A 57,671-nucleotide genomic window follows, 5' to 3' on the forward strand; every position below is an offset into this window, starting at 1 on the left:
GCTGGTGGCCGCAGGCCGGGACGGGGATGCGGGACCCGACGAATGGGCGGCGGCACCCGACCCGATCGACGAATTGTCCAGCGCTGAAGCGACTCTGGCGACTCTGCAGCACGTGATGCGCGGCCTGGACGCCGCCGACCTGTGCAAACCGACTCCATGCACGGAGTACGACGTTGCGCAGTTGACCGACCATCTCATGGGCTCGCTAGCGACAATCGGCGGATGCGCGAGTGCGCAGATGCCGGCACGCGATCAGGACGCGCCGCTGGAATGTCAGGTCGCGGATGCGGCTCAGGCGGTCCTGGAGGCCTTGCGCCGACGGGGCCTCGAGGGTACGGTCAAGCTGGGTTCGCGCGAGGTACCCGCAGTCCTTCCAGTCAGCGTCTTGACACTCGAATTCTTGGTTCACGCTTGGGATTTCGCCACCGCCACCGGCCGAGATATAGCGGTGTCGGAGCCGCTGGTCGACTATGCGCTGGGCCTGGCAGGCAACGTCATCACTCCGGAGGCTCGCGGTTTCGCGGGCTTCGCGGCACCGATCGATGTAGCACCTGATGCCAGTGCCCTGGATCGGCTCATTGCGTTCACCGGCCGGCAACCGGCCGTTGTTCAAACATCTGCCAACTAACGAAAGGTTTGTTATGCCAAAGAAAACCGAGTACGCGCAGGGCACACCGGGCTGGGTCGACCTGCAGACTACCGATCAGGACGCGGGCAAGAAGTTCTACTCATCGCTGCTGGGCTGGAGCTATGACGACCGGCCGATGCCGCAGGGGGGCGTGTATTCGATGGCGTTGGTGAACGGGGAAACCGTTGCGGCGATCGCGCCGATGCCGCCGGGCGCACCGGAAGGCATGCCCCCGATGTGGAACACGTACATCGCGGTGGACGACGTCGACGCGACGCTCGAGAAGGTCGGCCCCGCGGGCGGGCAGGTGCTGATGCCGGCGATGGACGTCGGGGATTCCGGCAGGATGGCGTTCGTGGCCGACGCGACCGGTGCGGTCGTGGGGCTGTGGCAGGCCAATCAGCACATCGGCGCGACGCTGGTCAACGAGCCGGGGACGCTGACGTGGAATGAATTGATCACGGACAAACCGGATTCGGCGCTGGCGTTCTATGAGGCCGTGCTCGGCGTGACCAGCGCGACCGTCGAGATGGGTCCGGGTCAGATGTACCACCTGCTGAAGGTGGACGGGACGGATGTCGGTGGCTGCATGGAACCGCCGATGCCCGGCGTGCCGAACCATTGGCATGTGTACTTCGCGGTGCAGGACGCCGACGCCACAGCTGCGAAGGCGGGCGCTGAGGGCGGTCAGGTCGCCGTGGAGCCGTTCGACATCCCGTCGGTGGGGCGCTCGGCCGTCTTGGCGGACCCGCAGGGGGCGATGTTCAGTGTGCTGACGCCGACGCCGCAGCAGTAACGGCGGTCGCTACGGTCAACTGGTGCGCTCTGCCGGTGTCCGCATAGTCGTATTCATGGCGGTCGTCGCGCTCGCTGTGAGCGGGTGTGGAAACGACAGCGCGTCGCGACCGTTCCCCGCCGGGGCCGGACGCGGACCTTGCGCGGTCACCGAACAGGCCGACGTGCCTGCCACTATGCGCGACGGCACCGTGTTGCGGGCCGACATCTACCGCCCGCGTACGGCAGACCCGGTGCCGGTGATCCTAATGCGCACGCAGTACGGAAAGTCCGAAGCTCAGGCCGGGTCGCGGTACCAGCCGCCGGACTGGTTCGCGTCGCACTGCTACTTGGTGGTCATCCAGGACGTCCGCGGCCAGGGCGCATCGGGCGGCACTTTCAGCGAGTTCACCCACGACATGGACGACGGCTATGACTCCGTCGAGTGGGCCGCTGCCCTGCCCGGATCCAACGGCAAGGTGGGGATGTACGGGTCTTCCTATGTCGGAGCCACGCAGTGGCTCGCCGCGGTGACGGCACCGCCGCACCTCGTGACGATCGTGCCCGCGAACACGGCTTCGGATTACTACGACGGTTGGACGTACGAGGGCGGCGAGTTCCGGCTGGCGTTCGTACAGCCATGGGCGATCGGCTCGCTCGCGTTGACTGCTGCCCGTAACCGCGGCGATCAGGCCACGGTCGCCGAACTCACCGCCGCGGCCGCGGATCGGACTCGGTGGATGGACTTCCGCCCGTTCAAGGATCTGCCGCCGCTGCAGCCGCAGAACCCCGCGGTCGCGCCGTGGTACTTCGACTGGATTCGGCATTCCACCCGTGATGACTTCTGGAAGAAGGTCAGCATCAGGGATCGCTACGCCTCGGTGAAGGTGCCCGTGCTCGACGTCGAGGGTTGGTATGACGCCTTCCTCGCCGGCGGTGTCGAGAACTTCGCCGGCATGGTGGCCAACGGAGGCACCGACGCGGCGCGCGTCAACCAACGCCTGGTGATCGGGCCCTGGGATCACGTCAACTGGGGACGCCCCGACTCCGAGCCGGCACCGCTGCTGCACGACATCGGTGCGGTCGGCGACAGTCCCATCAACGACCTGATGCTGGCCTGGTTCGACCACTTCCTCAAAGGACGGGACAACCACGTCGATACGGGGCCCCGCGTCGACTACTTCGTCATGGGTGCCAACACGTGGAAGTCGACATCGAATTGGCCACTGCCGCAGACAAACTGGACGACCATGTATTTGTCGGGCCCCGGTGGGATCGCCGACCGCAAGGGCCAGCTCGTACGCAGCGCGCCCGTCACCGAGCCGCCCGACACGTACACCTACGATCCCGCGTTCCCGGCGCCGAGTCTGGGTGGGCACTCCTGCTGTGGTGCGAGTTCAGGCCCCCAGGGCCCATTCGACCAGATTCCCGTCGAGCAGCGCTCCGACGTATTGGTTTACGACAGTGCGCCGCTGGAGCGCGACACCCAGATCACAGGCCCGATCTCCGTGCGGCTGTGGGCCGAATCCTCCGCCACCGACACGGATTTCACCGCCAAATTGACGGTGGCCAAGCCCGACGGTCAGGTCATCAACCTGAACAACGGCATCCTGCGCACCGCATTCCGCGACTCGCTGTCCAACCCGACACCCATCGTTTCCGGCCGCCCATACGACTATCAAATCCAAATCTGGCCAACGAGTTATGAATTCCGGGCGGGCGACCGCATCCGTGTAGAAATATCCAGCAGCGACTATCCCCAGTTCGCACCGAACCCCAACACCGGGGCACCTTTCGGGGAGAATTCGGCGGTCCAAACCGCGACCCAGACCATCTTGCACGACGGCCAACATCCGTCCGCGATCACGTTACCGGTGATTCCGGGTTGAGCAGTCGCGGGCGCCTGGCCAGCGACGTGTCTTCTGCGAGGGCGGGTCAGGCCACCGTCATCGCTTCGCGTTCCATCACCTCGGCCGCGGCTCGCTCACCGGAGCGGACAGCCCCGTCGATGAATCCGTACATGATGGCCGAGCTTTCGGTTCCGGCCCAGTGGATGCGGCCACACGGTTCGCGCAGAGAGGGGCCGAACTCGGTGAGCACGCCCGGTGGGGTGTGGGAGATCATCCCGCCGCCGGAGTAGCGTTCTGCGGCCCAGTTCTGTTCGACGTATTCGACCGGTGTCCGTGCTTTGTCGCCGAACCTCTCGGCGACCGCGTCGAGCACCGCCTTCTTGCGCTGCTCGTCGGTGAGCTTGGCGATCTGGCGCGCGACGGGGCCTTCGGTGATGACGGTGAGAACCCCCGGAGTTCCTGTGTCCGTGCAGGAGTCGATGGTGAGGTTCGCCGGCGACCCCGGTGCGAACGATTGGCCCGACAGGCCGTCGGCTCGCCAGAACGGCTCGTCGTACACCAGGGCAATCTTGAAGACCGCGCCCAGCGGCATCCGCTGGTGCAGGAACGATCGATCCATGGGCAGCATCGGTTCGTAGTTGATCTGGCTGGCGATGGCGATCGGCACGGCAACGATGACGCGGCGGGCGCGTATCACCATGTCGTCGGAGCGGACGGTGACCCCGTCGGCGTCCTGGGCGATGCTGCGCACGGGCTGCGACAGATGGATCGCGTCGCCGAGCTCGGCCGCGACCGCACGATGGATGGCGCCCATGCCGCCGACGGGCCGGGCATCCTCGGCCGCGTCCTTGACCCCGAGCACGAAGCTGGGCCCGCCGGCCGCGGCCATTTGGTAGAGCACGAAAAGCAGCGAGATTTCCGAGGCGGCCGACGTGTACAGGCCGGAGACGGAGGATTCCAGAAGTTCGTGGGCGGCCGTGGACAGTGTGTTCTTGTCCAGCCACGCGGCCCAGCTGAGCTTGTCCCACTTCTGCGCCTTGGGCGCTGTCCATGGGGCTTCGATCGGGATCGATTTGCACATCTGGGTCAGCTCGAGGAAGACCGTGCCGATGTTGGCGACCGCCCACGGGCTCATCGACAGCGGAATCGTGCCGGTATAGCGGTACTTCTTGCCGTCGACGAACATCATCGCGTCGCCGTCGGTGTACTGCTTGTAGCTCGGCACGCCGAACTCGTTCATCAAGGCGTAGATGGCGTCTTGGCCGGGGCCGATCCAGGCGCCGCCGCGATCGATCCACAGCCCGTCGTCTCGCGTCACGGTGAAGGTGCGGCCGCCGACGCGGTCACGCGCTTCCAGCAACGCCACCGAATGGCCCGCCTGTTTGAGGCGCAGAGCGGCGGTCAACCCGGCGAATCCCGCACCCACCACGCAATAGTCCACGTCGGCCATGAGTCGCTCCCTTGATCAATTGCGCAGGGCCGCCAAACCGCCGGGCGGCGATGTGCGAAATGTCGTTGCCAGCTAACAAGCGTCCGCGCAATTATCACGGCTGTCAATAACGGCGGTCTTAAAACTTGGTGTGGGTGTCACGGCGAAACGCCGCCGCCACGGATCGGCGGTAGTCGATTTCTCGGTAGATCTGAGGCAAGTTGGGCCGATGGAGCTGTTCTCCGCGCAACGGGAGTTCTCCGCATACGGCACATCACATTGGGTCGTGCTCGTTGTCTTCGCGGTCGGGGCCGCGCTCCTGGTCTGGATCGGGCGTCGGCAGAGCGAATCGCAGGCCCGGCTCCTCGGCCGCATTCTGGCGGCTCTGATCGTCGCGGCGTTCATCGTGGCGCTGGTCTACAAAGTGATCCGGCCGAACCTTCAGACGTCCGTGCCGATCCAGCTGTGCGATATCGCGGAACTCATGGCGGCGTATGCCTTGTGGTCGCAACGACATTGGGCCTTCGTGCTCACGTATTACTGGGGTCTGGTCCTCAGCTCGCAGGCGTTGATCACACCGGACGTCGGCACACCGGACGAGGGCGCGCCCGATTTTCCGCACCATCTTTTCCTCACGTTCTTCACGCTGCACGTGCTCGTGGTGTGGTCGGCCATCTATCTGACGTGGGGGCGCCGGATGCGGCCGTCGTGGCGCGACTACCGGTTCGCGGTCATCGCGACCCTGGGGTGGGCGGCGCTCACGTTCACCTTCAACGTGATCGCGGGAACCGACTACGGCTATCTCAACAGGAAACCGCCGACCGCTTCACTGCTGGACGTCTTGGGTCCGTGGCCGGTGTATCTGCTCGCCGAGATCGCGATCGTCCTGGTCGTGTGGGCCCTGATGACCTGGCCGTGGGAGCGGACACGGCGCGGTTCCGGCGCCGAGGTGACGCGCCAAACGTCCCGCTGAATCGCTACGCGTCGTAGGCGATGGGCAGGCTCGTCGGACCGCTGAGGGCGACGAGTGGCTTCCACGGCGCGGGCCCGGTGCGGCGGGGGTTGGAGAAGCATCGGGTGACGGCCTTGAGCGCTTCGGCGATCTCGAGGCGGGCGAGGTTGGCGCCGAGGCAATAGTGCACACCGGCGCCGAACGTCAGGATCGGCGGCAGTCCCTGGCGGGTGATGTCGAAGCGGTTGGCGTCGTCGTAGATCGCGGGATCACGGTTCGCGGCAGCGGTATTCGTGAGGACCACGGTGCCGACGGGGATGACGACGCCGGCGACCTCGACGTCCTCGGCCGTTACACGCATGGTGGCGCCTGCGATCGGGGAGTGGCGCATGGTCTCGTCGACGGCGGGCAGGGCGAGATCGGGGTTGTCGCGCAACAGGTTCCACTGGTCGGGGTGGTCGATGAGGACGTCGATGGAGGCGGCGACCTGGTTGCGGGTGGTGTCTGTGCCGGCGAGCAGCAGGCCGGACGCCATCATGCGCAGCTCTTCGCCGGTGAGCCGGTGGCCGTCGTCCTCTGCGCGGATGAGATCGGAGAGCAGGTCGTCGGTGAGGGTGTGGCGGCGTCGGGCGACCATGTCGTCGACATAGTCGTCGAGTTCGCCCCAGGCGCGCATGACGACAGGCTCGAGGTCGGCGGTGAAGGCGAAGCTGAAGGCCTTGAAGATGTCGTCGGCCCACAGGCCGAATTGTTCCCAGTCTTCGCGGGGGGCGCCGAGCAGCGCAGATGATGGGGACGGGATAGGGGCGGGCGATGTCGGTGACAACATCGCAGTGGCCTTGGCGGCGCAGCGGTTCGACGAGTTCGTCGATGACGTCGACGATCGTGGCGTGCAGGCGCTCGACGGCACGGGGCGTGAACGCCTTGGACACGACGCCACGGACGCGCTGGTGCGTAGGGCCTTCCATGCCGAGTATCGAGTTGACGATCTTGTCGTAGAGCGGTCCGGAGGTGATGCCCGCGGCGGCGACGTTGAGGCCGGGTGGGATCTGGAAGCGGCTGTCACGAAGGACGGTGCGCACCAGTTCGTACGAAATGACCTCGGGCCCAAAGGGTCCCAGCGCGATGGGTGCTTGATGTTGGGCCGCGAGAACGCTTGGATACAGCTCGGCTGGCGTGGTTTCGAGGTCGTAATCGAGGGTGGGCAGACCGGCGTCAAACACGCTCGGACTGGCAGTACCGACGGTCATTAGCTCTCCTATCCAAGGGGGACCTTACGCCCGCTACGCGACAGCGGGGCCAAAGCAGACGACACTGCGCGCCCCGTGGCCCGCGGCCATGTCGGTGAAGGCCGCCTCGACGTCGTCGATGCCGATGCGCCGTGTCACCAACGCCTCCAGGTCGAGTCGGCCGTGCAGGGCCAGTTCGGCGAGCACAGGGATGTCGCGCGCAGGGTCGCTGGCGCCGTAGACACTGCCCCGAGTCGTCTTGCCGTCGGCCATCAGTGACAGCGCGGGGAAGGTCACCGTCTCGTCGATCCCCGCGGCGCCCACGATTGTGACCGTGCCGCCGCGGCGGGTGGCGTCGTACGCCGCACGGATGGTGGCGGGCTTGCCGACCACCTCAATTCCGTGATCCACACCCTGGCCGCCGGTCAGCTCGCGCACCGCTGCTACGAGGTCTGTGTCGCTCGCGTCGATGGTGTCGGTGGCGCCGTTGGCGGTTGCGCTCGGCAGCTGCGCAGCCATCGTGTCGGCGGCGATGATGCGCGCCGCCCCGGCCAGCCGCGCGCCCTGTATCGCCGCCAGACCCACGCCGCCGCAACCGATTACGAGCACATGTTCGCCTGGGCGTACGGCCGCTGTGCGCATCACCGCGCCGACCCCGGTCGTCACAGCACATCCCAACAGCGCGGCGAGATCGAGCGGAAGCGTGGAATCGACGGGCACGACCGCCGCGGCGGGCACGAGCGTCTGCTCGGCCAATGTCCCCGCACCCACCGACGGCCACACGCCTCCGTCGGCGCTGGAGGCGTACGGCTCGCCGAACGCGTGCTGAAGCCCGCTCGGGCACAAGTGCGAATCGCCGCGCAGACAATCACGACAGGTTCGGCACGGCACGTTCCAGGTGAGCACGACATGATCGCCGGGGCGAACGGTCGTCACGTCGCCGCCGACCTCGGTGACGATCCCCGCACCCTCATGACCGAGCGTGCACGGCAGCAGGGCAGGCATTCCGCCGTCGCGCACCGACAGATCGGTATGGCACACGCCGCTGGCCGCGATCTGCACCATGACCTCGTGTGGGGCGACCGGCCGCAGGGTCAGCTCTTCAACTGCGGAGGGCTGGCCGACCGTTCGCAGCACGACCGCCTTCATAGCGACTTACGATGGCCGCACTAGGGGAACCCGGTCAAGGGAGACCTGCGATGACGGCATCAACCCTGGCGACACTCACGGTCGGCGGCGAGCCGCAGCCCGGCGCCGCGGGCAGATATCCCGTGCACAACCCGGCTAGGCCTGCCGAGATCGTCGGCGAGGCGCCTGCTGCCGATCGTGCCCAGCTCGACGCGGCGGTGACCGCGGCGCGAAACGCGGCGGCGGCCTGGCGGGCTTTGGATGTCGCCGAGCGGGTTGCCAAGGTCGCGGCGGCCGCGGCGACGGCCGGCGAGCAGTTGAAGGAGCACGACGGCGCGCGGCTGTACACCAGCGAGCACGGCAAGGTGCTGTCCGAGGCGGCCTTCGAGATCGACACGGCACCGATGCTGGCAGCGGTGCTCGGCTCGATGGCGGAGGCGGCGCTGGCGCCCGAACAGATCGACCCGCAGGCGCCCTATCCGCGGCTGCACCATGAGCCGTATGGTGTTGCGGCCCTGGTCATTCCGTTCAACTGGCCGCTCGCGGTGATGATGACGAAGCTGACGTCGGCGCTGAGCGCGGGGAACACGGCAGTGGTCAAGTTGCCGCCGACCGTTCCGCTTGCGGCGCTGCAGTTCGGTGCCGCGTTCGCGGCAGCGCTGCCGCCGGGTGTGGTGAACGTCTTGTCGGCGCCGGGGACCGAGCTGGCGCAGGCGCTGGTGACGCATCCGGGTATCGATGTCATCTCCTTGACGGGTGGTCCTGCGACGGGCCGGGCTGTGATGGCCGCCGCCGCGGCCCGATTGACGCCGGTGTTGTTGGAGCTCGGCGGCAACGATGCGGCGATCATTGCGCCGGACATCGCGATCAGCGACGGGCTGGTCGAGCAGCTGGTGACGGCGACGTACACCACCGGCGGGCAGGTGTGCATGGCGATCAAGCGGCTGTATGCGCCACGCGATCGGGTCGATGAGTTGGCGCAGGCGGTGCTGGGGCGGTGCGAGCGAGAGGTTGTCGGCGACGGTCTGGCCGATGAGGTGACGCTGGGCCCACTGCACACCGCCGCCGGACGCGACAGAGTCGAGGCGTTGGTGAAAGATGCTGCGGCGCAGGGGGCGACGGTCCGCACGGCAGGACGCATTCGCGACGCCGACGCTGACGCGGGCGGGTACTTCGTGCTGCCGACCGTGGTCACTGATGTGGCACCGGACTCGGCGTTGGCCAGCGAGGAGCAGTTCGGCCCGGTGCTGCCGATCTTCGGCTACGACGTGATCGACGATGCGGTCACTGCGGCGAACGCCACCGAGTTCGGCCTTACGGCATCGGTGTGGACTGGTGACGAGGCGCTGGCGGACAAGGTGGCGGGACAGCTCGTCGCGGGGACAGTCAGCGTCAACTGCCACGGCATGGCGGCGCAGGACCCGCGGGTGCCGTTCGGCGGGGTCGGGCAGTCGGGCCTCGGGCGCGAGCTCGGTGCCGACGGGATCCGGGCGTTCACCCAGGCCCGGGGTTACGTCCGCCAGCCCGCGCCGCAGTAGCTGAGTTGTCGGCACAGCGGCCCGGGCGACAGGCGCAGCGCCCGGGCGACAGGCGAATCTTGCTGTTTTTGCACAAATAGCATTGACAGTCGCCGAGAAGCGACGATAGTCGTCAGGTATGGCGCTGCTGCCAGACCCGACTCCGCGGGAGCGACAGCACATCCTGATCTCGGTCGACGACCACGTCATCGAGCCACCCGACATGTTCGACGGCCGCCTCCCCGAGGCGCTGGCCGACCGCGCGCCCAAGATCGTCGAATCCGACGATGGCAGTCAGGTGTGGCACTACGAGGGCCGCACGTACCCGAACATCGGGCTCAACGCGGTCATCGGGCGGCCCAAAGACGAATGGAGTATGGAACCGGCCCGGTTCGACGAAATGCGCCGTGGCTGTTGGGATATCGATGCGCGGATCGCTGATATGGACCTCGCCGGCATCTGGGCGTCGCTGAACTTCCCGTCGCTGATCGCCGGTTTCTCGGGGACGGTGTTCTGGAAGAGCGACGACCCCGAGCTGGGCCTCGCGGTGCTGCGAGCGTGGAACGACTGGCACCTCGAGGCGTGGGCCGGCGCTTACCCGGACCGCATCATCCCGCTGCAGCTGCCCTGGCTGGCCGACCCGCAGCTGGCGACTGAGGAGCTGCGCCGCAACGCCGAGCGCGGCTTCAAGGCCGTGAGCTTCCCCGAGCTGCCCGCTCAGTGCGGCCTGCCGAGCCTGCACACCGGCGTGTGGGATCCGTTCCTGGCCGCGTGCGAGGAGACCGAGACCGTCATCTGCCTGCACACCGGCTCGGCACAGTGGGCGCCGATCCCCGCGCCGGACACCCCGTTCGAGACCATCACGACGCTGTTTCCCGTCAATGCCCTTGTCGCATGCGCGGATTGGCTGTGGTCGGGGATCCCGGTCCGCTTCCCGAAGCTGAACATCACGCTCGACGAGGGCGGCCTCGGCTGGGTGGCGATGCTCGCCGACCGGGCCGACTTCGTCTTGGCCCACTCCGCGTCGGGCGCCGAGGGCGGGTCGTGGAAGGGCGATCTGCTGCCGAGCGAGGTGCTGCGGCGCAACTTCTGGTTCTGCTCGATCGACGACCCATCGGCGTTCGGGGCGCTCGAGGCGATCGGCGCCGGTCGCATCCTCATCGAGAGCGACTACCCGCACGCCGATTCGACGTGGCCCGACACCCAGCATGTCGTCGCGCGCAACGTCGCGAAGCTGTCGGCCGAGGACGCGGCCCGTATCACCCATCTCAATGCCGCGGAGTTGTTCCGGCACCCGCTACCGGACAAAGGATGGCTGGCATGCTCGACCTCCTGATCAAGGACGCGTCGATCGTCGACGGCACAGGCGCACCGGCGCGACATGGGGATGTGGGCGTGCGGGACGGTCGGATCATCGCGGTCGGCAGTAAAGGGCATGTCGCCGAGCAAGCGTCGAAAACTGTTGACGCGGAAGGGCAGACGCTCGCGCCGGGCTTCGTCGACCTGCACACGCATTACGACGCGCAGCTGTTCTGGGATCCGACCGCGAGCCCGTCGGTCCAGCACGGCGTCACGACGGTCTTCGGCGGGAACTGCGGCTTCACGCTGGCGCCCGCGGGCCCCGACCAACAGGATTACCTGACGCGGATGCTCGCGCGGGTTGAGGGCATGCCGCTTGAAGCTCTGCGCGCCGGGCTCGACTGGCAGTGGTCGTCGTTCGGCGACTGGCTGGCCCGGCTCGAGGGCCGCACGGCCGTCAATGCCGGCTTTCTGGTTGGACATTCGGCGATCCGGCTAGCGGCGATGGGCGATGACGCGGTGGGCGGGGACGCGTCCCCTGAGCAGATCGAGAAGATGGCCGCGCTGCTCGGCGCGGCACTGTCGCAAGGCGCGCTCGGGTTGTCGACGTCGCAATCGAACACCCACAACGACGGCTCGGGGCAGCCCGTCCCGTCGCGGAGTGCGTCGCGCGAGGAGCTGGTGGCGCTCGCGGCAGCCGTACGCGAGCATCCGGGCACTCAGCTGGAGGCGATCATCCCCGGCTGCCTGTCCGGCTTCACCGACGACGACATCGCGCTGCTCACCGACATGTCAAAGGCGGCTGACCGTCCGCTGAACTGGAATGTGCTCGGTGTCTCCGCGGGGAATCCCGAAGGACACGAAAAGCAATTGCGCGCAAGCGAAGTCGCGGCCAATCGTGGCGGCCGCATCGTCGCCCTCACGCTGCCGCACTCCACGAAGATCCGGCTCTCGTTTTTGTCGGGCTTCGTGCTCGACGGGCTGCCGGGCTGGCGGGAGACAATGCACCTGCCGGTGCCCGAGCGGCTGCGAGCGCTCGCCGATCCCGAGATTCGCCGGCGCCTGGACGAGGGGGCTCATTCGGAGGAGGCGGGAATCCTTCGCGGCCTCGCGAATTGGGAGCGGTTGATGGTCGTGGAGACGTTCGCCCCAGAGAACGACGACGCAGCAGGCCGCACCGTCGGGGACGTTGCGAAAGCTCGCGGGAAAGAGCCGTTCGACACGCTGCTCGACATCGTGATCGCCGACGAGCTGCGAACCGGGCTGTCGCCGCAGCCGTTCGGCGACGAGGAAGCAGACTGGAAGGCACGTGCGCAGGTGTGGCGCAACCGGGATGCGGTGATCGGCGGGTCGGATGCGGGGGCGCATCTCGACATGATGTGCGGCGCAATCTATACGACATCGCTGCTCGGCCACGGCGTGCGCGAGCACCAGGTGGTGACGCTCGAGGAGGCGGTCCGGCTGATCACCGACGTGCCGGCGCGGCTGTACGGGCTGAAGGAACGCGGCCGCATCGCTGAGGGCTGGCACGCCGATCTGGTGCTGTTCGACCCGGCCACGGTCGATCACGGGCCGGAGCGCACGTGCTACGACTTGCCCGCTGGCGCACCGCGTTTGGTCGCGGACGCGAAAGGGATCACGTCGGTCTGGGTGGGCGGTGTCGAGGTGTGCCGCGGCGGCGTGGCGACGGGCGCGATGCCGGGCACGGTGCTGCGGTCGGGCCGTGACACGGAGACGGTGACGGCGTCGTGACGAACCGGACGCCGCTTGAGGAGTTCGATCCCGACAAGCTGCAGGACGGTCTACTGATGGCCGTCGAGAACGTGCACGAGAAACTGCGCGTGGCACGGGAAAAGCATCACGTGATGATCGGCAACCCGATCATCGAGACGCCGGCGCAGAATCTCGACGTGGCGGGGGTGACGGTGCTCGGTTACGACGAATGCCAAGCGGTGCTCACTCATCCCGAGAACTTCTCGTCGTCGATTTACGAGAACATCATGGGCCCGGTGATGGGGAAGACGCTGCTGGAGCAGGAAGGCGACGAGCATCGAGCGAGCCGCGCGCTGGTGTCGCCGTTGTTCCGGGCGAAGCTGTTAGAGCACTGGCGCACCGAGCTGGTCGAGGTGGTGGTGCATGAGCTGATCGACCGGTTCGCGTCGCGCGGTAAAGCAGATCTGGTGCGGGAGTTCACATTTGCGTTCCCGGTGCAGGTGATCGCGCGGCTGATGGGGTTGCCGCGCGAGGATTACGTGCGATTCCAGCAGTTGTCGATCGAGCTGCTCAGCGTGGTCTACAACTGGGACATCGGGATGGCGGCGTCGGCGACGTTGAAGGAGTATTTCGGCGAGATTCTCGCGGAACGGCGGCGGCATCCGCGAGACGACTTGATCAGCACGTTGGCGGAATCGGAGATCGACGGGGAGCGGTTGACCGACGAGGAGATCTTCGCGTTCCTGTTGTTGATCCTGCCCGCGGGGGTGGAGACGACGTACCGGGCGTCGGGGAATCTGTTGGTGGCGATGCTCATCGAGCCGTCACTGATGGAGACGGTGCGCGACGACCGCACCATGTTGCGCGGGGCCATCGAGGAGGCACTGCGCTGGGAGCCGCCGATCAGCACGGTGGTTCGGGTGGCGAAGCGCGACTGTGAGCTTGGCGGGATCAAGATTCCAAAGGGCACCAACGTCAGCGTCAGCGTGGCAGCGGCGAACCGGGACCCGGCGCATTACCCGGATCCGGACCGGTTCGACCCGAGGCGCAATCACATCGCGCATCTCACGTTCGGCGCCGGCCCGCATGTGTGCCTGGGCATGCCGTTGGCGCGGATGGAGACGACGGTCGCGATCAACGCTCTGCTCGACCGGCTGCCGGACCTGCATCTGGACCCGACCGCACCGGCGCCGGTGATCAACGGCGTGGCGTTCCGCTCACCCGCGACGTTGCCGGTCGAGTTCACACCCGCATAGGCGCCACGACGCAGGTGAGTTAAGGCGTCTTATCGGGCGGAGCGGGATTCCGTTCCGTCGTATCAGACGTCGGCTCGCGGCGCAGGATCCGCAGCGTCGGTGGAGCCTCGAGCACCGTCGTCGAATCCTCTTTGAGCCGAACAATTCTCGGCATTTCGGAGGGTTGCGGCTGCCGCACGATCGTCGGCGCCGTCGAGGTCGCGGGCTCGGGTGAGGGTGGTTTCGGGGGCTGGGAAGTGGTCGCGGCCCGGGCGTCGCGGCGGCGTACCAGATAGCCGGCGAGCGGGCCGGTGAACAGCATCGCAACCAGGACGGCGAGGGTCAGCGCGCAGATCACCACGTCGAACGTGCTGGTGATCTGCTGGGCCAGGTTGTTGCCGTAGATCGCATCGGGCGACGGTTCGTCATAGCGCGGCGCGAGCGCGACGCCAATCGCCAGGTTCGCGACCGTGAAGACGAACAGCACCCCACTGAACGCCGCGATGACGGTCGGGGTCGCCGCGCCCTTGCCGAGTTGGCGCTGCAGCCACCGCGCGATCACGCCGGTGATCAGGTTGAACGCTGTCATCGCCACGGTGTCGTATAGGGCGCGAGGCAGATCCAGCGACGCGGCGATCAGGTAGTCGACGACGCGCAGGACGGCCGCGGCGAACGCCCAGAACGCGATGAGTGTCATGCACTTCTGCGCAGCCGAGCGGTATGCGCCCAACGTCGGCGGTTTGATCAGGAAGACGGCGTAGAGCGTCGTCGGGGCGACGATCGCGGCCGCGGCCGCCCAGAACAGATACCCCTCATAACCCACGGCGGCCGTCGAGGTGTTCTGGGCGATGCCGTGGAAGGCGTCGATGTCGCGGCCGATGGGGAAGATCCACACGAGCGTGGAGGCCAATGCCGCCGAGGCGCCCAGTGCGGCGGTGGCCAGTCGCGCGGCGGCGGACTTCTCGATCAGCCAGCGCGACGCGATGACCAACGCGATCATCGCCTCCGCGCCGTAAAGCAGCGTGGTGATGATGACAGCGACATCATGACCGCCGAAGTCGCCGTTGGTGACGAACAGATACCGCAGGCGCCAGTAGAGGTTGAAGGCGACCGCGAGAGTCGCGAGCGCAATCGACACGGCGCCCAGCAGTCGGGCGACGGCATACCAGCGCCGAAAGCCGTTGTCCTCGATGGTGATACTGGTGATCGGCGGTTGCGCGGCGAGCATGGCGCCGCCGATACCCACGATCAGGCCGGGTCCGGCACCCGGGGGCACCAGCCCGGTTCCGCCGTCTCGAACCGTATTCACCAGGTGGTGCACGACGAAGCCGAGCGCGACGATCACGTAAGCCACGCTGAGCAGCAGCCGGATCCGGCTGGTGCGGCGGACGTCGGGCTGCGCGGCGGTGAGCCGGAACGGGCCGACGTGTGGCGCGAGCGCGGCGGAGAGAGCGAGCAGCGTCACGACGGCGACGACGCCGAAGAGAAGGCCGTTGCTGCCGGGGACGCCGAGACCGAACTCGAGGTTCCACGGCAGGAGCAGCGCGAGGACGAGCAGGGCGACAGCGACGCCGTCGCGCACCACGTTGGTGCGGGCGGGTACGTAGCCGACGCGGGGCGAGCGGGCGATTGCGGGCGCGGCGGTGGTGGGCACCGCGACGGTGGCCGACGCGTCGTAACGCTGGTCGCTCACGTGACGATTTCCTCTCTGAGTGGCGCCGCGAGGTGTTGCCACCCCAGGGTGCTCACTTTTGCTCGTGTACACAAGCAGCGCGGGTGAGCGCCGAGGTAGCTTTGGACCGTTGTAAAGGCAAGGAGTGGACCGGGTGGACGTAATCGTCGGGGTGGCCGTCACCGGACGGGTGGCGCGCCTGGCGATGATCGGTGCGCCCGCCTCTGGCGGCCAGGTCCTCGACCAGTACGCGCTGGATCTGCCTGACGACGCGATGACCGACCTGGCCGACACCATCGTCGGCACCTACCGTGCAGTGGCCGACTCGGGCAATCGGGTGGCCGCGACGCGGCTGTGTCTGCCCGACGAATCCGAGGCCGAAACGCTCCGCCAGACGGTGTTGAACGCGGGAGTGCAGAACGTCGAAGTGGTGACCGAGGCCGAGGCGGCCGCGGCGCTGGCCCGCAGCGTCGGCGCGGACGCGGCATTGCTGCTGGCCGACGACGACACCGTGTCGCTGACGGTGGTTGGCGAGGACGAGGAGTCGACGTCAGTGCTGGCGTCGGTGCCGATCGGTGCGGCCGGTGCGGCTGTCGCGTGTGCCGCGGTACTGCAGCAGGTGCCCGGCCCGGACGTGACTCGGATCATGCTGGTCGGGCAACGCCTGGATCTGAATTCGGTTGCAGCCGAGCTGCATTCGACGGCGCCGGTCGAGGTGCCGCCCGATGCGGGCTATGCGATCGCGCGGGGTGCGGCGCAGACGGTCGACGAGTCCGGTTTCCCGGCGGGCGCGGCGACGATGATGGCTCCTGCGGCTGCTGAAGCGACGATGATGGCGCCCGCGGCGGCCGATGCGACGCAGATGGCACCGGCCTCGGATGCGACGCAGATGGCGCCGGCGACTGCGGATTCTGCGGCGGTCGGGCCGCAGTTGGCGTACTCGCAGGAGGAGCCTGACTTCTACGAGATGCCCGCGGATTCGATCGAGGAGTTCGTTCCCGAGCAGGAGGACGAGGCGCCTTACACCGCGGTGATCGCGCCGCCGCCGCCACGGAAACTGCTGATGGGCAGCGCGCTGGGGTTCGTGATGGCGAGTTTCGCGACCCTGGCGGTCACTGTCGCGATCAACGTCCGGCCAGCCGCCGACGTCGAAGCGCAGCCCGCGCCGGCGACTCAGTCGGACACGGTGCCGGGGCGGTACCTGCCGCAGGTGCCGCACGAGCCGGATCCGGTTGCGCTGCCGATCGCGGTGGTGTCGCCGGCACCCGCGGCTCCGGTAGCGCCGAGGGTCCCCACGAACAATGGCCCGGTGAACAACAATGTGCCGTCGGCTCCGCCGGTGGAGCAGTTGCCGCCGGTCGGGCCGGCTCCTGCGCCAGACGTGCCGGTGGTGCCGATAGTGCCCATCATCCCGTTCCCGCCGATCAACCCCTTCCCGACGTTGCCGACGTTCACGACAACGATTACGACGACGCCGACGACTACCACCACGACGCCGACAACGACCACCACGACGCCGACGACAACGACGACAACGCCGACGACGACGACGACCACCACGACCACCACGTCGACGGAGCCTCCGACCATTCTGTACTCGCCGCCGTCGACTGTGGTTACGCCGGAAACCCAATTGCCGGCGTCGCAGGCGCCCGCCTACGCGCCGGCGTACACCCCGCCGCCCGCCTATACGCCGCCGCCGGAGCCCGCTTACACGCCACCGCCTGCCTACACGCCGCCCGCGGCTGCGCCGGAGCCTGCACCAGCACCCGTGATCCAGGCGCCGTCGGGTGGCAGTGGATCGTCAAGCGGCAGTGGGGGTTCCGTTCAGGCGCCCGTAACGACAGTGCCGCTGTCGCCCTAGCCGTTGCAATGCAAAGGTTTTCAACCTATGTCCGGCTGCGGGGTTGGCTTGATCGACGGCAGTGCGATGAGCACAATCAGCGGCACGACACTGAAGAGCAGGCCCAGCGTTCCCCACAGGCGGTCATTACGGCCTTTGCCCATCGCGATTTCCGAACATCCGTAAGCGGCGAGGATCCCTACGACCACCGCCACTCCAAGCGCCGGATGCGCAACGAGGTACTCCACTAACGTCGAGGCTTGAAAGAACTCGCGAACGTTCTCGGCCATCAGTTGTGTGTGGGCCATGGCTGTTGTCTCCTTGAGGTGTCGGGTGAGTGGCTACGCGGCGACTGTGATGTCGACTAAAAGGCGATCGCTGAGGGCGTGGGTGGTCGGCCAATCGCCGACGACGACGGCATGCGCCAACTGGTCGACAAGAGGGCTGTGCAAACCGAACTCGGCCAGCCACGCGCCGGCCGTGGCGCTGATGTCGTCGCCGGAGACTCGGGCGGCGCGGTTGTCGTGCAGCCGGTCGGTGATCTGGTAGACGGTGGCCGCGTGTCGTGTCTGGTGTGGGTGAGCGAGCACTCGCACGCGCCGGGTCGCTTTGGCGAAAGATCGCATCACCGCGGAGTCGCTGTTGGTGCTCATGGCGTGTCCTTTGTCTACGTCGCGGCGTCGCACCGCTTCTGTAGGTAAGAGCGCCACGCAGGCCCGATCGGGACACTTTTTGCCCCTCCAGGCGAGCAGGTACTTCACGGCAGGGGCCTTATGCCGATTGAGCAGCGCCACAAGGATCCTCCAAGGCGGCAGTCGCAGTGTTTTCGCGACCGGCCACGGGCTGGCTGCCCGAAAGGAAAGACGATGAAGCGACTATTTGCGGGCGTTGCGACGGCTGCCTTGATGTCTGGCGGTGTGGTGGCGGCAGGCCTGGGTGCAGGTACCGCCCAGGCCGACAATGACTGCTCGCCGGCGGCGATGGTCAACGGCATCTGCTACGGCCCAAATCAATGGTGCCCAGGCGATTCGTTGTTCCACTTGACCCAGAATCGGGTGTACAACCCGGTGACGTGGGACATGAACGTCTGCCACACCTACTATCACGTGGCTCCCGACCAGGCCAATCAAGGTCAGGGCATTTATGAGGGACCCAACCCTCCACCTCCGCAGGCTCCTCCCATGGGGTGGCCAGGTGGGCCGCCTATGCCTCCCGCGATCGTCGGGCCTAACGAATGCCTACCGTGGTGCGCTTAGGGATCAAGCCTCAGACGCCGGCTTGCTCATCGCTCTAGTCGCCCATCAGTTGACTACGGCCGTAATGCGACTCGAATGTATCCGTCGGTCGTGTTTAGTACCGACCTATCTTCGATCGGCAATGTCTCGTTACCCGAGGGCCTTGGTTCGGGGCGGTGGGGCCTCCACATGTCGAATGCCCCGGGGTCGTCCGGATCGCACCCACAACGCGTACAACCCCGCTGCGATCAGTAGTGCTACGGCGATGGAGATAACGGGCTCCCCTCGCGCGACGTTGATAGCGAGGGTGAAACTGACTGCGCCAGTACCCACCAAATTGATTGCAAGAGAGCCGAACCGCCTCTGCTGCCAAGAAAACCGGCACATGGAGACCAGGCCGGCGTGGAAGGCCACGAACACCGCCGCCGCGTAGAAAAGCACAAGTTCCTGGTCGCGTCCGCGTGCGGCCAGAGTGACCGCGCCGGCGGCGAGCATGAACACTACGACACCCCAATACGGCGTATATCGGCTGTTAGTGCGTCCCAGCCACGCCGGCAGGATCCCGGTGCTCGTTCCGTCGATGTCCCGTTGCCGCGCAAGCGCTTTCAAGAGGCCGGGTCCGGCCTGGAAGGAGGAGCTGGCCGCCGACAGCAGTAGTAGCGCGGTGGCGAGCTGGAAGGCGGCGAACAGCGGCGGGGCGGTGGCGACACGGGCGAGTTCGGCGATCAGGGTTGAGTCGCTCGGCGGGACGCCGATGCGCAGATGTACTAGCTCGGCGGTCAAGCCCAAGGTGAGGGTGCCGACCACAAGCAGGGTGACCCAGAGGGTAATCCGGCCGAATCTGCGGCGGTCGCGATCGTCGAGTTGCCCAAGCTGCGCGATCGCCGAGGACGGCGCCTCGATGCCCGTGGCAAGCGCCATGGCTACGGGAAACGCGAGTGCGACCGCTATGGGTGGGGAGTGGCCCGGGTCGGTGGTCGCCGGCGAACCTGATCGGGGCGCGAGAAAGAGTCCGCAGACGAGTACGACCACGGTGAGGACCACGAATGCAACGGTCATCACGGCGAACACGGTGCGGCCCCGATGGCCGAACCAGGTGCCGGCGGCAACCCCGACGATTAGCAGCAGCGCGATCGAGGCCCGCAGGCCGGCGAGGGCGGGAAAGAACGCGATGATCGCGGAGGCGGCGGCTGCAGCGCTGATCGCGATGGTGAGGCCGAAGTCGACGATCAGTGCTGCGATGGGGATGAATGCGCTGGCTTCTCCGAATGCGTCCGCGGCCGCGGCGGGGGCGCCCCCACCTTGGGGATAGCGGCCGACCAGTTGGTGATAGTTGACGATCACGACGACGATGATGGCGACGACCACAGTCATCGTGGGGAGCAGCAGCGCGAGGTCGCCGCGCAACGCGCGGAGAGCGGCTTCGATCGCGTAGGCGACCGACGACACCGGGTCGGCCATCACAGCGAACGCGAACGCGAATAGCAGCGCCGCCCGGTTGGTCATGTGCTGGGGTCAGCCACTGGCCAGATCGCAACAATCCCAGAGGCGGCGACCTCCGTTGGCATTCGCGGAATCATCTCGACCAGTATTGACTCGGCATCAACAATTTCCGGGCCTTTGGGGCGCAAACGCGCGCAGGCAGCAGCCCGCAGTGGGACGCGCACGGCACTCCGTTGACGCCAAAACCCTCGCGGCGGGCGCAATGGCATCAAGCGCAACCAATGAGTTCTGCGGACGTTGGCGTGTCGCTCGTAGGCGGGCAAAATCCAGTCCACCATCACGAATTCGTTTGGCGCAATGGGTAATCCGAGCGCGGCCCGCCGACGACGCACGATGGCGCGCCGTCGCTCGGGTACCGACACAGTCGCTCACGCCACGGGCCATTCGTGCACGGGAGCGCCGGTCTGCGCGTGTTCGACATACCGCCGGGTCATCTCGTGCAGCGCCGCGATGCGCTCCAGCCCACGCTCCTCGAGATGGCGCACCACCTCGGTTTGCCAGGCAGCGCCGGTGCGGCCGCATCGGACCCTCGCTTCTATGACACCGAGGTATCGGTCCCGGTCGCTGGCATCCACACCCCAGGCGTCGAGGCCGGCCGCGGCGGCCGGCAACAGGACGTGACGGGTGAGCTCATCGGCCGGGTAGTCGACGCCCCGCCAGTGCAGCCGCGCGGCCAACCCGTCGCGCGCCGCACAGTGCAGGTCCCGCTCCGCCACCGCGAAGGGCACCTGCGTCCACGGGAGAGGATCGCTGTCGACGATCGCGCGGACCAGTCCGTAGTAGAACGCGGCGTTGGCGATCATGTCGACGGCGGTTGGCCCGCTTGGCAATACGCGGTTTTCGATGCGCAGCTGCGGGTGTCCGGCCTGGACGTCGTAGACCGGACGGTTCCACCGCCACACCGTGCCGTTGTGCAGCCGAAGCTCACCCAGGCCCGGCACACACCCCGTCTCAAGGGCGGTGTCCGGGTTTTCGGCCTGCAGCGTCGGAAACAGCGGCGGAAAGTCCCGAACGACCTCGTCGAAAAGCTCGACAGGATCGGTGATCCACCGCTCGCCCAGGCAGACACGCGTCGGTGCACCGGCCCGGACATCCCTGGGGCGGCGGGTGTCGAGCAGCTGCTCCAGCAGTGTGATCCGGGTTTCCTGCCACGCCTGGTAACCGAGTAGGTACGGCGCGTTGGCGGCCACCGCCACCTGCGCCCCGGCGATCGTCTGCGCGGCGTTGTAGTAGTCGGCGAACCGGTCCGGTGGCACCCGCAGGTGGAGTTGCAGGCTGGTCGTGGCGGCGTCGGGGGCGACCGAGTCGGTGGTGAACTCCACCGGCTCGTGCCCGTCGACGATGCTCACCAGGAACGGACGGTGGCGAGCGGCGCGTACACGCCGCGACAACAGCTCATAGCGCGGGCTGTGCGAGATCCGCTCGACGGTCAACTGTTCGGCGCTCAGGGTGGGCAGCATGCCGACGGCGATGAGCCGAACGCCGAGCCCCTCGATGCCGGCCCTGCACCGGTCGAACACGTCGGTGAGGTCGGATTCGGTCTCCCGCAGTACGTTGCCACGCAACTGGCGCGGAGCCATATTGAGCTCGACATTGAATTGTCCGAGTTCGTGTTGCATGTCCGATCGGCCGAGGCGTGCCAGGACTGTGTCATTGATCAGCCGCGGCCGGCCCAACGGGTCCACGAGATCGAGCTCGACCTCCATTCCGACGGTGTCCTCATGGGCGCCGAACCAGCCGCCGTCGACCATGCTCCGCAACGCGGCAACACATCGCTCTAGCCTGTGCTGCACCGCCGGGTCGTGGCGGACGACGAGGGCGGACGGTTCGATCCGCTCACCCATGGCGCACCTCGTCGCGGGACTCCAGCGGTGGCTTCATCTCAAAGCGCGTGCGTCGTGTGCGCCTCATGCCCAGCAGCGTGACTGACGGGCGCCCTTCGACCTAGAGCCCTATGGCCTCGATGACGGCCGACCCTTGGACAGGCTGAGCGATGCGAGCGCAGAATGACGAGGACCTCGTCGGCGCGGTATGGGTGCCGCATCGGTTTGGCCACAGGACGGTTCGGTCAGGCTCCAGGTGACCGCATCATCCGCCGTCGAGTATCCACTTCTGTGCTTCCTCGGCCTGCCCGGCCGGGAAATGCCTGATCTCTGCCGATACGAAGTGTGACGCCAGACGCGGCACGACATCTCCCAGAGCGGAGTCGGTCACGACGGCGACCTTCTTGACGTGCTTGTGGTGTTCCCGAACGAAGCGGAAGTGGTTGACCATCGCGCCAAAACTCTCCCATCCGGGGAACCCCGGGGCTTCGACGATGACGCCGGCAAGATCGCCGGTTTCCTCGATGTAGGGGTCGACCGCCTGTGCGAGTTTCGTGAAGTCGTCCTGCTCGATCGCGGATTTCGGTTGCACGTGCAGGATGGCATGCTCCGTATCGAGCTCGTATTCGATCATCTCTCGCCCCTTCGAACGTCGACGGATATCGGTTCCGCCGCCGTTCCATGGTCCGGTGGTTCGCGATCTGATCGACAGAGCACTTGGACCCCGAACCGGGGGCTTTATGGTTCCCGCGGCGCGACCGAACGCGACGACCATTTGCACGCCGGTTTTCGCGCGTGCTTACGGACGGGCGAGCTAGTCGGAGCCGTGCCTCGCTTCTTCTGCGGTCAGACCATCTCAGGCACACGCAGGTGCGCGACCGCCAACTCGAAGTCGCACTGGTCGAGAACCTCAGCGTTCGCTTCCTGGCTGCCCGTGGCTTTGATCCGCTCCAACGCGTCCTTGCTCCGCTCGAGCGCTTCGGCGTTGTCGAAGGTCGCCGCGGCCACGCCACGACCGGACGCTCGGTCGACGAGCAGGCTGGCACTGCAGAATCCCGCCAGCTCCTCGAGGGCGGGCAGGATCGTTGCCTTGTAGAAGTCGATGCCGCGGTCGAGCTGTTCCGGAGCGACCTTGACCCAGGTGGCTCGAACCCAGGCGCCCTCACCCGCGCGGTGTTCGCGGTGCATGGCGGCGATCTCCCATTCCTCGACCTGCCTGCTACCACCCAAAAGCTCGGCGGCCCGTTCACGAATCGGCCGAATGGCCTCCTCGCTCGCGTGCATGGCCTCTTCGGATACCCAGGAGCTGGTGATAATGCAGCGGCCGGTCGTGCGGTCGACCATCAGGGACAAGCCAACGCACCCGTCGATGCCCTCGAGCGCGGGCATCACGCTGTCGCGCGTATGTGCGATACCGGCGTCTATGGATGCGGGCTGCCCCTGGATTGTGGTGCTTCTTGCGTACATGATCTGCCTCCGTTGTATGTGGGGCAGCGTCTCGACGGCGCCGCCGGACCACTCCATCGTCCTCCCAACGGTGAGGCATGGCAATGGTTGGGCAGATGCCGGCTGGTCGCTGAAACATGCTGCGCGCTCGATGAATACGTGATGTAGCAATCAAGCGCAACTAACGAAATTCTGCGGCATCACACCGCAGCCGGCACCTTTCCCGCCGTCTTGCGCATCTCCTGACGTAGCGTCGTGAACTCCGAGATCGTCCTGGTCGCTACAGACGCGACCGGTCGGGCGTTGCGTCCGGTGGGCTCGGTCTTGGACACCATCACCACACTGTCGATATACGGCTGAATCGTCGTCGCGTTCTGCACCGTCGCGACGATCACCAGCTGGAAGCCGAACTTGCGGAACGCCTGCAGCGCCTGCTGCGCGAACTGCGGGTCGGACTTCGAGAACGCCTCATCGAGCATCAGCTGCGCGAAAACCGGTGTGTTGTCCTCGCTTTCGGGGCTGGCCAGGTTGAAGCTCAATGCGCCCGCGAGGCAGAACGCCATCAGCTTCTCCTGCTCGCCGCCGGAGTTGTCGCCGGCGTTGCTGTGGGTACGGATCAGCTCCTCGCTCCGGACGTCCCACTCCGCATAGTCGAAGGCTCGCTCCCGAGGTATCCGGCAACCGACGGACAACATCGGCCGGACGTCTAAACGGCCCAACACATGACACGAGCGATGGTCTTTCCGATCGACAGCTTCGGCCACATCGGTAGCATTGCCACCCGCAGTGGAAAGTCTCCCAAGCTCGGATACATACGTCGTTCTGCTCGCGGCCTCGATTCAAACTCGAGGCAGTCCGCGGATGTCGAATCGGCGAGGAGAAATGGCGACGGCGGCCCGAGGAGCTGCGTCTCTACGGCAGCGCTACCGGCCACCTTAACGATCGCCACTACCGTGGCCAGTCGACTTCGTACGTACCATCGTCATCGACGATCACCGCCGTGACTTCACGTTGTTTACCATCGACGATCGCTTGGCAGGTGAACGAACGGCCTCTCTCAACCTTTGGATTTCTGCCGCCGTTACAGCGGACACTCGAAACACCCGCAGCGCCATAGCCATTGACCGGATCGGAAAGCACCTGGGCAACCCCTGCTTCCGTGTTCTTCACGTCGAGCTCAGTTGGTTTGAAGGTGCCCAGAAGGCCCAATCCGACAGCCAATGCGACGCCTTCGGCCGCGATGACGGCGATTCCGCCAGCGATGAGCAGCCGTCGTTTCGTCCACCGTCGCCGTCGTGCTGCTGGCAACGCCCGCGCCGGCGCAGCACGCGAGGGTGCTGCTGGGTAATGAGGCGTCCGCACATTCCGCACAGGTCGTTGGAGATACCAATCTGGTCCCTGGTGTGGTGGTGGTGGGCGAAGCTGTGGGGCCGGACTGGACGGTTGAATTCCGAGTTGCCTGTCCTCTCCATGCGGTCTTCGAGGTGACCGCGCATAGATCTCCTGCCACCACGGTGCGTCACGGTCACCCGCGGCGGGAGGGCTCGGCCTTGGCGGAGGGAAAGTCGAATCCGCACCTATAGCGGCCGTCTGTTCGTCGTCGTTACGCCCGCTTCGGCCCGACGGGTCGGCAGGTGAAGGAGGCCCATTCTCAGCCACGATGTTCTCGGCGCCCGTTATGGTCTTGTGTCCGAAACGATCTCATGGGTCAGAACCGCCGGTAACAGTCGTCGGCGTCGCTGAGTAGGCCGGAACGAAAGGCGGACACTCGAGTGAAGCCTGCGGGAAGGGTGGCCCCGTTGACGTCGCTGGCGACGACTCCGTTGGTCAGTAAGCCTGCGATCGCCTCGTCGAGGTCGCCGGCGCCGAGTGTCAACCCTTGGCCAGAGGTAACGCTTATCGGTTGAGCCATTTCGCGCTGTGCGACGCCGGTCAGGCATGCTGTGCGCATTGCCGCTGCCGGGGTGTCGAGTACGAGCCCTCGTTCGTGCTGCAGCGCCAATACGTAACGTGAGGTGACGAGCGAAAGCGCAGTGTTGTCGCCCTGCAACAACACCGCTTGGTTTTCATCTGCGGGAGTCCCGATCTGCTGAACCGCTGAGAGGTCTACCGTGACAGTGTTCGATGACGGACAATATCCTGCAAACTTAGCCGGCAGCCCACCGCTGCACGTGGCCGAACCCGTTGTAACAGCGGGCGGTTGAGTCGGGTGAAAGATCTGCTGGAGCACTTCAGTCAGAGACGAAAGCGTGCCTTCGTCGACAGGCATGTCGCTGTTCTGACTGAGTGGGTTGAAGAGGGCATGAGGCAGATCGCCACGGCGCTTGCTGATCTCCGCGGCGTCGATCTGAGCGCATGAGTCAGTTCCCTGCTCGAATCCCACTTGGAGGGCACCGACGCGGTCGAGACCACTGCCGTGGGGATTCGGAATCAGCGCAATGTTTCCCGGTGTGGATAGTGGGTCGCGGATAGCCAAAAGGCCGGCGAGCAAGTAATTGAGGCCAAAGGGGCTGTCGCCGGTGCTCAGCGTAAAACGTGGGGAGTGGCCTTCGGCGACCCAACGTAGGTACACGCCTGCCAAGCAGTCGGCTTGTTGCTCCGCGACTAGGGTGTCACTGATCTCGGGAAGCTCCGCTCGATGCTGGATCGCGTGACCGTACTCATGGGCGAGTATTCCGACCACGGCCATATCTCCGAAGTACTTCCTGCCGACCGGCAGCATGCCAATACCAGCGGAGCGGTCCCAGTTGATCGAGTTGTCGTTGTCGCAATATGCGGCATTGCCTGCGATCCCCTCCGGGCTGTCACCGCACACGCGCGGGCTGAATGGATCGCTCGGATCGACCGACAGCAGGATGTTGACAGGCCGCAGTGGTCCGCCGAATGCTTTGGGGTACTGCTCTTTCCAGAATGCTTCGATATCGTTTACCGCTAGGAGCGCCAAGCGGTCTATAGCTCCACCGTCAGTATTCTCGACTGTTCCGCTGGGGGGAGGGCTGGTGGGGCGTGGCCCATTGGGGCCCATGTTCACCTCGAGGCCACCGACCCGTTCGGGGTCGTACCGCATTGATTGCGGATGGCCGGGAAGCACCGTGGGACTGCATCCGGCGACGACGAGAAGCGCCGCACATACGGCTTCGAGCCGTCGAAGTCGTCGACAGGCCTGTCGGCTTCGCGACGGCGGTCGGGAAGTGAACTGCGCTTCCACAGTCAGCGAGAACCTGGTCCGCGATACGACTGCTGGCCTCCTCGTCCGTCCTGCGGGTAGTTCGCGTACGCGTCGGGCGCACCCACTCGAAGAACCCCGGCCGTAATGAGAACGCTTGCACATGCCAGGACGGCTTGCAGGAACGAAACCACGAGGACCAAGATCAGGCCGACCCCAGCGTCTAGACCAGAAAAAAGGCCAAACAACGCACCCAGCAATGACAAGAAACCCGCCAACGACAGTCCGGCGATCACGTTGACGTTGGTGGTCTGGTTCGGCAGCAGACTGAACAGCGCGACCAGACCAGCTGCAAGGAGGAACGCCAGGCCCACCACACCGACGCCTCCGCCGTTGCCGAAGAAATTTTGCGTGGTGTCGGAGGAGGGGAGGCTGGTCGTCGACATCTTTTCGTATGGCGCGAAGCCAAGGAAGAAAGCGATAATGCCAAGCATCCCTACGATAACGTCAATTACGAACGGCAGACCTCGCCTGGCTGCTGGTGCGCGGTAGGCGGGATAGGGCTGCGGCATTTGGTTCGGTGGCGGAGGTCCGTATCGCCTCTGGCCGCGTGGATAACTCATCAAACCCCCTTGGCGATGTGGGCTGCGCCCGCTTCGAGGAGTATCCCTTTAGGGCATATCTGATGCATGTGAAAGCGTCATTCCTGTGATCTCCGGAGTGCTCACCGGCAAACGATCCTCAAAAGCCGCCGAGGATCGCACTGCCGACGGATACTGCGAAGAACTGCGCACGTAAACGAATTGCAGGGGGATGGGTACGTGGCGACGCGCGTCGGCCAGAATTTCGGCAAGTACAAGATCGTCAGCCTGCTCGGCAAGGGCGGTATGGGTGAGGTGTACGAGGCATTCGACACGACCAAGGGACGCACCATCGCGTTGAAGATCCTGTCCGATCAGTACTCGCAAGATGAACGGTTCCGTGAGCGTTTTCAGCGCGAGTCGCACGCCGCTGCCATTTTGCAAGAGCCCCACGTCATTCCGATACATGACTGGGGCGAGGTGGACGAGCACCTCTATATCGACATGCGTCTGGTGCCCGGCCAAACGCTGCACGACATGTTGCGGTCCGGCCCTCTCGAGCCTGAGCGTGCCGTCGGAATCGTCGGCCAGGTCGCATCGGCACTCGACGCCGCTCACGCCGCCGGCCTTGTTCACCGCGACGTCAAGCCGCAGAACATCATCGTCACTTCCGACGACTTCGCCTATCTTGTCGACTTCGGTATCGCCGAAGCTCACGGTGACAGCCACCTGACGATGACTGGAACACAAGTGGGTTCCATGGCTTACATGGCGCCAGAGCGGTTCGGCAATGATGAAGCGACGTCCGCTGTCGATGTATACGCGTTGGCGTGCGTGCTGTGTGAGGCACTTACCGGCAATACTCCGTTTCGCACCGACAGCTTGGAGCAGGTGATCGGTGCGCATATATCTGCTCCACCACCAAGACCCAGTGCCATCAATCCACGGGTCCCCGCGGCCCTTGACGACGTCGTGGCTCGCGGCATGGCTAAGCAACCCGACGACCGGTATGGGTCGGCAGGAGCCTTCGGCCGCGCAGCGGCGCGGGCGTTGAGTGCCAGCGGCTCGTCGTCCTCCAACTCGGCGACGATGGCGAGGCAGTTCGCGCCAGCCGATTTCGCTCCCCGGAGCGGCCCGCAACCCGCGTACGTGACCGGTCCGACGGAAATCGTTGGGCCGCAATATCTTGCGCAGAGGGGGCGGTGGGTCGTGCCGACGGTCATCGGTGTGGTTGGTGCGTTGTTGCTCGGCGGCATCGGCATCGTCATTGGAATGCTCGCCGGACGTGACGACCACTCAGTGGCAACGTCTACTCCGCCTGCCGGATACACCCCGCCATCGATCAGTACACCGCAGACTCGGGCACCGCCATCGCCTGTGCCGCAGTCGCCCGCACCACCGTTAGGAGGTCCTCTGCCGCCGCTTGTTCAAGGTGCCGACAACAGCACAAGTCGCGAGCGCTGCGATGGGGGATGGTCGCTGCCTAACGCCGGTGGCTGGGGTACCCACTCGGGACGCGGAACGCCAGAGACGTCGTGCTTCTTCGCCCTAAGCGTGCTCAGGTCATATTGGAATCAGTACGGCAACGCCAGCCGAGCGCCGCGGACCGTGTCCGCGCCCGGAGCTGTCGACTGCCGAACTGTTCCAGGTGCTTCCTGTGACGGTCCGAACTTTGTGATGCAATGTGGCGCATACGAATTCGATAACTGGATCACCTGTGTCGGGGGCAATAATGCGCGGGTCTATCTGTACTGATTGGCCTTTGCCTAGGCCGCGCACCGGCCTGCGGGCAGCGTCGCGGCGTGGTCGCGCAACCACTCAGCGATCTGAGTGAGCTCCGCGGTCCCATCCGAGAATTGTCCCGAATGCGGCTGCACCGCCATCGCCACAACTGCTTGGCCAGAGTCGATAGGCAAAAGGCCGAGCTGCCGCACGAGGTACGCACCGGTTTCCGAAGGACCCCAACCGCCTTTGTAGCGCGTATCGGCAATGATCCCCAGGCCCCATTGCTCGTCACCGGCGATTTCGCCCATCAGGTTGATGATGGGCTCGTTGCGGTTGTCGCATGCGGCGGCGGCAAGAAAGCGCGTCTGGTCGGCCAACGACCAGTCGGTCTGCCCAAAAGCACTGAACTGCGGGCGGATCCGCTGATACTGCACCTTTGTGGGGTCGCCTGCCTCCTGCAGCACGGCGTCAACCTTTCCCGCGGCGGCTTCGGGGTCACCGAGGCTCCGCCAGAGAACGTCCGCGGCTGCGTTGTCGGATTGCGTGATGGCGGCCTTCATGTGGGTTGTGACTTGGGGCGGATCTTCGGCGCGCAGTGCTGCAATTGCCAAGGGCACCTTCATCGTTGACCATGCCGGTCCGCCTGACCATTCACCTAGCAACACCGGGGGCTGTGGCGCCCCAACCGGGGCCAGCGCGATTCCGATGGTGGCGGGCATTGCCGCTTGCAACTCCGCAAAGTCCGATTCGAGAGTTCTGGCGTCCGATTTCGGCGCAGGGGCTGCGACCGGAGTCTGGGCGCCGGGTGAGTTCGGAAGAGTCGCTGAGAATCGTGTCGTCTGCGGAGCGGCCGCCATTGTCGACCTTTGCGACGTCAAGTGGAAGCCCACCACCACGCCAGCCGCGACGATCAGTGCCATGAGAGCTACGCCGACTACCGCGATGAGCCCGCGCTGGGTGCCGCGGCGGTTCGCTGGGGGGCGGCGGCGGGTGGGCGGAGCGGCGTGTCGGGGCCGACGCACAGCGACGTCGTCTCTCAGTGGCTTCATGCGGCAACCCCCACCACGTCGAACGAGACGACCAAATGGCATCAGGATAAGGCGGACATACGCTCGTTCAGCACACCGATTTGTTGGCGATTCCGAACCGCCTACGCGGCACCAGCTTTCTGCGTCAGGTAGGCAACAATGCCCTGCGTGATGGCGTCGGCGTAGCGCTGCCGCCCATCGGCGGTTTCCATTTGGGCGGCTTCATCGGCGTTGCGCATGTTTCCGACCTCGACGAGTATTGCGGGGCACTCTGCCAGATTGAGGCCGGCAAGATCGGCGCGACCATAGAGACCGTTTGAGCCGATGTACGTCGACGGCTGCATTCCCGCCGCGACCATGGCGTCGCGCAGGTCGCCGGCCAGCCGGATCGAGGGGCCGCTTTGTGCGTCGTTGAGCGGAGGCGCCGAATAGTTCACATGAAAGCCCCGTCCGGAGGCAGGCCCACCGTCGGCATGGATGCTGACGTCCGCGTCTGGATGTATGGCGTTGGCCGCCCCAGCACGCTGATCGACGCACGGCGCCACGGAATCGTCGTCTACCCTTGACATTTGGGTGCTAACGCCCAGCTGTTCGAGTCCAGCACGGACCCGCACCGCGACGTCCCAATTGAAGCTGTGCTCGGCATATCCATCATTGGTTGACGTCCCCGTGGTCTGGCAATCCTTCGTCCCGCCGCGGCCGTTTGGAACCTGCCGAGTAATCGAGGAGTCGCTGATGCCGCTGTGTCCAGGATCGATGAACACGGACATCCCGGCGATACCCGCCGCTTGCGCCATCGGGATGGCGACGTTGCTGGACGCATAGATGGCAATGACCAAGGAGGCGATGATGAAACTCTTCCCGCGGCGGGTCATGTTCCTCAGTGTGCCTTGGGGCATCATCGACTGCTTCGACGCCCGCGGCTCCAGGTTCGTGGCTGTTAGCTGAGTGCATCCAGGTACGATCCGGACATGCCGCTGGAGGCGGACCACAAGTTCGCCGACTACACCGTCGTGCGAAGGCTTGGGGCTGGTGGAATGGGGGAGGTTTACCTCGCTCAGCATCCTCGGCTGCCGCGTCGCGACGCGCTGAAGTTGTTAGCGAGCGATGTCTCGGCTGACCCCACCTTTCGCGAGCGGTTTCTTCGCGAAGCCGATCTAGCTTCGACCTTGTGGCATCCCCATATCGTCGGGGTGCACGACCGCGGCGAATACGACGGCCAACTGTGGATCTCGATGGACTACGTCGAGGGCGAAGACGCCGCCAGCTTGATCACTCGGAGATATCCAGTCGGCATGCCCCAGGAACTGGTTTCCGCAATTGTCACTGCTGTCGCCGAAGCCCTGGACTATGCCCATAAGAAGGGGTTGTTGCATCGCGATGTCAAACCCGCCAATATCCTCCTCACCCACTCAGAGGACGAAGGTCAGCAGCGAATCCTATTGACCGACTTCGGCATTGCGAGAACGGTGGATGACGTCAGCGGATTGACCGCAACGAATACGACTCTCGGCACCGTCGCCTACACAGCGCCCGAGCAGTTAATGGGAGAGGACATCGACAGCCGTGCCGATCAGTACTCGTTGGCCGCCACCGCCTATCACCTGCTAACCGGGGCGCCACTTTTCGAAGGCTCCAGTCCCGCCGTCGTCATCAGCCGCCACCTCAACACAGAGCCGCCGGCTCTCGCCGACAAGCGTCCTGAACTGGCAGCGCTGGACCCGGTGCTTGCTGCCGGTTTGGCCAAGGATCCGAATGATCGGTTCGCGAGTTGCAGCGATTTCGCTCGTGCTTTCGCAGCGCAGGCCTCTCAAACCGCAGCGTCGATGCCCGCAGCGCCAACCACGCCTGCACCGGTGAAGCGACCGCCCCCGAAGCCGCCTGGCTCAGGGAAAGTGAAAGCGGCGCCAGCCAGCCCGCTCTCGCCGGGCTGGTATCCAGACCCCAGCGGCACGCCGGGAACGCTGTACTGGGATGGTCAAGGCTGGCGCACAGCGCCGCTGCCGACGCCGGCGAAGCCAAAGCCCGCGGTAAACGGGCGATCGCCCCTGCTTTGGGTGCTGGGTGTCTTCGCTGTCGTGCTCTTGTTCGCGGTGGTGTGGGTATTTGCGCTGGGTCGCGATAACGGACAGTCACCCGTCCCCTCAACGTCAGCGGCCACGCCGACGCCCGCGCTCTCGCCGACACCGCAGACTGTCACTGTCCCTGCCCCGGTTCCGCCGCAAACTGTAACGGTTTCGGCGCCGCCGCCACCAACCTTCGGCACCTCGACGGTTAGTGTTCCGCCGGTGCCGGTCCCTGTGCCACAACAAGTGCCGTACTGGAACGCGTTCATCGTCGGCACCTGCGACGAAGGCGGTTCCTGCGGCGTTCAGCAGCGCACCGGCCCCTACAACGAGGCTCCGCGAAAGTACTCGAACGACCTTAAGGACGGCATGACGGTGAGCGTGGTCTGCCAAACCATTGGCGATCTCCGGTCAAGCCAGGGCCATGGCTCGAGCTACGTCTGGTACGAACTCCTCGACGGCGCCTACATCAATTCGGTCTACACAAATCTCACGGCGCCGCCCGGGATGCCCAAATGTTGACGGGGCCAAGGGGGAGGCCACAGGCTTCGGCCGCTGTCGCCTTGCTGATCTCCCTTATCGTGGCGGTCGCTGCACAAGGTTGCAGACTGTCGGAGTCGGACAGGGCTACTGCATCTCCTTCTACTTCAATGACCGAACCCTCGACCGACGCTGGGACTCCAGTGCCTGTAGTGACCGATCAGACACCCTCCGCTGTGCCCGTTATCGGCGGCTGGGAGGAGGTGGGTAAATCTGTACAAGGGCGACCGATCCGGGCGATGACGGTTGGTCACGGTCCTCGCAGGGTGCTGTTCATTGGCGGCATTCACGGCGACGAGCCAGAGGGCGTTGTCGCGACGGGCGAGCTGCCGGCCGCCTTTGAAGCGGCCAACCTTGACGATGCAGCCACCCTAACGATCATCGAGGACGCCAACCCGGACGGGCGGGCAGCGGGCACCAGGGACAACGCAAACGGAGTTGACGTCAACCGGAACTTTCCAGCCTCGAACTTCGACACGACAAACCAGTCAAACGGCGGAGAGCCGTTGAGCCAGCCTGAATCTCGCGCTGTTAAGGACACGATCGACCGCATCCAGCCCGACCTCGTCCTCGTTGCACACTCGTGGGCGGGTCGTCACTTCATCAACTTCGATGGACCGGCCCGGGAGATCGCAGAGCGCTTCGCGGCGTCTAGCGGACTGCCGGTGGAGGAGTCGAACTCGTTCGCCCCGACTCCAGGGTCGTTGGGTTCGTATTTCGGTCGCGACCGCGGCACGCCGGTTCTGACGATCGAGGTGCTAAAGGGCTCGGACCCAAAGGTTGTGTGGGATCAGCTGCGCGCGGCGCTGCTGCAGGCGATCGCTGGCTGAGCCCGGCTAGCGAAGGCCCGCCTCGATGTCCGCGACGACGGCCTCTGCCTCCGGACCACAAATCTCCTGAAGATCTACGGGGCCGACGACGACAAGATCCTCGACGCGTTGCTTGAGATCGCCCGACGCAATGTGGGCGTAGAGGTTGTCACCCGGGCAAGATGTCGCAGCGTAATCCCTATGGCCCGCGAGCGTGGCGGTCGGAATCGCGAAACGTTGAGCGGCCCAAGCGCATACGAGAGAGGTCGCGTGCAGAAGGTCTTCCGTTACCTCCTCCTTGTCGAAGTCGCCTTCACAGAGGACAAGGAAGTGGCCGGTCGGGTCGTAGGTCGTAGCCGTGTCGCCCACGAGCTCGGGGTTTCGCAGCTCGTAAATGTTCCCGTTTCGGTCGACCCCAACGTGATAAGCGATATCAATCCAGCCTTGCGAGTCCTGGTGGTATCGCTGATCCGCGCGGATGCGGCCTGGGGCGTTGCTGTTGTCGCCGAGCACCACGGCGCTGTGGTGGATTGTTATATGAGTGAGGGTATGGGCTATGCCTCCCGGTCGGGCGGGACGAGCGCCCCAGGCATCGCGGCACAGCATCACGGCGGGTGCAGCACTTACCGTAGGCGCGGTCGAGGTCACGGGCTCGGGCGGCGGGATAGCTGTTACCGGGCTTGCGGCGGTTGCACTGGGACTCGGACTGGAAGTTGAGCTTGGACCGACAAGCGGTTCAGTCGAGCATGCGGTGACGGCGGCAGCTAGGCCAGCGGTGCCCGCCAGCTGGAGCAATCGACGGCGGCTGACGACGTCTGGTTCGTCGCCGCGCTGGCCGGATGGAGGTTGCTCCATGAAGGTCACCATACGTAAGACCATGTCGATCGCGGGGCGAAAGTGTGAGCCCTATCCAGTTACCGAACTGGTCTCGCTTCTGGTCCGCCTCCGCGGCAACGCTTTGTAAGATTCGCGCATGCCCATTCCTGATGGTGCCGTGTTTGCCGGGTACACCATCGTGCGCTTGCTCGGTACTGGGGGAATGGGGGAGGTCTACCTCGTGCAACACCCGCGGTTGCCCCGTCAAGAAGCGTTGAAGATCCTCTCGGCCAGCGTGAGCGCTGACCCCGAGTATCGGCAGCGGTTTGCGCGTGAAGCCGACATCGCCGCTTCTCTGTGGCACCCGCACATAGTGGCGGTCCATGACCGCGGCGAAAACGACGGTCAACTGTGGATAACGATGGACTACGTCGAGGGCACTGATGCTGCGCGGTTGATGCGTGACCGCTATCCGTATGGAATGCCGCCCAAGGATGTGCTCGAAATAGTGTCCGCCATTGCTGACGCGCTCGACTATGCGCACGAACGATACCTGCTGCATCGAGACGTGAAGCCCGCGAACATCTTGATCACCGACCCGCGGATAGGTGAGCGTCGGATCCTTTTGGCGGACTTCGGGATTGCACGTGCAGCCAACGACGTCAACGGCATTACAAAAACCAACACGACGGTTGGATCAGTCGCCTATGCGGCACCAGAACAGTTGACTGGCAGGGCGCTTGACGGCCGAGCGGACCAATATGCACTCGCCTGTACCGCATTTCACCTCTTCGCCGGTGCGCCGCCGTTTGCCAATTCGAATCCGGCCATCGTGATCGGTAATCACTTGTCCTCAGAGCCACCGCGATTGCGCACTGTGCGCGCCGACCTCGACTCCATCGACGATGCACTCGCCCGGGCGATGGCAAAAGAGCCTTATCAGCGGTTCGATTCGTGCCGCGAATTCGCGGCAGCGCTTACGCAGGCTGGTTCTGGCGATGACACGCTTCTCGCTGCAAACATCCCTGCGCCGATCCAGGTATCGAGTAACCGGCCCCAAGTGGTCCACAGCGAGCCGGATGGGTTCATGGTCTCGCGTCGCACCGCATTCATCGTCGGCGGCGTCGCCGCCTTGTTAGCGGTGGCGCTGGTCGCGTTCCTCGCTGCGCGCTTGGCACAGCCGTCCCCCCAGCGTCCGACTGCATCACCAACTCAGCCGACTTCGATGTGGCCGGAAACATCGGAACCGCGACCACCTGAGACGGTGACTAAGACAGCACCGCCCGCGACCGTCACCGTACCGGGAACACCGCCTACGGCCGCTCCTCGTCCGCCGACAGTTGCGCCGCCGCCCCCTCAACCCACCAGAGTGCCAGGTGATCTAGGGCTACGAACGCCGATGAGCGATCCGCTGTGCGACGGTCGAGGAATCGTGGTCTTGGGGAACATCACGACCCCGGGCATGTATCCGTCAGGCGTGCAGGGACTCCTGGACGCCCATCCTGGCGCGTACTACTTACGCACCGACCAGTCGTGTCCCTCGCTGCGCCAAGCAAGCGATGAGGGCAACCCCATCTACACCGTCTTCGTCTTCGCTGGCCGCACTGAAAGTGACGTCTGTGCTGCCGTTCGCGCTGCAGGCGCAGGCGCCTACGGCAAATGGTTGGACTACAGACACGAACCTGGCTACATAATCCCCTGCTGAACTTGACGCGACGGAAGGTTTTCGTTCGATCAGCGCGTCGCGATGAGCAATTTCACTGGAAGCCGCTCTGCGATAAGCGCTTCTGCTCGACTGATCGAGTAGCGGCCAGCGCAGACCAGGACCGGTGCAAGGACATCAAACTCCGGCCGGCACCTTTGCAGCCGTCTTGCGCATCTCTTGACGTAGCGATGTGAACTCCGAGATCGTCCTGGTCGCTACAGAGGCGACCGGGCGGGCGTTGCGGCCCGTGGCCTCGGTCTTGGACACCATCACCACGCTGTCGATATACGGCTGAATGGTGGTGGCGTTCTGCACCGTCGCGACGATCACCAGCTGGAAGCCGAACTTGCGGAACGCCTGCAGCGCCTGCTGCGCGAACTGCGGGTCGGACTTGGAGAACGCCTCGTCGAGCATCAGCTGCGCGAAAACCGGCCTGTTGTCGGCACTTTCGGGGCTGGCCAGGTTGAAGCTCAGCGCACCCGCTAGACAGAACGCCATCAGCTTCTCCTGCTCGCCGCCCGAGTTGTCGCCGGCGTTGCTGTGCGTGCGGATGAGCTCCTCGCTGCTGATGTCCCACTCCGCACAGTCGAACGTGAACCGGTTGCGCACGTCCAGCGCGTCGCGCGTCCACGCCTTGTCCTCCGGTGCCGTCGACGCAAGCCGGTTACGCAGCCGCAGAATGTCGGCGTACTGGTCGAGGATCGCCTGCTTGTCGCCCAGCCCGACCTCGGCGATGCGACGCGAGATGGACCGCACGATCTCGGTGAGCTCGGCCACCGCCGTCAACGCGCGCGGCGTGGCCCGCAGCGTCAGCCGGGTGCCACGGTTGAACTCCACCGCACCCAAACCCGTATTGACGCGGTCGATCTGATCGCTGATCCGCCGCGCTTCTTGTTCGGCGACTCGGTGCAGAGTGAGGATCGCGTCGGGTGCCTGCTCGGTGACCAGCCGCATCATCCGCTCGTACGCCTCGGGCAGTTCGCGTTCGTCGATGTGCTTGCACAGCGCGACGTAGTCGTGGACGCGTTCGTCAAAATCGTCGCTGTCATTGGGGATCGCGTCGGGGAACGACGTGTCGAATGTGTTGAGGATGCGCGCCAGTTCGTCGTATGAGCGGCGTCGGCTCTCGCGCAGCTGTTCGCGTTCCTTCTTGATCGCGGTGAACAGCGCGTCGCGGTGCGGTTCGGGGTCGAGCAACTCCAGCGAGACCGGTAGTGCCGCCGCATACCGGTGCAGCAGCTCGGTCAGCGGCTCGGACACGAACGCAGGGGACAGGCGCTCGGACAGTTCCATCAGCCGGGTGCGGCGCTCGTCGAGGTTGTCGCGACGGGTTTGGATGGCGCCGCGTCGCGTCATGAATTTCTGGATCTGCGACCAGCATTCGTCGGCGCGCGCGTTGAGCGCCTCGAGGTCGGGGTGGTCGGCCATCAGCAGCTCGTACTGTTCGCGCAGCCGGTCGGCGTGCCCGTCGGCGGTCTCGGTGTCGATCTGGCTCCATTGTGGGTACTGCTCACAGATCGCCTTGCAGGTGGCGGCTCGGTCGCGCCACTGCTGACGCTGCGCGGCGATGTCGTCGGCGGAGTGTCGGGCCTTCTGGTAGGCCTCCTCGGCCGACGCCAGTTCGAGGGTCAGCGCGTTGATTTTGGCCGACACGTCGCCCTGGTAGAGGTATTCGGACTGCTTGACCGGGCGCCGGTCGTCCTTGACGGCCAGCCGGTCGGAGTCCTTGTACAGCCCGGCGTCGGTAACGGCGCGACGGAACCGGGCGAACACGTCGGGGGAATCGACGCACACGTGATCGCCAGCGGCGGTGATGACGTCGACGGCCTCGGCGGCACACGGATGCTTCGGATCGACGGCAAAGAGCTTGCCCGCTAACGTGTTCGGCTCGGGATCGACGGGCTCGGCGCCGAGGAGCTTCGCGCGGACGTGATGCAGCTGCAAGCGGCCGCGCATGTCGGTGTCGTTGACGAACCGCAGCACCTTCTCCCAGTGCTGGTCGGGCACCAGCAGCCGCAGCCCCGCGCCGCGCAGCACCTTCTCGACCGCGAGCCGCCAGCGGGTCTGGTCGGGCTTGAGGTCCAGCAGTTCGGCGATATAGGGCAGCTCTGTGGCGTCGGCACCGACTTCGGTGCAGATGTGGTCGCGCATCGCGAGTGCTAACTCCGGCAGCGCCGAGCCAACGTGCTCGACGCGCTTGAGTTCCTTGGCGGCGGCGTCGCGGGCGATGCGGGCGGACTTCTGCGCGTACTCGGCGTCGGTGGACGCCTCCCGGTTGCGTTCGACCTTGGCGAGCAAATCTGTTGCCTGCGTGAGCAGTTCCTCACGCAGATTCCAGAACTCGTCGGCAGTCTCGGGGATCTCGACGTCTTGGGCGGTGAGTAGGTCTTCGTAGGCGGCGCGACGGCGCTCGACCTGCTCGGCCTCGGCCTCGGCGGCGTTCACCTGCGACTGCAGCGGGGCGATGTTCGCGCTGGAGCCGCTGATCTGCGCGTTGAGCGAATCCGCCTCGGCCTTGGCGAGATTCAGCGAGCGGGTGACGTCCTCGTACTCGTTCTCGAGCTGGTCGATGGTGCCGTCGAGCGTCGCGATCTGCTCCGGGCACTGGGCCAGCCGGACGTGGTCGGTGTAGGCCCGCACCATCGGGGCGTCGACCAGGTCGATGATGCCGAGATCGGAGGATTCGGACGCGTAGCGGTGTTGGATCTGCTCGATGTCGCCGAGGATCTTGCGTTTCTTCTGCGCGACCGCGAGGAGTTCGCGAGCCTCGACGAGTGGGTCAATCTGCTTCAGGGCTTCGGGCAGGCGGGCCAGGCTGTCGGGCTCGTCGAGCATGAATTCACGGACGAACTGTTCAAGCCCGCCAACGCTTTTCAGTGACTTAGCCTTGCCGAGGAGCTGCTGCGCGGCGTCGGAGGCACGGATGCCGATGGTCGCGTACAACTGCGCGAGGTACTGCGACTCGACCTTGGTGGAGAAACGCCAGTCTTCTTTGAAGACACCGGCGTCGAAGCGCCCGGCGGCCCAGCGGTTGCAGACGTCCTCGATGTCGAGGTCGCCGTCGCCGAGGACGAAGCGGCTGGACGAGTCGTTGCGGGATTCGCCGGTCAGCCACTTGAGCACGAGGCCGGTGACGGTGCGGCCGGAGTCGCTGGCGTAGGTGACCGCGACGGCCGACCAGGCGGTGCCGTCGCCGCGCAGGTACATGACGCGGCTGGTGCCGCCATCGCTGCGCTGGCCCCAGGCGCCGCGGACGTACTTGTCGACGGTGCGCCGGCCGGCGCTGGACCCGGCGGCTGTGTTGTCGCCGGAGGCGTTGAAGTTACGGCGGTTGAACGGTAGAAAGCCAAGCGAAATGGCGTCCAGCAGTGAGGATTTCCCGCTACCGGAAGCGCCGGCGATGAGTGCGCCGCCGCTACTGAACGGGATGGAGTGGTAGCCGTCGAAGACGCCCCAGTTGATGACCTGCAGCCGGGACAGGTGGAACTGCTCAGTCATTGTCGTGCTGGGGTGTGTCGCCGTTGAGCAGCTGTTCGAACTGCTGCTGGAGTTCGGTGATGACCGAGGCGGTCATGATGGCGGTGATCACGGGGCTGATGGTGTAGCTGTCTTCGTCGTCGCGGGTCTTGCGGAGGATCTCCAGGCCGGTGAGGCGGGCGATGGCGCCGTCGACGCGGGCGGCGAAGGTGACGGCGTCGCGGTCGGTGTCGTTGAGCACGCCGGAGAACAGGCCGTGCATCTCTTCGCGGCTGATGAGCACGGTCTGCCCGCCGGAGGCGCGCATCATCTGGGCGAGGTGCAGAGCGAGGATGGAGTCGTAGGTGCCGAGCGGCTCGCGGCGCAGAAGCTTGATGCCCCTTGCGGATTCGTACCGAGCCTGTTCGACGAATGCGACGTCGGTGGTGTCGACGATGCGCAGCAGTAGGTCGAGTTCGGAGAGCCGGACGGACAGTTCCTTGCGGTATTCGAGCACCCAGCTGTAGACGTCGGCGTCGGCTTCGGCGCTGATGTAGCGGCGGGTGAGCAGGTGCTGTAGGGCCCAGCAGGCGCGGTCGGGGAGTTCGGAGACGTCACCGTCGAAGCGCGGCCTGCGCTGAACGGGTGGGCGGGCGGTCTGGTCGACCTGGGGCAGTGAGGAGAAGTCGATGTCGGCTTCAGTGGTCACGTAGCGGCTCCGGCGAGGGTGGTAATCGGTTCGGTGAATGTCAAACGGGGGACGGCAATTTCACGGTCACGGCCGTCGAGTGAGCGGAAGCGGACGGTGGTCGAGTCGATGGTGTCGGGGTTGGGCTGTTTGAGGGCCCAGGACCAGAGCACGATGACGTGGCCGAGGTAGGCGGTGTCGAGCATGGCGACGGCGTCGGGTAGTGAGACGGGGCCGGTGGTGATGGCGTGGTTGAGCATGTCGGACATGGCGGGCGCGTCGACCTGGGTGGTGAGGGCGGCGAAGCTGGTGAGGTCGACCTCGGTGTCGCCAGGTTTGGCGGGTTTGGGGTTGGACAGGTCGCCGATGCGGAAGCCAAGGGCGCCAACAGAACTGATGGCGTGGCGGGCCAGCGGGACATCGATGTCGAGGCGGGAATCGGTGAAGGAGGACTTGAGCAGAGCGCGGGCGGCGCCGATGGCTTCGTTGAGTTGGCGGGCGACGCCGCGGCTCTGCTCCATGGTGCCGAAGGCGGTGAAGCGTTTGACGCGTTGGGCGCAGCGCTGCTGGATGCGTTCGACTTCGTCGATCTGATGGCCGACGAGTTCGAAGAAGCCGGCCATGACCTTGCGCAGGGCGGGGTCGAGGGCGGGCAGGGCTTCGGCGACTGCGGCGACGTCTGCTTCGAACTCGGCGCGCTGGTCAGGGTCGTTGATCATGCGCAGGAAGGCGCGGTGCGAATCGCGTCCCTGGGAGTCCCAGGCGGCCTGGTAGTCGGTGTACATCTGGCGCTGGCGGTCGCGGTACTCGGTGTTGGAGTCGATGGGCTCGTCGAGGGCGGCGGTGGCCTGCTCGATCATGGTGCCGTATTGGCCGATGTCGGTGATGAGGCGTTCCATCTGCAGGGCGATGGCGCGGGCTTCGTCGTAGCAGTCGGTGACGTCGGGTTGAGGGCGCTGGCCGGCGTCGAGTTGGTCGAGTTCTTCGTGGAGGGAGGCGATTTCGGCCTCGATGTGCTTGCGGATGCGGGCGGGGTCGTTGTCGACTTTGACGGCGACTTGCTTCAGGCGCGAGGCGATGCCGGTGATGGAGCCGCCGGTGGCGATGGTGTCTTGGCGGCGCATGCTGCGGAGGAAATCGAGGGCGCGGCGGGCGTCCTGGGTGAGGTAGCAGACGTTCTGGTCGTGGCGTTCGTCGACGATGCGGTGCAGCCAGCCCTGCGCGGCCCAGGACTTGATGAGCGCGAGGCCGGACTGAGGGTCGTCGAGATCCTCGAGGTCGCGTTCGATGCGGACGACGAGCTCGGTCTCGGGGAGGGCGCCGTCGTTGAGGTGGCGTTCCATGAGGGTCGCGTAGAGGCTGAGGTTGGTCGTGGCGAGGAGTCGGATCGCGCGGGAGCCTTGCAGGTCGCGGTTGAGTTCGAGCAGGTCGGAGGCCGACATTCCGGGGTTGTCGTCGTGCACCTGCGTTCCTCGATCTGTAGTTGGTCGGACGCCCCAATCTAGGCGACTGAGGCGACATCTCCGACGGCGGACGGAGTCGTGTCGGCGGCGATTCTGTCGTGTGCGCGTTTGCCGACGTCAGCGGAATGTCCGGACCCCCAACGCATCGCATGGGCCGGGAAGGGAGCTGGTGCCGATGTGAAACAGGAGGTATGTGGGGTGTGTGAGCCGCGATGGATATCGACCCGCTCAATGGCTATACGGGACCGACTCTCATCCGAGCAAGAGCACAACTGTACGACGGCAACGACTGGTGCGGCGCAGCAACCACTACGACGACAGCTCACTAGAGCTGAGTTGGCCGCGTCGTTTGCCGATGCGGCGACTAGTCCGCTTTCGTGGCCGCTTAGTTTGGTGCCGTTTGCGGCCCTCCAGCTGCGCTTATCTTTTCGATGAAATCTTCTGAACCAAAACGCACCGCTGAATCATCACGATTTGCTAGCATCTCCGTCGATGGGTGAACCTGCAAAGATCCTGAACCTTGCCTCGGCGCTCGCTGCGCTCGTGGCGCCGACGCCGGCCGCCCCTCCGATCGCGAACGCGGCTGATCCAGATGGGGCCCAACTCGCCGCCGCGACGAACGAAGAAATTGAGGCGAAGGCCGAGACTGACGTGTCGCACGACGCGGAGCTCATGAGCTTCACCGTGCACCAGTCCAGCGACGGCATGTTGTTCCCGCAGCATCAATCGCATTCGTCGCACGCCTCTCATGTATCGCATGCGTCTTCTTCCATCCCCGGAACTTGGGGCGTGCCGGATGCGCCGAACCTGCCCAACTTGCCGAATCCGGTTTACCCGGCGCCCGCTCCCGTACCTGTACCCGCGCCGGCGCCTGTACCCGCGCTGACGGGGCCGCCTGCGTCTGGCTCCGATCCCGCCGCTCTTGCCTGCGCTCGGGCAGCGAATGGCCTTGGCGTGAATCAAATCGCTGGTGAGTTACAGCAGGTCTATGGATTAGATACTAACGGTGCCGTCAGCATTGCCCAGCAAGCGTTGGCCGCTGTGCTTGCCGGCGGGCACTTCTGCGACGCCTACCTCGGTGGTGGCTGACCGATGAAGTTGCTTTCGTGAGGCGTCTCAATGTCTGACATCGTCGTTGACTTCGGTGCTTCCGTACAGTCGCTCCGAGCGTTGCAGGAGGCCGCGTATCGCTTGATCGGGCAAGCCGCATGCCAGATTGACGAAGCGAATGGGCGTTACGTTTGCCGGCTTTCACCATCGCAGCCGCAGCTTCAAGGCGACGAGTTGCGCACCCATTTCCTGAATCTGGTTACAGACGAGAACCTCCGCGAGACGGTCAGCCGAGAGACTGACCGTCTCCGCGACGTCATTGTCGCTTTGGCGTTCGGGTCTCTGGCCCAAGGGGAGTGAGTCTTTGGCCGGCTTCGCGTCACAGGACGCCTTCTGTCCCGACACGTCTACGCTTCAACTCCTTCCCATCCGCTTTGAACGGCTTGGTGCGGACCGCTTTCTCGTCGGAAACATAGTCGGCGACATGGCGGAGATGACGGCAACTGAACTCGACCGGCTTTGCGCGCTCGATCTCGCGCCTGGTGATGGCCTGTATGAGCGTGCCTTCGAGAAGCTTTTCGTCGGGTCGGTTGAGCAGCGCGCACAGCAGCAGCTCCTCGCGCTTCGTTTGCGTAGCCGCCTGAGTTTCCTACGAGCGGCCACGCCGCTGCACCTGTTCGTCGTCACGCTGCGATGCGAGCACTCGTGTCCGTATTGCCAAGTCTCGCGCCAAAGCAAGGACCGAGTCCGCTACGACATGGACAATGCGACCGCCTCCAAGGCACTGGACATTGCGCTCTCTGCCCCGGCTCCGCTGATCAAGATTGAGTTTCAAGGCGGCGAGCCGCTCCTGAACTTCGAACTCATCCGGTGGATTGTCGTGACGGCAGAGCAGCGCGCGATTCCTCTCGGGAAGCAACTCCAGTTCGTGATCGCGACGAACTTGGCCCTACTCGATGACGAAGTGCTCGACTTCTGCGCTGAGCATGATGTGCTTCTCAGCACATCGTTGGACGGGCCTCGCGACCTTCACAACAAGAACCGACCGCGCCGAGGCCAGAACAGCTATGAACTCGCGGTGGCGGGTATCGCGCGCATCAAAGAGCGTCTCGGGCCAGACCGAGTCGGTGCATTGATGACCACCACCGAGGCAAGTTTGGATCGCGTCGAGGAGATCGTCGACGAATACCTCCGGCAGGGCCTCGACGGGATCTTCTTAAGGCCGTTGTCTCCGTACGGTTTTGCGATCAAGACGAAGCAGTTTCACAAGTATGACGCCCAGGAGTGGCTCCGATTCTGGAAGCGAGGGCTTCGCTACATCCTCAATGTGAACAAGTCCGGTCGGCGCTTTCCTGAGTTCTATTCGGCTCTGATGCTGCGGCGGATGCTGAGCGATGAGCCCATCGGTTATGTCGATCTGAGAAGCCCGGCGGGGATTGGGCTGGGAGCTCTTGTCTATAACTACGACGGAAGTGTGTTTGCCTCCGACGAGGCCCGGATGCTCGCGGAGATGGGGGACCGTAGCTTCGAACTTGGCAACGTAGACGAGCACAGCTATCGGGACCTGGTGTTGTCTGACACCCTGGTATCGGCGGTCGCGGATTCGCTGACGCAAACCGCACCGCAGTGCTCAAGTTGCGCCTTTGAGCCGCACTGCGGCGCCGATCCTGTCTATCACCATGCGACCCAAAAAGACTTGTTAGGGATCAAGCCACTTTCGGAGTTCTGCGCGCGCCAAAAGGGTGTGATCACACATCTATTCGAGCTGTTGGAACATTCCCCCGAGGACGCAGCCATCCTTCGGAGATGGGCGTCGTGAAACCGTTAGTACTGTTAGGGCGTTCGCCAGCGGCCGATCTCGCCGAACTGGGTACAGCGCGGCGGTGCTGGCGGCTTCGGGCTCCAACTGGCTACCCAGCGGGCGATCGCGACGCGGTGTTGATTGCCGACCACAACGATTGGGAGCTGGCGCACGCGCACGGCTACAAGTTCGGTATCGGCCGCGACGGGCGACCTGACGGAATGTCGTTGAGCTACCTACGATTGCCGGAAGCTTTCGCCGAGCTTGGCGAAGGCGATGTGGTGGGCGTCTACCCTCAGTCTGGTCGAGTGCGGGTGCTCTACCGTCGATCATCGAGACACAACTTCTTCCTCGTAACGGAGCGCTGCAACAACTACTGCTTGATGTGCTCGCAACCGCCGAGGAAAGTCGATGACGGTTGGCTGATCGACGAGATCGCGGAGGCTCTTCCGCTGGTCGATCCGGCGACACCCGCGCTGACATTCACCGGCGGCGAGCCGCTCACGGAATGGCGTCGGTTTATCGGATTGCTCGAGCTGGCACGTGATCTGCTGCCGGACACCGCGATACACGTGTTAACTAATGGGCGCGCTTTTTCCTCTCCCGACGTCGCGGACGCGTGGGCGTCGGTTCGCCATCCGAAGCTCTCGGCAGGCATACCGATCTATGCGGCCGTTGATCACATCCACGATTACGTGGTCCAGGCGAAGGGCGCGTTCGACCAGACGGTGCTCGGTGTGCTCCGTCTCAAGGATCGAGGTCAGCGAGTTGAGATTCGTGTCGTGCTCCACGCCGTCACCGCACCGCGCCTACGTGAGACCTGCTCATGGATCGCTCGGAATCTTCCGTTCGTCGATCATGTGGCTCTGATGGGTATGGAAAACACCGGCTTCGCGATCGCCAACAATGAGCTGCTTTGGATTGATCCGCTTGATTATCAAGAGGAATTGAAAGCGGGCGTCGACGTACTCTCGGCGGCTGGGGTCAACGTGTCGATCTACAACCTGCCACTCTGTGTGCTTGACCCCAGCATCCGGCCGTTCGCGGTGCAGTCGATCTCGGATTGGAAGAACGCCTACGTGGAAGAATGCGAGGGCTGCGCGGCCCGCCGCGATTGCGCGGGCTTTTTCTCGACAGGCCGACCGAGGTTCAGTCGCGGGATCTCCGCGATCTAGTTTCACCACTGCATTGGTCGGGCCCAACTAGCCTGAAACCGTGCTGGCCATTCCGACCCTTAAGTTCAGCTACGGCAATTTGCTGCTCGCCCGCCTTCGCGAGCTTGGGTCGGCCAACATCGAGGAACTCCTTGGTGACGATCCAGCGCAACTTTTCAAGTCCGAAGGTCCGTTCGAGAACCCGGAGAGGCGGGCTCGCGATTGTCTTCGGTTCGCCCGGATGCTCGATCTGGTGGTGGAGGCCGCCGAGAGCAGCTGGAAACTCACTGAATCGGGTATCACCTACGCCGAGCAAGTTGATCCCAGCAATCCTTGGATCGTCGATGAGGTACAGGCTGGAGTCCTTCGTGACCGGCTATCTGGTAGCGCTCCGCTGGCTGAGGACGTCCGTATTGCTCTTCAGGTTGTTCGTGATCTGACCGCGGGCTGGTCCAATGACGATCTAGGGCGCGCCCTAGCGAAGCATGCGAAAACCGACCAGTGGCAAGCGGACCGGACATTCGAATCGCAGGGTGCTCGCTACCGAGAACTCCTTACAGAGAGTGGGCTTATCGATAGAACAGGTGAACTGACCGAGCAAGGCGTCACCTTCCTTGGAGGGCAGCCGTCTGTCTGGTGGGTGAATCAAGGCGCCACTTACACGAAGGAGCGCGACGGCGGGTTCCTTTGGGCGCCGATGCTGAATAAGGCGGGCCGCCCGCAACATCACTGGGACACCATGGATGCAGTTCGCGAAGGTGACGTTGTTCTGCATTACAGCAATGGCTCGTTGCGCGCCGCGAGCCGTGTAACCGCAGCTGCGAGACCGGCGCCGAATCCGCTCGACGACCGGGCGTGGGATGAGGCTGGTCGGTTGGTCGAGACGCACTACCAGGAACTGAATGAGCCGGTCGCGCTTGGCGCTATCGACGAGGGTGCCCGAATCAGGCAGGGAGCGCCGTTCACAGTCACCGGATCCGTCCAGCAGGTCTATCTCGTTCGCCTTCACGGAGACTTCGTGAACGAACTCGCCCAGCGCTTCCCTGAGCTCGCTGCGCACCTACCTTCCGTCCCGGCCGCTGCGCGTTCAACCTCGAAATCGCCGGAGGCGCCGATGCCGCCCGAACTGTTTCGTGACTTCGCCGATGCGGTGGAAGCCTCTGGACTCCGCTTCCCAGCAGGTTCGAACCTCGTTCGATCGTTCTTGAGCAGTCTGCTTGCCAAACCCTTCGCGATCCTGACGGGACTCGCCGGTTCGGGTAAGACTCAGCTCGCGATGAGGCTCGGTGAATGGTTCGGCACAGATGAACACGGACGTCATCGTCACGTCGTCGTACCCGTGCGGCCTGACTGGACGGGCCCGGAGTCCATCTTTGGTTACGAGGATGCGTTACGTACGTCCGCGTCTGGGGCGCCGGTGTGGTTTGTTCCGGAAGCATTCGAGTTTGTGCTTCGCGCGGCGAACGACCCCGAACACCCGTACTTGCTGATCCTGGACGAGATGAACTTGGCCCACGTCGAGAGGTATTTCTCGGACTTCCTCTCCGGGGTCGAATCACGACGTCCGGTCTTACCGGATCTGGTCTTCGATCAACCATCCCGCCAGTGGGTCCTACGTGACGTAGAAGCGCAAAGGCTGCCGTTGCCACGGAACCTTTTCGTTGTGGGCACAGTCAACGTGGACGAGACGACCTACATGTTCTCGCCAAAAGTTCTCGACAGGGCCTTCACCTTTGAGTTTCGAGTGACCTCTGATGAGCTCGACGCTGAGCTTCGACGGCCCATTGCCGCGCCGGCGGGCGAGGATCAGCGAGTACGCGCCTTCGCATCGCTGGCGGAGAGCGACGATTGGCAGCGAGAGCATCCTCATCCGGCTCGCGATGAGATTGTGTCGGCACTTCGTGGGGCGCACGCGATTCTGGCTGGCGCCAACCAAGAGTTTGGGCACCGAACGCTTTACGAGATTCTGCGGTTCTGCGCCTTCTTCGCAGCGACGGGAGACACCGACGTCGATACCGCGCTCGACCTCGCGATGATGCAGAAGGTTTTGCCGAAGGTGCACGGGTCGCGACGGCGAGTCGAGCCGGTTCTCAAGGAGCTGGAATCGCTGGCCCAGGGGGCTGGTCCGGATCCGCGGTTTCCTGTCACGTACCAAAAGATCATCCGCATGATCGAGTCCGTTCGCGCGAATCAGTTCGTCAGCTTCGCTGAGTAGCCATGCCCCAAGAACCGATTCAGTTGGCGCTTCGAAATGACGAAGGCCACGTGGTTGGTGACCTGCTGATCGCCAATCTTCCGGGTCGGCAGGACACGACGTTCTCGGCGAGTGGCGATGCGGCGCTGCGTGAAGCTGGGGTGTACCGCTACGAAATATCGGCTGACGCAACGGATGTAGACGTTGAGCCGCGCGAGTTGTTCGATCCCGACGATGCGAGTTGCAAGCGAGGTCGGCTACGTCCCGGTCAAGCCGTCGGGCGTCTCCGGATCCAAGTCATTGATCGCACAACGCGACTAAAAGGGTCGACCGATGTCGACGTTCTGGCCGTCAAGCTGGATCACGAGAATGAGTATCGCCAAATGCTCACGGACATTTCCTCGTTCGCGGCTGAGGCAGTGTTGCAGGGATTCGCACCAAGCATGTTGGATCTTGCGCCAAGCGAGCTGCCTGCCGAACTGCTGTACCTCCGCTTCGCGATGATCGCGGCGTACCTGCAGGATCCGGCGTTCGAGGCCGCGATTGCGCGTGTCACCTCGCAGCCACACCGCACATGGGTGTCTGAGCAACAGATCCGTCCGATTGGATCGCCGTTTCCTGCGGGGGCCGCTTTTCGTCGCGCAGTTTGCGCGCCCGGTCGGCGGGTGCCGTGGGCGGGTGGGCCGGCCACACTCGCATCGTTGCCTGCTGCTCTAACCCGTGACCGCACAGAAGCGAGCGTCGACAACTCGGCTAACCAGCTCGTTAAGTTTGCACTGGAGCGTTGGCGAGCCGTCGCGGTGGAGTTGTCCGATGTGCTATCTCGCGCCTCGCAGAAGGTCGAGGCAGGACCGCTGCGTCGTGGTCAGCAGATCGTTGCTGACGTTGGTGCCCAACTCGACGAATACTTGGCGCACCCGCTCTTCCGAGAGATTACCTCCCTACGGACGATGCCAACGTCGGACCAGGTACTACTCAAGCGCGAGGGCTACCGGGAAATCCTCCGGACGTTCGCGATGACTGAGTCGGGCCCTACCTTGCGCATTGATCGCGAGGAAATGAGCGACGTCTTTGCAGCTTCGCAACGCAACATCGCAACCCTCTATGAATTCTGGTGCTTCCTTGCGGTCGTGGATTCACTCGGGCGTGTGTGCGGGGAAGACCGGACGGCGCGTGCCTTCACCGTCGCGGGTGATGGCACCTCTCTTACCATGCGGTCGGGCGACGCGTCGAAATTGTCGTGGTCGGTCAGACGAGGCGGCCGGCCACTTTGTGTCGAGGTTTTCTTCAATCGAACTTTCGCTGGAAAAGATGACCGACGGGGCTCATGGAGCCGCGCGATGCGACCCGACTGCTCGGTGCGCATCCGACCAGAGGCCAGCACGCCTTCGCGCGTCCTCACGCAAGAGCTCGAGGTATGGCTTCACTTCGATGCGAAGTACCGCGTCGACAATCTCCTTGCACAGCTGACATCAGACCCTGATTCGGATGAGTTGTCCCGGGAATCAACGACTTCGGGCGGTGCTAAGCGCGACGACCTGCTCAAGATGCACGCGTACCGAGACGCGATCGCGCGAACGGCGGGAGCGTACGTGCTTTATCCGGGCTCTGAGATCAAGGACATTCGACGACATCCAGGCTTCAAAGAAGTGTTACCCGGCCTCGGCGCCTTCCCGCTCCGGCCGAGCAGCGATGGCCTGCCTTCGTCATCGCAAGCCCTCGACCAATTCTTGAACGATGTGCTCAAACATGTCGCTAGTCAGGTCACGCGCGACGAGCGGCACCGCTTCTGGACCGCGACCGTCCATCGACCTGGTGAGCCCATCCTGGAGTCGTCGCTGACAACGGACTTCCTGGAAGAACCTCCCGCTGACACGGATGTGCTTCTCGGTTTCGTGCGCAGTGTTGAGCACCGCCGATGGATAGAACGGGTGAGGCAGTACAACATTCGTGCTGGAGATCGAGAGGGCGCCGTCGAGATCGGCGGGCGAGAGCTCGGCGCCAAGCTACTTCTCTTGTACGAGAATCGGAACGGCGCCCTGCACGTGGTCAATGCTGCAAAGCTAGTGCGCTGGCGGCCAGCAACGGCAGCCGACTTGTTGGCGACTGGGTACCCCAACCCCGGCGGTCATATCTACTTCGTGGCCGACGTCGATTTCGTCGAACATCTGCCCCCGTGGGCCGACTCGATAGACGTGCAGCTTCTGGCGAACGTCCGTTACGGGGCGCCGGTTGTCGTGACTTGGTGGGACGTTATCCGTGCAACGTCTTAAGCTTACCGGTGGCGTTGATCGGTCAGAGCCTCTGCGAGAACTGCATGGATACCAAGATCCCGTTCATCGGAGGCAGCGGCGAGTTGATCGACAGACGCATCAAACTTGCGGGGCACAAGAAGAACGACGTCTTCATCAGCAACGCAGTCCACTGTCGTCCGCCGGGGAAGCGCCAGTCTCACACTCAGATACGAAGCGACCTCGACGTCGGCGACCAGTCTCTGCCGCACCGCATCGCGCAGAGCGTCGCGGAATTCTTCGACGATCTCGGCGTCGCATAGCAGCCCGCCGGCACGGTGGCCGGACCGTTTATTCCGTCGCTTGGTTCGGCTCAGGGTCCACTTTCAGCGGCTCGTGCTGGACGACCGCGTCGACGCCGGGCGCGTCGGCATAGCGCGACATGAGTGCGTCGATGTCTCGGACGACCTCCGGTCCCGGTATGCCCCAGCCGCTTTCGTAGCCGTACACCTCCGCTAGCGGTCGATGGCCGCGATCACCGTCGAGGATCTCGACATCGTTCGGTCCGAGCATGGCGGGGTGCCGGACGCCCGCCGCCTCCGAAACCTTCAGCAGGTCGCGTCGCAGCGTCAGAACATAGTTGGCCAGCCGGTGCGACTTCTGCTCCGGATCCAGGCCGCGGGTCAGCCACGCGTTTTGTGTCGTGACGCCGGTCGGGCAGCGGTCGGTGTGGCACTTCTGCGCCTGGATACACCCGATCGCCAGCATGGCCTCGCGTGCGACGTTGAGGAGATCCACGCCCAACGCCAACGCCACGATCGCGTTGGCGGGCAGCCCCAGCTTGGCCGACCCGATCCACGTAACGCGGTCACTCAGACCCGCTTGTGCGAACAGCCCGTAGACCTGAGCGAAGCCGACACGGAACGGAAAGGACACGTGATCCGAGAACACGAGCGGCGCTGCGCCGGTGCCGCCCTCGCCGCCGTCGACCGTGATGAAGTCCACGCCCCGCTGATCGGCCATCTGCTGGGCTAGCTCGTGCCAAAACCCCAGCTCTCCCACCGCGGACTTGATGCCGACCGGAAGGCCGGTCGCGTCAGCGATCCGCTCGACGACATCGAGCATCTCGTCGACGTTGCGGAACGCGGTGTGCCGGGAGGGGCTGGCGACATCTTTGCCCTGCTCGACGCCTCGGATGCGGGCGATCTCCGCGTTCACCTTCGCGCCGGGCAGATGTCCGCCCAGACCGGGCTTGGCGCCTTGGCTCAGCTTGATCTCGATCGCACGCACCGGCCCGGAGGCGACGACATCGACCAGTCGGTCGAGATCGAAGTTTCCGTGCTCGTCGCGGCAGCCGAAGTAACCGGTGCCGATCTGGAACACCAGGTCGCCACCTTGGCGGTGGTGATCCGACAGGCCGCCCTCGCCGGTGTTGTGCCAGAAGTTGGCCAGCTTGGCGCCCTTGTTGATCGCCTGAATCGCTTGTGGGCTAAGGGATCCGAACGACATCGCGGACACGTTGACTATCGACGCCGGCCGGAACGCCTCTCTGCGCCCACGCGGACCGCCGAGCACCTTCGCGCCTGGAACCTCAACGTCGCGTCCGTGGATGGGGGAGGCGGGCACGACGTCGGAGAACGTGGCCTGCTTGATGATTGGATACGCGGCGTTCTCGGTGTCGTTGTCCGTACCGAACGAAAAGTAGTTGTTCTCTTTCTTGGCTGAGGTGTACACCCAGCGCCGCTGATCGCGGCTGAACGGTCGCTCGTCGTCGTTACTGGTGATGATGTACTGGCGCAACTCCGGACCGACCGACTCCAGCAGATACCGGAACCGCGCGATGATCGGAAAATTGCGGCGAAGCGCGTGTTCTTTCTGGACGAGGTCCTGCAAGGCGATTCCGGCCAGGGCGGCCGCGGGCGCCAGCGCTACCAACGTTCGCTTCTTCATGAGGTGCAGCCTGCCAGATCCGGCCCAGCGTCCGGCCGCACGCGGCCTTACCACCGCGCAGTTACATTGGCAGCGATCTGATCGGCGATCTTCACCGCCGAGTCTGCAGGGTTAGCGCTGCACGTATTGATGTCGATGATGATGTTGTTTCTGTGCGCCAGAGCGCGACCGCAACCCCAGCCGGGAGCGGCGGCATTCTGTTGTGTCGCAACGGTACTCAGCGTGTTGTTGGTGTTCGAGATCTGCTCGACGGACCACTGCGACCCGCTCTGTGTGTGGGTGTACTGACGGCACGCGGGCCACTGCTGGGCGGAGGCGTCGAAGAAGGCTCCGGCCTTGTCCACGGTAGGGAACAACACCACTGCCTGCTTCAGATAGTGCGTGAACTTGTCGCCGTCGTTGAGGCTCTGATCGTGCTCGGACCAGTAACCGCTGTCGGCATAAACCGGCGCCTCCGCAGCGCCATCGATGGCGAGGCATTCCTGAGGTGCCATGGTGGCGCTGTTGTCAGACATCGAGGCCTGATCATTCGTCACCGACATTCCGGTCGCCCCCACAGCGACGTTCACCTGCTCCGCGCTGAGCATCAGCTCGGGCAGTTCGCGGTCGACAAGCGGCCGCGGAATCAACGACCGTGTGGGCGTGGTCGACTCGGCATTGCCTATCGTGCTGCCGCAACCGGCGATCAGAACGCAAATGACTGCAGCCGCAAGCACGGCCATGGGCTGGCGCATGTTTCCTCCCCATTCCAGCCTGGCCTACTGATCAGCGTGGCGCGATACTCCCCATACCGCGGCACGTCCTGAAATGGTGCGGTAAGTCCGCCGACACGTCCAAGACGTCGAACGGCGTTTCCCCGTAACGAAAAACCATGTTCTTGGTAACGGTTGGGCACCATCAAGATCCACAAAGTGCGGCACCTGCGCGGCGAAGCCAAGACGCGGATGGAGCTTGCCCGTCCCGGAGACTGGACTCGATCAGGACTGGCCCCAGCGCATATCGGGATATTCCTCGCCTCGGTCGAACGGCGAGTTCCAGTGTTCGGGTTATGCACTGCCTGCGCAGACGGGTTCTTGAACGATTGGACGTAGCCATTGACCGGCGGGCTATAGAGCAATCCGGTCTTTTCCCGCACGGCTTCAGCTAACCTCTTCTACCGCAGGTCGGATAGCTGTGATCGATCAAGATCATTGCTGGACTGCATGGTTGGCGTCACCGTGCTCTTCGGCGAGCACATTTCAGCTAGCTACCGAGCGGGAGCTGTGAAGGACGACAGACAGCGTACGTTGACTGGAGGATCGCGTTTTGGGCTTCTACATCCGCAAAAGCGTCAAGGCTGGTCCGTTCAGGTTCAATCTTAGTAAGTCGGGCATCGGCGTCAGCGCGGGTGTGCCGGGTTTTCGCGTCGGTACCGGCCCGCGGGGCAACTACGTGCACATGGGTCGCAACGGAATCTACTATCGCGCTTCGCTTGGTCCGCACCGTCGACGGACGACGTCGCCACACCTGGGCAGAGCAGTTCAGCACCAAGAGTTCGATTACCGCCCCAGCGACGTCGTTATGCAAGACGTGACCGGCGCCACGGCCATGTCGCTCGAACCGACCGGCCGCGGCGACATCGTTGATCAATTGAACACCGCGGCAACCCGATTCACATGGTGGTGGCCGGTCGCCATCGTTGTCTTCCTGCTCGGTCTCGTGGCCATGCCCTGGGGATTGGCCATCTGGGCTCTCGGTGGTGCAGGGTGCGTTTGGCTGTACCTCAATGATCAGGCTAGGCACACCGTCGTTCTGTTCTACGACGTCCGCGACGGCGCAAACTTCTGGTTCGAATCACTTGTCACCTGTTGGCGGTGGTTAACCGAGTCCCAGGGACTCTGGCGCATCGTCCAATCTGGCGACGTGCTGGGCACTTATAACTTCAAGGTCAATTCCGGTGCGAGCACACTCGTTAACACCGTCCGCGCTGTTGCAGACACTTCGGGCAAGCTCAGACAGTTATCGACGAACATTGCCGTTCCTTCCATCACCGCCGGAACGTCGGCGTTGTATTTCTTGCCCGACCGGCTTCTCATCCGAGATGGCAAGCATTACAGCGATCTTGACTACGAGGCGCTGCGTGTGTTCCACGAGGAGAAGCGCTTCATCGAAACGTCCGCACCGCCACGGGACGCCGTTCAAGTGGATGAAACCTGGCAGTACGTGAACGTCAAAGGCGGTCCAGATCGCCGGTTCAAGGTCAATCCGATACGGCCGGTGATGCTCTACGGTCGGCTGATTCTCGCCTCCGCCAGCGGCCTGTACTGGATCGTTCAGATTTCGCGCTCCGATGCAGCCGCAGGGGTCGCCCAGGTCATCTCAGCAGTACCAAAGATGTCGGCACTTGCAGCGGACGCCGTGTCATCGGATTCAACCTCGAGCGCCTCCGAGCCGGCCAAGGCCTCGATGGTGCGGTGCTTCAAATGCGGGCATAGGCAGCAGGTGTCAATAGAAGCAACCACATTCCACTGCGAGCAATGCGGCATCAAACTGAAACGGGCCGTCAACTGAGCTACCTGATTGTTGGCCCCCTGTTCGGAATCAGCGGAGGCGCGTGAGCGATCCTCGGAACAGCGAGAGTCATCATCGGTGCCATGGGTTGCGCGACGGTCGACGGCGACAGCCACCGACGTCATCCGTTCGTCGATGCCAGCTGATTCTCCACACCCTGTACGTTCGTCAGGCGTCCCGCATCGACTATCACTTCGTAGACTCCAGGCTCGACGAGCCCTGCGCCCACCCGTTCGCCGTCCTCGGGCTCGTCGGAGAGCAAGAGCACTTCGGCGGTTCGTCCCACACTGCGCAACAGTCGGACGGGCACGCCTTCCAAGTCGGCGGTGAAAACTTTCTCGAAAATCTCACACTCAGACATCGGTGCCGGCGCCGACCAAACGCGCGGGTGGATCTGCTCAAATCCTGCTGGGCCGTCTTCGGTGATCGCGGTCAGCAGAACGCTTTCGGGCAAAACGTCGGCGAAGAACTCGCGACCCCGCCAGCGTGCCAGTGTGCCGACCATCGGACTGGGCGGACGCCACCGTTGCGCGCCAATCCACCCGCGGGCGGCTCCTTCATAGCGCGAGAGGCACTTCTGCTCACCGTCGGCACGGATTCGCCAGTACTCAGCGCCGTACGAGTATCGAGTACGTCGCAAGGTCCACACCTGTGCCAGTGAGGCGCCGAGCAAGAATCCGTTGGGGAAGGTAGGCCACGGACGCTCTGCGACAACAGGCACCTCGAGCGTTGCCAATCGGGGTTGTTCGAACCGCACCACGTCTACGAATTGGGGAGCGCCATCAACGCCATGCGCGGCCAACAGGTCTGCTGGAGTCCTTAGGCTAGCTGCTGCCGAGGCTTCTGCGACGTAACCACCGACTTCCTCAGAGCCGGTCTCCACGATGGCTGCGGCGATGGGAGCGGTGAGCAGCTTCTGCAAAACGAGTCGGTCAGACACGGCGAGTTTCCTCGACATGGATGTCATTCAACTCCTCGGGTGCGACAAGGCCGGTCCACCCCATGTACTGGTCGCCGTCCAATCCGATTTCCTGGGCTACGTCAGGAGAACCAATGAACCACACTCTGATTCGGCCATCTGGCAATTGACCTCGCAGAGAAACAGTGTGCCCAGCAAGTTTGCCGGTTACATCGACATCGATGACACCATCGATTGCGGAGTCCGGAACCTTCGCCCAATGCGCGTAGTGGCCTGGGCCAACCCGGGATGATCCACGTTCAGTCGCATCTGGCACCTCGTCATCGGGATCGGCGCGTAAACCAACCCAGCCGTCGCCACTGAAGAGAATCGGAAGTCGCCGACCGTGGTACTCCGCGACCGCGCCACTCACCGGCATCTCAATTATCAGTCCCCTTGTGTAAGGTCCTGCTACGTCATTCGACGGTGGATCGATGCTGACTTTGGTGACGTCAAGGCGCAATTAGCGCTTTGCAAGTTGAGGATCTCCCTATACGGGTACTCCACGATCCGTTCCCGGTTTGTGAACAAGAAGATCATCGTGTTCATGCCTACGGCAAGCCTCTATGAACGAGAGTGCAAGTCGTTGATCTTTGAGAAAGCGTTGGTATTCGTCAGGCGTTATCCAATAATATTCGACGTAATCGATCATTTGGTTAGCGACGGGGATAGATGCGTAATGGCGTCCGGAATCTTGCTCGATTCCAAGCCAGTACCGGTGCTCGCGAGAAATGTACGTGTCTTCGAATCTCATGTTATCTATTCTCCACCTTTATCTGGGTCTGAAAACGTGGTTATGTTCATGTCGTCGCGGGGCACATCTCGGCCATCGATCACAGCTTCCGACACGCCATCGGGAAGAAAGCCGCCCGGTAGCCATTGGCTGGTAGCGCCCGCTTCGTTACCCGATGGAATTCTGAGATTGTAGTCTTGGGGATTTGCGATATCAACACGTATGACCTTGGCGTCGCCAAAATAACCATCTGGAAGGCCGAGTGACTTCTCCAATGCACGAAGATCGCCGCCAGAGGCATTTATTAGAGAATCAACTTCCTGCGTCGGCATAACGAAGGCAGTTCCATCGGTTTGTCCGATTCCGTACATGTCGAAGTTCTTGTTGATCATGAACCGAGTTGCACCATCGTCGAACTTCTCAAGGTGGCGTTCTATGAATTCTTGAGACAAGTACTCCGAAGGATCGGGCCGAGTCCCGTGCTCCATAGCACGAATTTCGTCGCGCTTCTCCTCGCTGAGCCCGTTGTCGTCAGGCGAGGTTCTGTGATCAGGGTCACCGTGAGGGTGGTCGCTCGGGTCCGAGTCCGAGTGATGCTCGTTTTCGTCTGAGTGAGTTGAGTGATCGCCCGGTTCGTGCGGTTGGCCGTCGCCTGCACCGTCCCCCGCTGGACCATGTCCATCACCAGACCCGCCGTGTCCTGGCCCTGACTCCCCGGATCCAGTACCGTGCTCGCTCACACTTCCCGGCGTGTGTTCGCCCGCGCCCACAGCCGATTCTGCGCTTCGGGTTTCCGCGCCGACAGAGGCAAGTTCTTGTGATGGCGCCGCCCCATGCTCTATCGGTTGCGCCGTAGCCAATGGTTCACTCGCGGAAGGGATCCCGGGAGCACTTGGCGGAGCGGGTGCCTCCATATGCGGCGCATTGGGTGCCGTGGCGGCGGGCGCATGAGGCTCAGTCGCAGGCACGCTGGGTGCCTCTGCAGAGTGAGGCGCCGGTTCAGGCGCGCGCGGCGCTTCGGGCACGGCCGGCGCGTCATTGTGCGGCGCCGCCACATGAGGCTCGGCCGGTGCCGTCGCGTGGGGTTCGGGAGCCGCGGGCGGCTCGCCATGCGGAACCTCCGGCGCTCGCGGCGTCGGCTCAACCCGCGGAGTCTCTTGCGGCACAGGGGGTTCGACCGGCGCGCGTCCGCCGGGAACCGACGACCCCGGCGTGGCACCCTCGGGGACTCGCACGCTGTCCAGCTTGCTGCTGATTTCCCCAGCCTTGGTCGTGATGCCTTCGGTCGCCCCGGCCGCCCGGGTAGCGGCCGTCGCCCCGGCATCTCGCGTAGCCGCGCCGGCCGCGCGCGTCTCGGCTCCCGCAGAGTCGGCCGCTACTCGGGTGGCCGCGCCGGCTCCGTCGACTGCGGGCGCGGCCTCGCCGACGCCGGGGATAACGAAGCTGCCGACCTGGGCGGCGTCGTAGCCGAGCGCACGGAACGGATGACCCTTTTCTACGTCTTCCCAATCCACCAGCCCCTTGAGGGTGTTCAGGCTGCCTTGTGGATCGGACATGATCTCACCCGCGAGGTGCACCGGATTGGTCACCGCCTCAGCCGTTTCCGCCAACCCTTTCCAGGTGTCCAGCGCTCCTTGCGGGTCATAGGCGAAACGCGTCGGGTCCAGTTGCTCTACGCCCTGCGCAGTCTGGGCAACGAACTTCAGTCCGCCTTCGGGGAGATCCACCAAC

At 64.5% G+C, this 57,671-nt stretch carries 45 protein-coding genes and 4 pseudogenes (2 of these 49 only partly in view); 22 read left to right on the top strand and 27 right to left on the bottom strand.

Features of this window, described 5'->3' with window-relative positions; translation table 11 throughout:
* The 3 genes and pseudogenes from ACWW36_RS13375 to ACWW36_RS13385 form a co-directional block, all read left to right on the top strand.
* A pseudogene (locus tag ACWW36_RS13375) lies at nt 1-628 on the top strand (TIGR03086 family metal-binding protein); it begins 676 nt to the left of the window's first position.
* A 13-nt stretch (nt 629-641) separates the two neighbouring features.
* Nucleotides 642-1,424, top strand: coding sequence for a VOC family protein (locus ACWW36_RS13380; RefSeq protein WP_456141997.1), 783 nt, complete (start codon nt 642-644; stop codon nt 1,422-1,424).
* Between the two features lie 55 nt (nt 1,425-1,479).
* Nucleotides 1,480-3,291: a CocE/NonD family hydrolase gene (locus ACWW36_RS13385; RefSeq protein ID WP_456142478.1), complete on the top strand. Its 1,812-nt coding sequence runs from the start codon at nt 1,480-1,482 to the stop codon at nt 3,289-3,291.
* 46 nt (nt 3,292-3,337) lie between these two features.
* On the opposite strand, the gene ACWW36_RS13390 is transcribed toward ACWW36_RS13385, so the two are convergent.
* On the bottom strand, nt 3,338-4,702 hold the full coding sequence (locus ACWW36_RS13390) for a flavin monoamine oxidase family protein (RefSeq protein WP_456141998.1): 1,365 nt from the start codon (nt 4,700-4,702) through the stop codon (nt 3,338-3,340).
* Nucleotides 4,703-4,910: 208 nt separating this feature from the next.
* Between ACWW36_RS13390 and ACWW36_RS13395 the strand changes: the two genes are divergently transcribed.
* Complete coding sequence (locus ACWW36_RS13395; protein ID WP_456141999.1) at nt 4,911-5,654, top strand: YwaF family protein; 744 nt, start codon at nt 4,911-4,913, stop codon at nt 5,652-5,654.
* A gap of 4 nt (nt 5,655-5,658) precedes the next feature.
* Here ACWW36_RS13395 and ACWW36_RS13400 read toward each other — a convergent pair.
* Nucleotides 5,659-6,883, bottom strand: a pseudogene (locus ACWW36_RS13400) (cytochrome P450).
* 33 nt (nt 6,884-6,916) lie between these two features.
* Entirely contained in the window at nt 6,917-8,011 is a 1,095-nt protein-coding gene (locus ACWW36_RS13405) for a Zn-dependent alcohol dehydrogenase (RefSeq protein WP_456142000.1), read from the bottom strand.
* A gap of 50 nt (nt 8,012-8,061) precedes the next feature.
* Between ACWW36_RS13405 and ACWW36_RS13410 the strand changes: the two genes are divergently transcribed.
* The 4 genes from ACWW36_RS13410 (at nt 8,062) to ACWW36_RS13425 (ending at nt 13,775) form a co-directional block, all read left to right on the top strand.
* Nucleotides 8,062-9,528, top strand: a complete 1,467-nt coding sequence (locus tag ACWW36_RS13410; protein WP_456142001.1) for an aldehyde dehydrogenase family protein — start codon at nt 8,062-8,064, stop codon at nt 9,526-9,528.
* A 118-nt stretch (nt 9,529-9,646) separates the two neighbouring features.
* Complete coding sequence (locus tag ACWW36_RS13415) at nt 9,647-10,843, top strand: amidohydrolase family protein (protein WP_456142002.1); 1,197 nt, start codon at nt 9,647-9,649, stop codon at nt 10,841-10,843.
* Complete coding sequence (locus ACWW36_RS13420) at nt 10,828-12,558, top strand: N-acyl-D-amino-acid deacylase family protein (RefSeq protein ID WP_456142003.1); 1,731 nt, start codon at nt 10,828-10,830, stop codon at nt 12,556-12,558. The genes ACWW36_RS13415 and ACWW36_RS13420 overlap by 16 nt, the downstream gene beginning before the upstream one ends.
* The gene (locus ACWW36_RS13425; protein ID WP_456142004.1) at nt 12,555-13,775 is read left to right on the top strand and encodes a cytochrome P450; all 1,221 of its coding nucleotides are present in this window, start codon (nt 12,555-12,557) and stop codon (nt 13,773-13,775) included. The genes ACWW36_RS13420 and ACWW36_RS13425 overlap by 4 nt, the downstream gene beginning before the upstream one ends.
* Nucleotides 13,776-13,794: 19 nt before the next feature.
* Here the strand turns inward: ACWW36_RS13425 and ACWW36_RS13430 are convergent, their stop codons facing one another.
* Entirely contained in the window at nt 13,795-15,447 is a 1,653-nt protein-coding gene (locus ACWW36_RS13430; protein ID WP_456142005.1) for a DUF7937 domain-containing protein, read from the bottom strand.
* A gap of 133 nt (nt 15,448-15,580) precedes the next feature.
* Here ACWW36_RS13430 and ACWW36_RS13435 point away from each other — a divergent pair, with 133 nt between their 5' ends.
* A complete protein-coding gene (locus ACWW36_RS13435) occupies nt 15,581-17,290 on the top strand; it encodes a hypothetical protein (RefSeq protein ID WP_456142006.1) in 1,710 nt (569 codons plus the stop codon).
* A gap of 20 nt (nt 17,291-17,310) precedes the next feature.
* On the opposite strand, the gene ACWW36_RS13440 is transcribed toward ACWW36_RS13435, so the two are convergent.
* Both ACWW36_RS13440 and ACWW36_RS13445 read right to left on the bottom strand, forming a co-directional pair.
* On the bottom strand, nt 17,311-17,577 hold the full coding sequence (locus ACWW36_RS13440; RefSeq protein WP_456142007.1) for a hypothetical protein: 267 nt from the start codon (nt 17,575-17,577) through the stop codon (nt 17,311-17,313).
* 33 nt (nt 17,578-17,610) lie between these two features.
* Nucleotides 17,611-17,922, bottom strand: a complete 312-nt coding sequence (locus ACWW36_RS13445; protein ID WP_456142008.1) for a hypothetical protein — start codon at nt 17,920-17,922, stop codon at nt 17,611-17,613.
* 213 nt (nt 17,923-18,135) lie between these two features.
* On the opposite strand from ACWW36_RS13445, the gene ACWW36_RS13450 reads away from it, so the two are divergent.
* The gene (locus tag ACWW36_RS13450) at nt 18,136-18,525 is read left to right on the top strand and encodes a hypothetical protein (RefSeq protein WP_456142009.1); all 390 of its coding nucleotides are present in this window, start codon (nt 18,136-18,138) and stop codon (nt 18,523-18,525) included.
* A gap of 129 nt (nt 18,526-18,654) precedes the next feature.
* On the opposite strand, the gene ACWW36_RS13455 is transcribed toward ACWW36_RS13450, so the two are convergent.
* The 8 genes and pseudogenes from ACWW36_RS13455 to ACWW36_RS13490 all read right to left on the bottom strand — a co-directional run bounded on the left by ACWW36_RS13455 (nt 18,655) and on the right by ACWW36_RS13490 (nt 27,014).
* A complete protein-coding gene (locus ACWW36_RS13455) occupies nt 18,655-20,010 on the bottom strand; it encodes an amino acid permease (protein ID WP_456142010.1) in 1,356 nt (451 codons plus the stop codon).
* Between the two features lie 365 nt (nt 20,011-20,375).
* The gene (locus ACWW36_RS13460) at nt 20,376-21,851 is read right to left on the bottom strand and encodes a hypothetical protein (RefSeq protein WP_456142011.1); all 1,476 of its coding nucleotides are present in this window, start codon (nt 21,849-21,851) and stop codon (nt 20,376-20,378) included.
* A gap of 244 nt (nt 21,852-22,095) precedes the next feature.
* Nucleotides 22,096-22,464, bottom strand: a complete 369-nt coding sequence (locus ACWW36_RS13465; RefSeq protein ID WP_456142012.1) for an STAS/SEC14 domain-containing protein — start codon at nt 22,462-22,464, stop codon at nt 22,096-22,098.
* Between the two features lie 212 nt (nt 22,465-22,676).
* On the bottom strand, nt 22,677-23,297 hold the full coding sequence (locus tag ACWW36_RS13470) for a hypothetical protein (RefSeq protein ID WP_456142013.1): 621 nt from the start codon (nt 23,295-23,297) through the stop codon (nt 22,677-22,679).
* A gap of 179 nt (nt 23,298-23,476) precedes the next feature.
* Nucleotides 23,477-23,932 (bottom strand): annotated as a pseudogene (locus ACWW36_RS13475) (SbcC/MukB-like Walker B domain-containing protein); the annotation flags it as partial.
* A 292-nt stretch (nt 23,933-24,224) separates the two neighbouring features.
* Complete coding sequence (locus tag ACWW36_RS13480) at nt 24,225-24,497, bottom strand: DUF4333 domain-containing protein (protein ID WP_456142014.1); 273 nt, start codon at nt 24,495-24,497, stop codon at nt 24,225-24,227.
* A gap of 487 nt (nt 24,498-24,984) precedes the next feature.
* Nucleotides 24,985-26,220, bottom strand: coding sequence for a peptidase (locus ACWW36_RS13485; protein WP_456142015.1), 1,236 nt, complete (start codon nt 26,218-26,220; stop codon nt 24,985-24,987).
* A 266-nt stretch (nt 26,221-26,486) separates the two neighbouring features.
* Nucleotides 26,487-27,014 carry a DUF5336 domain-containing protein gene (locus ACWW36_RS13490; protein ID WP_456142016.1) on the bottom strand — a complete coding sequence of 176 codons (528 nt, stop codon included), beginning with the start codon at nt 27,012-27,014 and terminating at the stop codon, nt 26,487-26,489.
* A gap of 249 nt (nt 27,015-27,263) precedes the next feature.
* Here ACWW36_RS13490 and ACWW36_RS13495 point away from each other — a divergent pair, with 249 nt between their 5' ends.
* Nucleotides 27,264-28,778, top strand: coding sequence for a serine/threonine-protein kinase (locus ACWW36_RS13495; protein ID WP_456142017.1), 1,515 nt, complete (start codon nt 27,264-27,266; stop codon nt 28,776-28,778).
* Between the two features lie 11 nt (nt 28,779-28,789).
* Here the strand turns inward: ACWW36_RS13495 and ACWW36_RS13500 are convergent, their stop codons facing one another.
* Nucleotides 28,790-29,797: a hypothetical protein gene (locus ACWW36_RS13500; RefSeq protein ID WP_456142018.1), complete on the bottom strand. Its 1,008-nt coding sequence runs from the start codon at nt 29,795-29,797 to the stop codon at nt 28,790-28,792.
* A 101-nt stretch (nt 29,798-29,898) separates the two neighbouring features.
* Nucleotides 29,899-30,651, bottom strand: a complete 753-nt coding sequence (locus ACWW36_RS13505) for an Rv3717 family N-acetylmuramoyl-L-alanine amidase (protein WP_456142019.1) — start codon at nt 30,649-30,651, stop codon at nt 29,899-29,901.
* 96 nt (nt 30,652-30,747) lie between these two features.
* Here ACWW36_RS13505 and ACWW36_RS13510 point away from each other — a divergent pair, with 96 nt between their 5' ends.
* On the top strand, nt 30,748-32,364 hold the full coding sequence (locus tag ACWW36_RS13510; protein WP_456142020.1) for a protein kinase domain-containing protein: 1,617 nt from the start codon (nt 30,748-30,750) through the stop codon (nt 32,362-32,364).
* A gap of 170 nt (nt 32,365-32,534) precedes the next feature.
* The gene (locus ACWW36_RS13515) at nt 32,535-33,212 is read left to right on the top strand and encodes a M14 family zinc carboxypeptidase (protein ID WP_456142021.1); all 678 of its coding nucleotides are present in this window, start codon (nt 32,535-32,537) and stop codon (nt 33,210-33,212) included.
* A 6-nt stretch (nt 33,213-33,218) separates the two neighbouring features.
* Here ACWW36_RS13515 and ACWW36_RS13520 read toward each other — a convergent pair whose 3' ends face one another.
* Nucleotides 33,219-33,797 (bottom strand): peptidoglycan recognition protein family protein, encoded by a 579-nt coding sequence (locus ACWW36_RS13520; RefSeq protein ID WP_456142479.1) that lies wholly within the window; start codon nt 33,795-33,797, stop codon nt 33,219-33,221.
* A 123-nt stretch (nt 33,798-33,920) separates the two neighbouring features.
* Nucleotides 33,921-34,070 (bottom strand): annotated as a pseudogene (locus ACWW36_RS13525) (twin-arginine translocation signal domain-containing protein); the annotation flags it as partial.
* Between the two features lie 94 nt (nt 34,071-34,164).
* On the opposite strand from ACWW36_RS13525, the gene ACWW36_RS13530 reads away from it, so the two are divergent.
* Complete coding sequence (locus ACWW36_RS13530; protein WP_456142022.1) at nt 34,165-35,712, top strand: serine/threonine-protein kinase; 1,548 nt, start codon at nt 34,165-34,167, stop codon at nt 35,710-35,712.
* A gap of 135 nt (nt 35,713-35,847) precedes the next feature.
* On the opposite strand, the gene ACWW36_RS13535 is transcribed toward ACWW36_RS13530, so the two are convergent.
* From ACWW36_RS13535 to ACWW36_RS13545, 3 genes are read right to left on the bottom strand one after another with little or no spacing between them, the layout of a single operon-like run.
* Entirely contained in the window at nt 35,848-39,210 is a 3,363-nt protein-coding gene (locus ACWW36_RS13535; RefSeq protein WP_456142023.1) for an ATP-binding protein, read from the bottom strand.
* Nucleotides 39,203-39,877 (bottom strand): DUF4194 domain-containing protein, encoded by a 675-nt coding sequence (locus ACWW36_RS13540; protein WP_456142024.1) that lies wholly within the window; start codon nt 39,875-39,877, stop codon nt 39,203-39,205. The genes ACWW36_RS13535 and ACWW36_RS13540 overlap by 8 nt, the downstream gene beginning before the upstream one ends.
* A complete protein-coding gene (locus ACWW36_RS13545) occupies nt 39,874-41,319 on the bottom strand; it encodes a DUF3375 domain-containing protein (RefSeq protein ID WP_456142025.1) in 1,446 nt (481 codons plus the stop codon). The genes ACWW36_RS13540 and ACWW36_RS13545 overlap by 4 nt, the downstream gene beginning before the upstream one ends.
* 492 nt (nt 41,320-41,811) lie before the next feature.
* Between ACWW36_RS13545 and ACWW36_RS13550 the strand changes: the two genes are divergently transcribed.
* Genes ACWW36_RS13550 through ACWW36_RS13580 form a run of 7 tightly spaced genes read left to right on the top strand, consistent with a single transcriptional unit; the run spans nt 41,812 to nt 50,072 of the window.
* Nucleotides 41,812-42,408, top strand: a complete 597-nt coding sequence (locus ACWW36_RS13550) for a hypothetical protein (RefSeq protein ID WP_456142026.1) — start codon at nt 41,812-41,814, stop codon at nt 42,406-42,408.
* Nucleotides 42,409-42,438: 30 nt separating this feature from the next.
* Entirely contained in the window at nt 42,439-42,729 is a 291-nt protein-coding gene (locus ACWW36_RS13555) for a hypothetical protein (protein WP_456142027.1), read from the top strand.
* Between the two features lie 4 nt (nt 42,730-42,733).
* A complete protein-coding gene (gene hxsB, locus ACWW36_RS13560) occupies nt 42,734-44,188 on the top strand; it encodes a His-Xaa-Ser system radical SAM maturase HxsB (RefSeq protein ID WP_456142028.1) in 1,455 nt (484 codons plus the stop codon).
* The gene (gene hxsC / locus ACWW36_RS13565; RefSeq protein ID WP_456142029.1) at nt 44,176-45,345 is read left to right on the top strand and encodes a His-Xaa-Ser system radical SAM maturase HxsC; all 1,170 of its coding nucleotides are present in this window, start codon (nt 44,176-44,178) and stop codon (nt 45,343-45,345) included. Before hxsB ends, hxsC begins: the two co-directional genes overlap by 13 nt.
* 40 nt (nt 45,346-45,385) lie before the next feature.
* The gene (locus tag ACWW36_RS13570; protein ID WP_456142030.1) at nt 45,386-47,539 is read left to right on the top strand and encodes an McrB family protein; all 2,154 of its coding nucleotides are present in this window, start codon (nt 45,386-45,388) and stop codon (nt 47,537-47,539) included.
* 50 nt (nt 47,540-47,589) lie between these two features.
* On the top strand, nt 47,590-49,791 hold the full coding sequence (locus ACWW36_RS13575; RefSeq protein ID WP_456142031.1) for a DUF2357 domain-containing protein: 2,202 nt from the start codon (nt 47,590-47,592) through the stop codon (nt 49,789-49,791).
* Between the two features lie 44 nt (nt 49,792-49,835).
* The gene (locus ACWW36_RS13580; protein WP_456142032.1) at nt 49,836-50,072 is read left to right on the top strand and encodes a uracil-DNA glycosylase family protein; all 237 of its coding nucleotides are present in this window, start codon (nt 49,836-49,838) and stop codon (nt 50,070-50,072) included.
* 28 nt (nt 50,073-50,100) lie between these two features.
* Here ACWW36_RS13580 and ACWW36_RS13585 read toward each other — a convergent pair whose 3' ends face one another.
* The gene (locus tag ACWW36_RS13585; RefSeq protein WP_456142033.1) at nt 50,101-51,699 is read right to left on the bottom strand and encodes an FMN-binding glutamate synthase family protein; all 1,599 of its coding nucleotides are present in this window, start codon (nt 51,697-51,699) and stop codon (nt 50,101-50,103) included.
* A 47-nt stretch (nt 51,700-51,746) separates the two neighbouring features.
* A complete protein-coding gene (locus ACWW36_RS13590; protein ID WP_456142034.1) occupies nt 51,747-52,433 on the bottom strand; it encodes a sensor domain-containing protein in 687 nt (228 codons plus the stop codon).
* Between the two features lie 571 nt (nt 52,434-53,004).
* Here ACWW36_RS13590 and ACWW36_RS13595 point away from each other — a divergent pair.
* The gene (locus ACWW36_RS13595) at nt 53,005-54,249 is read left to right on the top strand and encodes a DUF4236 domain-containing protein (RefSeq protein ID WP_456142035.1); all 1,245 of its coding nucleotides are present in this window, start codon (nt 53,005-53,007) and stop codon (nt 54,247-54,249) included.
* A gap of 121 nt (nt 54,250-54,370) precedes the next feature.
* On the opposite strand, the gene ACWW36_RS13600 is transcribed toward ACWW36_RS13595, so the two are convergent.
* From ACWW36_RS13600 to ACWW36_RS13615, 4 genes are all read right to left on the bottom strand, one after another.
* On the bottom strand, nt 54,371-55,189 hold the full coding sequence (locus ACWW36_RS13600) for a hypothetical protein (RefSeq protein ID WP_456142036.1): 819 nt from the start codon (nt 55,187-55,189) through the stop codon (nt 54,371-54,373).
* Nucleotides 55,182-55,586 carry a hypothetical protein gene (locus ACWW36_RS13605; RefSeq protein WP_456142480.1) on the bottom strand — a complete coding sequence of 135 codons (405 nt, stop codon included), beginning with the start codon at nt 55,584-55,586 and terminating at the stop codon, nt 55,182-55,184. Before ACWW36_RS13605 ends, ACWW36_RS13600 begins: the two co-directional genes overlap by 8 nt.
* A 111-nt stretch (nt 55,587-55,697) precedes the next feature.
* On the bottom strand, nt 55,698-55,961 hold the full coding sequence (locus tag ACWW36_RS13610; RefSeq protein WP_456142037.1) for a hypothetical protein: 264 nt from the start codon (nt 55,959-55,961) through the stop codon (nt 55,698-55,700).
* Between the two features lie 5 nt (nt 55,962-55,966).
* On the bottom strand, nt 55,967-57,671 hold the 3' portion of the coding sequence (locus tag ACWW36_RS13615; protein ID WP_456142038.1) for a WXG100-like domain-containing protein. The gene runs 566 nt beyond the window's last position; only the last 1,705 of its 2,271 coding nucleotides appear in the window; its start codon lies beyond the right edge, outside the window; it ends in the stop codon at nt 55,967-55,969.

This window comes from Mycobacterium sp. MMS18-G62 (genome assembly GCF_053877835.1).

What these genes read in the sequence shown, in the direction of transcription:
- ACWW36_RS13405 (WP_456142000.1), bottom strand. Translation starts at nt 8,011, where the DNA reads ATGAAGGCGGTCGTGCTGCGAACGGTCGGCCAGCCCTCCGCAGTTGAA.
- ACWW36_RS13445 (WP_456142008.1), bottom strand. Translation starts at nt 17,922, where the DNA reads ATGAGCACCAACAGCGACTCCGCGGTGATGCGATCTTTCGCCAAAGCG.
- ACWW36_RS13610 (WP_456142037.1), bottom strand. Translation starts at nt 55,961, where the DNA reads ATGAGATTCGAAGACACGTACATTTCTCGCGAGCACCGGTACTGGCTT.
- ACWW36_RS13590 (WP_456142034.1), bottom strand. Translation starts at nt 52,433, where the DNA reads ATGCGCCAGCCCATGGCCGTGCTTGCGGCTGCAGTCATTTGCGTTCTG.
- ACWW36_RS13385 (WP_456142478.1), top strand. Translation starts at nt 1,480, where the DNA reads ATGGCGGTCGTCGCGCTCGCTGTGAGCGGGTGTGGAAACGACAGCGCG.
- ACWW36_RS13395 (WP_456141999.1), top strand. Translation starts at nt 4,911, where the DNA reads ATGGAGCTGTTCTCCGCGCAACGGGAGTTCTCCGCATACGGCACATCA.
- ACWW36_RS13465 (WP_456142012.1), bottom strand. Translation starts at nt 22,464, where the DNA reads ATGATCGAATACGAGCTCGATACGGAGCATGCCATCCTGCACGTGCAA.
- ACWW36_RS13410 (WP_456142001.1), top strand. Translation starts at nt 8,062, where the DNA reads ATGACGGCATCAACCCTGGCGACACTCACGGTCGGCGGCGAGCCGCAG.
- ACWW36_RS13550 (WP_456142026.1), top strand. Translation starts at nt 41,812, where the DNA reads ATGGGTGAACCTGCAAAGATCCTGAACCTTGCCTCGGCGCTCGCTGCG.
- ACWW36_RS13500 (WP_456142018.1), bottom strand. Translation starts at nt 29,797, where the DNA reads ATGAAGCCACTGAGAGACGACGTCGCTGTGCGTCGGCCCCGACACGCC.
- ACWW36_RS13520 (WP_456142479.1), bottom strand. Translation starts at nt 33,797, where the DNA reads ATGCTGTGCCGCGATGCCTGGGGCGCTCGTCCCGCCCGACCGGGAGGC.
- ACWW36_RS13450 (WP_456142009.1), top strand. Translation starts at nt 18,136, where the DNA reads ATGAAGCGACTATTTGCGGGCGTTGCGACGGCTGCCTTGATGTCTGGC.
- ACWW36_RS13530 (WP_456142022.1), top strand. Translation starts at nt 34,165, where the DNA reads ATGCCCATTCCTGATGGTGCCGTGTTTGCCGGGTACACCATCGTGCGC.
- ACWW36_RS13510 (WP_456142020.1), top strand. Translation starts at nt 30,748, where the DNA reads ATGCCGCTGGAGGCGGACCACAAGTTCGCCGACTACACCGTCGTGCGA.
- ACWW36_RS13585 (WP_456142033.1), bottom strand. Translation starts at nt 51,699, where the DNA reads ATGAAGAAGCGAACGTTGGTAGCGCTGGCGCCCGCGGCCGCCCTGGCC.
- ACWW36_RS13460 (WP_456142011.1), bottom strand. Translation starts at nt 21,851, where the DNA reads ATGGGTGAGCGGATCGAACCGTCCGCCCTCGTCGTCCGCCACGACCCG.
- ACWW36_RS13390 (WP_456141998.1), bottom strand. Translation starts at nt 4,702, where the DNA reads ATGGCCGACGTGGACTATTGCGTGGTGGGTGCGGGATTCGCCGGGTTG.
- ACWW36_RS13555 (WP_456142027.1), top strand. Translation starts at nt 42,439, where the DNA reads ATGTCTGACATCGTCGTTGACTTCGGTGCTTCCGTACAGTCGCTCCGA.
- ACWW36_RS13535 (WP_456142023.1), bottom strand. Translation starts at nt 39,210, where the DNA reads ATGACTGAGCAGTTCCACCTGTCCCGGCTGCAGGTCATCAACTGGGGC.
- ACWW36_RS13605 (WP_456142480.1), bottom strand. Translation starts at nt 55,586, where the DNA reads ATGCCGGTGAGTGGCGCGGTCGCGGAGTACCACGGTCGGCGACTTCCG.
- ACWW36_RS13420 (WP_456142003.1), top strand. Translation starts at nt 10,828, where the DNA reads ATGCTCGACCTCCTGATCAAGGACGCGTCGATCGTCGACGGCACAGGC.
- ACWW36_RS13470 (WP_456142013.1), bottom strand. Translation starts at nt 23,297, where the DNA reads ATGTACGCAAGAAGCACCACAATCCAGGGGCAGCCCGCATCCATAGAC.
- ACWW36_RS13415 (WP_456142002.1), top strand. Translation starts at nt 9,647, where the DNA reads ATGGCGCTGCTGCCAGACCCGACTCCGCGGGAGCGACAGCACATCCTG.
- ACWW36_RS13505 (WP_456142019.1), bottom strand. Translation starts at nt 30,651, where the DNA reads ATGACCCGCCGCGGGAAGAGTTTCATCATCGCCTCCTTGGTCATTGCC.
- ACWW36_RS13455 (WP_456142010.1), bottom strand. Translation starts at nt 20,010, where the DNA reads ATGACCAACCGGGCGGCGCTGCTATTCGCGTTCGCGTTCGCTGTGATG.
- ACWW36_RS13440 (WP_456142007.1), bottom strand. Translation starts at nt 17,577, where the DNA reads ATGGCCCACACACAACTGATGGCCGAGAACGTTCGCGAGTTCTTTCAA.
- ACWW36_RS13380 (WP_456141997.1), top strand. Translation starts at nt 642, where the DNA reads ATGCCAAAGAAAACCGAGTACGCGCAGGGCACACCGGGCTGGGTCGAC.
- hxsC (WP_456142029.1), top strand. Translation starts at nt 44,176, where the DNA reads ATGGGCGTCGTGAAACCGTTAGTACTGTTAGGGCGTTCGCCAGCGGCC.
- ACWW36_RS13580 (WP_456142032.1), top strand. Translation starts at nt 49,836, where the DNA reads ATGGATACCAAGATCCCGTTCATCGGAGGCAGCGGCGAGTTGATCGAC.
- ACWW36_RS13490 (WP_456142016.1), bottom strand. Translation starts at nt 27,014, where the DNA reads ATGCCGCAGCCCTATCCCGCCTACCGCGCACCAGCAGCCAGGCGAGGT.